The organism is Candidatus Polarisedimenticolia bacterium (assembly GCA_035764505.1).
Lineage (GTDB): Bacteria > Acidobacteriota > Polarisedimenticolia > Gp22-AA2 > AA152 > AA152.
Map to the genome: position 1 here is coordinate 1 of DASTZC010000182.1, position 40528 is coordinate 40528.

The window sequence follows — 40528 nt, forward strand, 5'->3', positions numbered from 1 at the left end:
GATCCCGGGAAGCAGGAGAAGCAGGGTCGCGGCGAGGAGACCGAACCTTCTCATCGGCGACGTCCTTTCAGGGGGGCGACTGGATTATAGATCGATTCCCAAGCGCTCTGGCCTAGCCATTAGTCGATACGGGTTTGGAAAAGGTTCGATCGATGGAATGGTCTGGGGGCGGGCGGTGACTCCGCGTCCAGGGGTCGACAGGTGGCGCGGCTTTGTCGCGGGCTGGCGGCTTGCCGAGTAAGAGGCCGGGGAGCGGGTCGATGCCGTGCCCCACCTGCAAGGCAGCGCAGCACTTACATGAGATCGGGATCCTTTGGGACGGCTGGAGCCGGTTACTTCTTCACGGCATGCACAGTCAGGGCGGTGACGCCATCGCGCTCGGCCGGCGCGCCGGTCATCTCCACCTGATCTCCCGCCAGCTGCTTCGCCTTGCGGAAGGCGGTCGGGTCCTGGTGATCCGCGGTCAGGAGGTAGAGCTTCCCGTCGGTGGTGAGAAGGCCGAGCGGCTGGCCCATCTGCGCGCACTTCAGGGCGCATTGCTGATGCTCCGATCCCTTGGCGCCATGACCGATGTAGCAGGCCAGATCCAGAATCTCCCCTTTCACCGTGATGTCGGGCGCCTCCGCGTGCGCGTGCGCATCGTGTGCCGAGAGACTGGTCGGGATTGAAAGCGTCAGAGCTACGAGTGTCGCCATGCATGACCATTTGGACATCTGATTTTTCTCCATCGAAACCCTCATTTCTGAGAAGTAAGACTTCCACAAACCGTCCACCCTTGGTGCCCGGCTGGCCATGGGACTCCAGCCCGGAGTACCGATTGAAGCCTGGCCGGGACGGCACCGCGTCAGGGATGTTCCGCGGAGGGCGCCGCCTTGGCGCCGGCCGGCTGCTTGCCGGCGGACGAGGGAGTGACGGCCGATCCTGAACCCTGCAGGTAGCCGAGCGAGCGCAACACCTCCTTGAGTCGGGGATCCGCGGGGACGGGACCGGGGTCGGCGGGCAGGCGCTTATCGTTGGTGCGCTCCTTCCAAAGGGCGAGGACCTCCCGCTCGTGGGCCATGACGCGCGGCATGCCGCCCGCCACGTTCTTGCGATCCCAGTCCTGCGGACCTTCCTTCCTGCGGTACAGCTCGACCGCGGAACGGTCGAGGCCTGCGGGGGCTTGGCTGTTCTCAATGAACTTGACCCCCTCCTCCGCAACCATGACCATCGTTCCGGTGTCGAGCTCGCCGGCAGGACGCGCTTCCGCGAAGGCGGGCCGCTGCAGGGGCATGACCTTGTCGGGGGCGGGGGAAAGATTGCGCACGATCCCCTGCACGCCTTCGGGGACCGGCAGACCGAGGAGCGACAGCAGGGTCGGCATCAGGTCGACGTTGTCGGCCATGTCGCGCACCTGATTCACCCGCGCGAAGAGCTCGGGGCAGGTCAGGACCAGGGGGACCTTGATCCCGACGTCGTACAGCGAGCTGCCGTGGCCGAAAGCGCCGTGCTCCAGCAGCTCCTGGCCGTGGGTTGCGGTCGCCACGAAGAGGCTGCTTCCGAGCCAGCCGCGCTGCTGGAGATCGTCGCGCAGGGCGCGCATCTGGGCATCGTTGTGGAAGATGGCGGCGTCGTAGACCTTCCGCGCCGCCGCCGCGAAGCGGGATGGGTCGGCCTTCAGGTACTTGAGGTCATCCAGGGTGGCCAGCGACAACGGCCCGGGGCGGCGCTCCAGCAGCCGCTTGCGGATTCCGCGATACCATTCGAGCTCCTTCGCATCGATGAATCTCCCGCCGGCCGGATCCGGCACCCCGAAGGGTTGCAGCGGATCGGCGGAAATGACGGTCACGAAGACCGGCGCCGATCCTCCCGAGGCGTCGAGCCATTGCTTGACGCGCGCGTTGAGGACCGAGGAGCTTTCGGCAGGACCCCGTGACGCCTTCGGATAGAACGGCCCGGGGACCTCTTCCACCCAATCGAAGCCCTGCTGCAACCCGCTCAGCGGCCCCACCAGCGGGTGCGCCGAGAAGAGCGCCGTCTTGTAGCCGTTTTCCTTGAGGACCTCGGCGAAGGTACGCGCGGCCGCGGGAAGCCGCTCCCCCGCGCGATTCACGCCATGCGCCGAGGGAAAGAGCGCGGTGAACAGCGAAGCCACGGCGGGAGCGGTCCAGGGAGACACCGAGTAGTGGTTCGTGTAGGTAATCCCCTCCTCCATCATGCTCACGAGGTTGGGCGTGGTCATGATCGGATAGCCGTAGGCGGTCACTTCGGTCGCTCCGAGGCCGTCGATTACGTAGAGAAAGACGTTGCGCCGCACCGTTTTTTCCGCATCGTCAGGCGGCTTCGCAGGCGGCTGTTTTTCAGTGGTGGCGGGCGGAGGCTCCTGGGGAGGATTCTGCCCCTCCGCCTGGAAGGAGGACCCCAGGAGCAGAAGTGAGGCGGCCACGCCAGGAAGTGCTCGCTTGAGACGCTCGATCAAGGCCGCCATAACCTCGTGCTGAAGTAGCGTTCCCCGAGATCCGAGAAGATGGTCACGATGCGGGCGCCCGGCTCGCGGCGCGCCACTTGACGCGCCGCGTGAAAGTAGGCTCCCGAAGATTGTCCCACGAACAGCCCGGCCCGGGCCAGATCCAGGCAGGCGGATGCTGCCTCATCGGTCGAGACCCGAATCCTCTCGTCGATCAGGCTCGCGTCCAGGATCTCCGGCACGATATCCTGCGGGCTTTCCAGCGGCTTGAGGCCTTCGATGCCGGGAAAGGCCTCCGGGACGACGCAGACGACCCGGAGGCGCGCATCGTGCTCCTTCAGTCGCCGCCCCACACCCGTGAGCGTCCCCCCCGTGCCGATTCCGGCGACGAGATGAGTCAGCCGTCCCGCGGTCTGCTCGAGGATCTCCGACGCCGTGCCGTCGTAATGGGCCATCCAGTTGTGTCGGTTGGCATATTGATCGGGCATGAAGTAAAGCGCCGGATCGCTCGTGGCCAGGCGATGCGCTTCGCGCAAGGCGGCGTCGTACCCTTCCAGCGGATCGGTCTGCCGCAGCTGTGCCCCGTGCGCCAGGATGCGCTCCTTGCGCTCGGCCGAGGCGTTTCCGGGGACCACCAGCGTCACCGGCACGCCCATCATCGCGCCGATCATGGCGTAGGCGATGCCGGCGTTGCCGCTGGATGAATCGAGAATCCGCCGGCCCGGCGTCAGCTCCCCCGCGATCGACGCCTCGAGCAGCATCTGCGCCACCGGGCGATCCTTCACCGATCCGCCGGGATTCGACCATTCCGCCTTGGCCAGGATCTGCGCGCCGCCGTCCGTCGTTCCGGGGATGGGAAACAGCCGGGTGCCGCCGATCAGGCGCAGGACGGGAAAGCGCTCGAGGAAGGGGCGGTAGCGAGGCGAGCTTTCCAGCCAGGACATCAGGCCTGGCGGGCTGCGTCGGCGCAGAACTGCTCGTAATCGACGAAGCCGGGGAAGACGGCGCCGTCGCCGCAGTAGCGGCAGGCCGGATCGCGGCGCAGCTTCAGCATGCGGAACTCCGCCTTGAGCGCGTCGTAATGCAGCAGGCGACCCACCAGCGTGTCGCCGGCTCCCAGGATCAGCTTCACGGTCTCCACCGCCTCCAGCAGCCCGACGACTCCGGGCAGCACTCCGAGCACGCCGGCATCGGCGCACGACGGGGCCAGCTCGGCCGGCGGCGGCTCCGGATAGAGGCAGCGGTAGCAGGGCCCGCGCGGCGGATCGAACACCGTGACCTGGCCTTCGAAGCGATAGACGCTGCCGTGCACGTTAGGCTTCTTCATCAGGACGCAGGCGTCGTTGACCAGATAGCGGGTCGGAAAATTGTCACTGCCGTCCACAATGATGTCGTAGTCCTTGAAGATCGACTCGACGTTGGCGCTGCTCAGCCGCGCCTCCATCGGGACGACTTTGATGGCTGGATTCAAGCCCGACAAGGTGCGGCGGGCCGATTCGGTCTTGGGCATGCCGACCCGATCCGCCGCGTGCAGAATCTGCCGCTGCAGGTTGCTCTCGTCGACGACGTCGAAATCGACGATCCCGAGCGTCCCGACGCCGGCGGCGGCGAGATAGTAGCCGGCCGGGCTGCCGAGCCCGCCGGCCCCCACAAGGAGAACCCGGGACTGCAGCAGCTTGATCTGCCCCGCTTCCCCAACCTCCGGGATCATCAGATGGCGGCTGTAGCGGCGCCGGTCCGCCTCCGAGAGGACGCGCGGCACCTCGACCGGATTCCCCTCGTTGCGCCACCGAGTGAAGCCGCCCGCCATCGAGACGACGTTGTCGTATCCCAGCCGCTGTAACCCTTCCGCCGCCAGGAGCGAGCGATTCCCCGCCGCGCAGTAGGCGACCACCGGAGTGCTGCGGTCCGGCTGGAGCCCCTCGATGCGCAGCTCCAGGAAGCCGCGCGGCAGGTGCACTGCCCCGGGCAGGTGCCCCTGATCCACTTCGTCTTTTTCCCGCACGTCCAGCAGGAAAGGTGGATTAGGCCCCGCCAGCCGCTCCTTCACCTGGGAAGGCGTCTCTTCCTTGATGCGGGCGCGCAGATCGCGCAGCAGGTCCTTGGCCGTGGTCGGCAACGCGGCATCCGCCGAAGGCCCCTGCTTGCCCGCGCCGCCGGCGACGGCCGGGACGATCGACAGCACGTCCCCTTCCTTCACCTTCGTCTCGAGGCCTTCGAGATGTCGCAGATCGTCCTCGTTCAGATAGAGGTTCACGAACCGGCGCAAGTCTCCCTTCTCGTCGCGCAGGCGCGCGCCGATGCCGGCGCACTGCGCCTCCAGATCTTCCAGGACTTCGCGGGCGGTGCTCCCCGCCGACGGCACCTGGTCCCTGCCTCCCGACAGGGAGCGCAGCGGCGCGGGAATCCTGACGATTACGACAGGCATGTCTGGCGCTCCGCGCTCGAAGTCTCGACGCGTATCTCCTCTTCCTGAAACACCCTCCCCCGCAGCACCCAGGATCGGCGCGAGGCCACCACGCCGGCGGCCACCTCGAGGATCAGGTAGGACCAGCTCTCCGCTTCCTGCCAGATCTCCTCGGCCCGCTGGCGATCGGTCTCCGAGGGACGCGAAGGGTGATCGGGATGCGAGTGGTACACCCCCAGCACCTCGAGCCGTCGCGCGCGGGCCTCGTTCTCGATGCGCAGATAATCGGCAGGATCGAGATCGTAGCGGTCCGCCGCCCGCTCGCGGTTCAGGTTGGCCGCCTGCTTCGCTTCCATGACCCGGCGCGCGCCGGGCGCCTCGATGCGCCCCACCAGAAGGCCGCAGACTTCGTGCGGATAGCCCGATCGGGCGTGGGCCTCGAGGGCCCGCTCGGTCGCCGCATCCAGGATCAACACGTCGCCCGCGAGCCTCCGCTGCAATCGATCATGAGTGGGATTGGGACCAAAAAAAGTATAGCACACGGGATCGGGCCTTCCGCCCGCGCCCTCAGTGCGCCTAAAACAAAGGGCAGGCCGAAATCGGCCTGCCCTTCCTGACGATTCCTGGTGAGCCGTGGAGGACTCGAACCTCCGACCCGCTGATTAAGAGTCAGCTGCTCTACCAACTGAGCTAACGGCCCAGGGTGAAGTCGCGATCACGACGCCGATCGCTTCTCCTCTGCATGGAAAGGCGCGCATTCTATACGTGGGCGCGTGAGGCGTCAAGATTTCCGGGGGTCGGGAAAAGGTTGGGGTGAGTGGAGGGTTTCGAACCCTCAACCCCCTGATCCACAGTCAGGTGCTCTGCCATTGAGCTACACCCACCACACTCGGTGCCCGACGGAGTAACGTGGTGCGCCTGGAGGGATTCGAACCCCCGGCCTACGGCTTAGAAGGCCGCCGCTCTATCCAACTGAGCTACAGGCGCGTGAGGCGTATTGTAATCCGTTCCGGCGCGCTGAAAGAAGCCGAACTGTAGCAGACCCCGCTCCCGGCCCGCAACGACGGGCCCGGGCTCCTCAGGCGCGACCCGACTCTTCGCGCTGCAGATCGGAAGTCGCCTCTTCCCATTCATCGTAGAGATGCGCCAGCTCGATCTCGAGGCTCTTCTTCTCCTCGCCCAGGCTGCGCGCCAGCCCCGGCTCCCGGTAGGTTTCTCCCGAGGCGAGCGCCTCTCCGATCTCCTTGAGGCGGGTCTCGTGGGGCATGATCTTGGCCTCGAGGGAGCGGATGCGCTCCTGCGCCCGGCGCAGCTCGCGGCCCCGGCGGTTGCGGGCCTCCGCCTGGGCGCGCCGGTCTTCACGGCTCGGGCGAACGCGACTTTCGCTCGGGCTCCCGCGGTCCGCGCGCGCCTCTGGAACCGTCGGAGCGGCGCCGGTCCCTCCCGCACCGGGTGATACGGAGGATACCGTCGCGCTTCCCGCGAGGGCACGCGCGTTCTTCCCGGCATTCGACGCGCTGCCGCTTCCGGGAGCGGCCGTGGCTCCCGTCTTCAACGCGCCAAGGTAGTCGTCGTATCCGCCCCGGAAGGAGAGAAGCTTTCCCTGGTCGAAGGCCACGACCTTCGTCGCCACCTTGTTGATGAAGTAGCGGTCGTGGGAGACGAACAGGAGCGTGCCGGTAAATCCCGCCAGCGCGTCCTCCAGGGCTTCGCGCGTCGGCAGGTCGAGGTGGTTGGTCGGCTCGTCGAGAAGCAGGAAATTGCCGGGATCGAGCGTCAGGCGCGCCAGGGCCAGCCGGTTCTTCTCGCCCCCGCTCAGGACCTCGACGCGCTTGAACACGTCCTCCCCCGAGAACTGGAAGATGCCGAGCAGCGAGCGCAGCCTCTGCGCCCCCATGCCGGGCGCCCAGGCCTGCATCTCCTCCAGCACGGTCCTGCCCGCTGTGAGCGTCTCCAGAACATGCTGCGCGAAGTAGTGCAGGACCACCTTCTCCCCCAGCTCGACCTGGCCCGCCTCGGGCGTTACGCGCCCCGCCAGGATCTGAAGCAGGGTGCTCTTGCCACAGCCGTTGGGACCCACCAGCGCGACGCGATCTCCCCGGAAGATCTCCAGGCTCGCGCCGGCGAGCACGCGCCGGCTCCCGTAGGACTTGTCGATATCGCGCAGCAGCGCCACGCGCTGCGCGGAGCGCGCCACGGCGGGAAAGCTGAAATTCCAGGAGAGCTCCTCCGCCATCAGCTCGGTGTGCTCCATCTTCTCCAGCATCTTGATGCGGCTTTGCACCTGCCGGGCCTTGGTGGCCTTGTAGCGGAAGCGCTCCACGAAGCGCTCGATCTCCTCCACCCGGTGCGCCTCCTGGGCCGCCTTCTTGCGCGCGATGTCGCGCGCCTCGTCCTTAGCCTTGCGGAAGCGGTCGTAGTTTCCGGCCCACACCCTCACCTTGCCGTTCTCCACCTCGGCGATCGACGTCGCCAGACGGTTGAGGAAGGTGCGATCGTGCGACACGATCACCAGCGCCGACGGGGCGTCGGCCAGAAAGGCTTCGAGCCAGGCGACCGCTTCGAGATCGAGGTGGTTGGTCGGCTCGTCCAGCAGCAGACAGTCGGGACGGCGCAGCAGCAGGGCGCCCAGCGCGGCGCGCATGCGGTAGCCTCCGGAGAACTCCTTCAGAGGCCGGGCATGGTCCTGCGGCGCGAAGCCCAATCCTCCCAGGATGATCTTGGCCCGGATCTCCAGGTCGAAGCCGCCGGCCGCCTCGAAGCGGTGCTGCACCTCACCCGACTGGCGCGTCAGCGAATCGAGGCGCTCCCCCGTCGCGGTGGACATCTCAAGGTGCAGTCGTTCGAGCTCGCGCTCCAGGTCGTAGACCTCGCGGAACGGCTCGAGCATGGCCTCCAGCAGAGTCCCTTCCGGGAGGCGCGCTCCTTCCTGGGGAAGGTAGCCGAGGCTGGTGCCGCGGACGATGTCGACACTGCCGGCGTCGGGCTCCTCGAAGCCGGCGATGAGGCGCAGCAGCGTCGTCTTGCCGGCGCCGTTGGGACCCACCAGCCCGACGCGGCCATCCGGCGGGATCAGCCATTCCACTTGGCGCAGCACTTCGTGGACGCCGTAGTTTCGAGAGACGCGCGACAGGCGAATCATCGGCTCGTTTCAGCGGATGGGAAATCCGGGAAGGAGGAAAAATGGCGCGCCCGAGAGGATTCGAACCTCCGACCCCCAGCTCCGGAGGCTGGTGCTCTATCCAGCTGAGCTACAGGCGCGCTTGAATCCCGGCGAGGCCGGGAGGACGGAAAGCTTGGTCGGGGCGAGAGGATTCGAACCTCCGACCCCCTGCTCCCAAAGCAGGTGCGCTACCAGGCTGCGCCACACCCCGCGAATCCACTTCCGGAAGCATCGGATTATTGCGCAGCAGGAAACCCGGCGTCAATGCGCCCGGTCCGCCTTGCGTCAGTTGACCTGCCCCTGGCCGGATGGGGAAACCCAGGCGCCGAGGTCCGACGGGTTCAATCCGACGCCGCGCACCGCCGACTCCCAGGCTTCCTGGGGCGAGCTGCTGAAGAGGACGGCCTTGTTCAGAGGAGCGATGAGCCAGTCGTTGCGCAGGATCTCGTCGACCAGCTGACCGGCGCTCCAACCGGCATAGCCCAGCAGCAGGCGGAAGGACGCCGGGGGCCCCTTGGCGATCTCGGAAAGGCTCGTGACATCGCGGCTGAGGCGGACGCCCTGAAAGGCGGGCGGCGGCTGCGATTCCCCTTCCGCCAGCGGCAGCGCGGCCTCCTGCGAGTCGAAGATGACGGTCCCCAGGTGCGGCTGGACCGGACCGCCGAAGAAGACGCGATCCTCCCCGCCCCCTGCCCAGGTGATCCCCATGGTCCGCAGCACCTCGGCCACCCGGCTCTCGGTCACGCGGTTCACGATGAACCCGGCGCTGCCGCTGTCTTCGTGGCTCACCAGGAGAATGACGCTCTTGTGGAAAAAGGGATCGACCACTTGTGGCGTGGCCAGGAGAAAAACCGGGGGCTCCAATCGGGCATGCTCGTCGGGCATGTCCGCAATCCTAACGCATCGGAGCCCAAAGTCCATATCGACGGCGCAAGCGCCATTGACAGGTAGGATCCCGCCCCCTAGAATGCCTTTTCCACCCGCGGCTTCCCCGCTACAGCATCGGAGGAATCGTGAAGATCGGCCTCCTGGGCTTCCCCAAGGTCGGGAAGACCACCCTGTTCAACATCCTCACCGGCTCCGAGCTGGCGGTGGAGAAGTTCTCCACAGGGAAAGCGGAGCCGCATCTGGGCGTGGCCAAGGTGCCCGATGCGCGGCTGGATCGGCTGGCGGCCCTCTTCAAGCCCCGCAAGCTGACGCCGGCGCAGGTCGATTACCTGGACATCCAGGGGCTGGCGAAAGGAGAGGCGAAAGACGCGCTGTTCCTGAAGGAAATGCGCAACGTGGACGCGATCGCGCATGTCGTGCGGGCCTTCACGGATGATGAGATTCCGCATCCGGAGGGCAGCCTGGATCCCAGGCGGGATCTGGAAACCATGGAAACGGAGTTCCTGCTCTCCGACCTGGAGGTCGCCTCCCGGCGCGTGGAGAAGCTTCGGCTGGGGTTGAAGAAGCTGAAGAACGCGGAGGACGAGAAGGAGCTGGCCGTGCTGTCGCGCTGCCTCGAGGCGCTGGAGCGCGAGACGCCGATTCGCAGCCTGGAAATCTCTCCCGAGGATGAGAAGCGGCTGCGCGGCTTCGCCTTCCTGACGGCCAAGCCGCTGCTGGGCATCGTCAACATGGGGGAGGAAGACGCGGGGCGCATCGGCTCGTTCCGCCCCCACTTCGAGCTGGAGGAATTCGGGGCCAGGCCAAAAGTGGCGCTGTGCGCCGTCTCGGCGCGCATCGAGATGGAGATTGCCCGCCTCTCCTCCGACGATGCGCTGGCCTTCATGAAAGACCTGGGCCTGGAGGAGCCCTGCCTGGATCGAATTCTGAGGGCCTCGCACGAACTTCTGGGGCTGTCGGTTTTCTTCACCACGGGCGAGGACGAGGTGAAGGCCTGGTCGATTCCGCGGTCCTGCCCCGCCCAGCGTGCCGCGGGGACAATCCACTCCGACATCGAGCGCGGCTTCATCCGCGCCGAGGTGATTGCCTACGATCGCCTGATGGAGGCGGGAACGCTGGCCGCGGCGCGCGACAAGGGCTGGCTGCGCCAGGAAGGGAAAGAGTACAAGGTCGCGGACGGCGACATCATCAATTTCAAGTTCAACGTCTAATCTTTGCTCGCGAGTGCCGCCACGGCGCGCACCAGGGCATCTTCCTGCTGCGGGAACACGGTGCGCAGATCCAGCACCAGGGCGCCGTCCTGGATGCGGCCCACCACCGCGGGAGTGCCGGCGCGCAGCAAGCGCTCCAGCTCGGCGGCCGATCGTCCCGCACAGGAGACGGCCAGCAGCCAGGTGGGCAGCTCTTCCAAGGGCGCCGCTCCTCCCCCCACCACCGAAGATCCCGGCAGCAGCCGTGCCGTGACCGCCCCCCCGCTCGCCGTGGCGATCGCATCCGCCAGCGCCCCGCATCGCTCCTGCAGGCGCCCGGCGCTCTCGGCAATCATCCGCAGGACCGGGACCTCGCTCCAGGCGCGACCGGTGACGTAGGCCTGCAGCGTCGCCTCGAGGGCCGCGTAGGTCAACTTGTCGGCGCGCAGCGCCCGGCTCAGCGGGTTGTCGCGCAGGCGGCGCACCATCACCTCGCTGCCGATCAGGATTCCGGCCTGCGGCCCTCCCAGGAGCTTGTCGGCGCTGAAGCTGACCAGATCGGCTCCTTCTGAAAGGATCTGCGACACCGCTTCCTCTCCCTTGATGCCCACCGCGGCGACATCCAGCAGGTTGCCGCCGCCCTGGTCCACCATGACGGGGATGTCCCGCTTTTTCCCGAGCGCCACCAGCTCCTGCAGCGAGGCCTGATGCGTGAAGCCGACGATGCGGTAATTGCTCGTGTGGACTTTGAGGAGGAGCCCGGTGCGCGGCCCGATCGCCTTTTCATAGTCGGCGATGCGTGTCCGGTTCGTCGTCCCGACCTCGCGCAGGATCGCCTGGCCCTTGCGCATGACGTCGGGGATGCGGAAGCTTCCCCCAATCTCCACCAGCTCGCCGCGCGACACGATGACCTCCTTGTCCTCGGCGAAGGTGTTCAACGCCAGCAGCACCGCCGCGGCGTTGTTGTTGACGACGTGGGCCCGATAGCCGGGAAAGAGGACGGACAAGAGCCTTTGGGCATGCACCGATCGGGACCCGCGGGCCCCTTTCTCGAGGTCATATTCCAGCGTCGTGTACTCCCTCCCCACGGCGGCGACCCGGGAAAGGGCGGCCTCGGAGAGAGGCGAGCGCCCCAGGTTGGTATGCACGATCACCCCGGTCGCGTTGATCACGCCGCGCAGGGAGGATTCGAGATCGGAGTCGAGCCTGTCGAGGAGTCGGCGAGGGAGCCGCTGCAGCCACTCTGCCCGCTCCGCCCCCCTGGCCGCGCCCCTGGAGAGCGCCTGGCGCAGCTCGTCGACCAGGCCGCGCAGCGCCGCCGCGACCCGCTCCCGCCCGTGGCGGACGCTGGCTTCCTCAACTTCCGGGAGCCGGAGCAGCACGTCCACTTTAGGGACCTCTTTGAGGCGCTCCTGGAGCGATCGATCGCTCAATTCCCGCCTCCTCGGTAGAGGTTCCCGAAACCCAACTCCATGGGTTGCAGCGCCTTAGCGGGATGCGATCCGGGGGGCACCAAGGCTTTTCTCCTGGTGTTGAAGGGAGGAACGGGGGGACCTATATTCTGCGTGGTGATCCGGGCATCCTCTTTCACCGCAAGAGCATAGCACATGGAGCCGGGCCGTCATGACACTCGAAGAGGAAATCGCAAGGCTGGAAAAGCGGGTCATCCAGCTCAGGATTCAGTTCGATCTTTTTTTCGCGGGGGGACTTCCCAAGCCGCCCCTCGATCCGCGCGATGATCTCGACCGCGACATCAAGCGGATGGGAAGCACGCGCGACATGAAGCTGTCGCAGCGCTTCATGTACAACACCCTGCTGAACCGATGGAACATCTTCACCGAGCTCTGGAACAAGAGGATACAGGCGCGCGAAGAAGGGACCCGCATCCCTGCCGTCGCCCGGCGGCGGCAGGGCTCCTCCCCTGCACCCCAGCCTCCCACCGCACCGGCACCCGGCCGGCGGGACCCCGCGGAGCGCCGGCTGGTGGCCCGCGCCGCAATCTCCAGCGCCCGGGACGCCGAAGGAGAGCTGAAGACCTTCTACCGCTCCTTTCTGGAAGCCCGGCAAGGCGAAGGCAAGGCCCCGAGCTTCGAAAAGTTCCGCACCGAGATCGAGAAACATATCGAGATCATCCGCAGGAAGTCGTCTTGTGAGCGCGTGGACTTTCGCCTATACTTGGAAAACAATAAGGTTGCGCTGAAGGCGAAACCCCACAAAGAGGAGGACGAAGTCTCTTGAGCCGCAAGCTTTGCCATGTCATCGCCCTGGCGGCGGCCTTGGCGGTTTGTCCGATCGGCCCTCCGGCGCGCGCGGCGCAGCAAGAGCCGCACGCCACCGCCCCAGGCTCCCTGGATGACACTTCGATCGTGACCGTCCCCAAAGAGCGCCTCTCCGATGTCGACTACTGGCAGGGAGCGGTCGCTGCGGCCCCCGAGGATGTCACCCTTCATCTGGCCCTGGGCAATGCCTACGCCATGAATCGGCGCCTGCGCGAGGCGGCCGAGCAGTACAAGGAAGTCCTGCGCATCTATCCCGAATCGAAATCGGCCCTGAACAACCTCGGCTCGGTCTACCGCGCCATGGGCAAGCCCAACGAGGCGCTGGAGGCCTACCGGAAAGCGTTGAAGGTCGACCCTCACTATGGGCTGGCCTATTACAACATCGGGACGATCTACCACCGGCAGGGATATTTCGAGGAGGCGGTGGACAGCTACGGAAAGGCGTTCAAGTACGACCCGGGGCTGACCGACAGCAAGCGTAACCCTCAGGTGGTCGCGAACAAGCTTCTTTTCGTCGTGCTGTTGCACAATTACGTGGAATCGGCGGGCAGCCTGGCGCTTCCTCTCGAACCGGCTTACCCGGACAATCCGGCGAAGTAAACCGGCCTTACGGCCGCCGTCGGCTCCCGAACTTCTTTCCCCCATTCTCCAGGAACCGCGATGCGTCTCGGCAGGGTGGCAGGTTTCGTGCTCCTCGCCGGAGCGCTGGCGCCTCCCGCCGGCGCCTGGACGGGACCGACCCGCCAGCACATGGTGGACGATGCAATTAGAATGTGTCCTCCCTCGCTGGCCACCTTGCTGCAAAGGTACCGGTCCGATCTCATCCACGGGATGATGGACCCGTTGGCCGGGGAGTCGGGAGAGGAGCACCGGCAGCACCTGCCGGGAACCTACGGCGGCGCCGCCTCCAGCATCGCCCGGCACGCCGATCAGGCGGTGACGATCATCGGTCAGCCGGGACGCTTGAGGCTGGCCATTTACGCCCTGGGCACGGCGGCCCACTTCACGGCGGACGTAAATTTCCCCTTGAATTGCGCCGCCGGGGGCGTGGGGGATCCGTTGTTCTACAACGACTACGCCGTCTACGCCGAGTCGAAAATGGCGCGCTTCCCGGTGGTGCTGGACGAAAAGCCCAGAGAATCTCTTGCCAAGGATCGCCTGGAGGAGTTCGGCCTGGATGCGGCGCGGCGATCCTCCTCTCTGGTGACACATGTCCGCTCGGCCTATACGCCGGGCGGCAAGCGCATCTCCGCAGCGGCCTTCGACGAAAAATCGCTGCCGTTCGGCGTGGCCTCGTTGAGTTACTCCCAGGCGGTGAACGATATCGCCCGGTTGTGGACCCACCTGTGGCTGCGGGCGGGGGGCGATGTCAGCGGACAGCCCTTTCCCTTCGAAAGCGGCTCCACCAACGGAAAGACCAGGAAAAAGAGCTCGAAGGGAGCCAAAGATGCCGCCGCCCGCTGAGCGCAGGCTCGCCCTGCTGAGCGTTCACGACAAGACGGGACTGATCGACCTGGCGCACGGCCTGAGGGAGCATGGTTTCACGCTGCTGTCCACCGGAGGGACGGCCGCCGCGCTGCGCGAGGCGGGCCTGCCCGTAGTGGAAGTCTCGCAGCACACCGGCTTCCCGGAAATCCTGGATGGCAGGGTCAAGACGCTGCATCCAAAGATCCATGCCGGTCTGCTGGCGCGCCGCGATCTCCCCGCCCACCTCGGGGCGCTCGAGGAGCTGCACATCGAGCCGATCCAGCTCCTGGCGGTGAACCTCTATCCTTTCGAGGCCACCGCCGCGAAGCCGGGGGCATCGCGCGAGGAGATCCTCGAGATGATCGACATTGGCGGCCCTTCGATGATCCGATCCGCCGCCAAGAACCACCGCGATGTCGCGGTGGTGGTCGATCCGGCGGACTATCCCCGCATCCTCGCCGAGCTGCGCGAAGGCGGCGTCTCGCAGGAGACGCGGACCGCGCTGGCCGCGAAAGCCTTCGCGCGCACCGCCGAGTACGATCGGGCCATCGGAACCTACCTGGCCGCAGGCGGAGATCCCGGCCCTTTCCCGGCGACGCTGCAGCTCTCCTTCCACAAGGTCTCGGGGCTGCGCTATGGCGAGAACCCGCACCAGGAAGCGGCCTTCTACCGGGAAGGCGACGCCCCCGCCGGATCGATTGCGCGGGCCGAGCCTATTCAGGGGAAGGAGCTCTCCTTCAACAACCTGCTGGATCTCGACTCCGCCTGGCGGCTGGTCAGCGAGTTCGACCCGCCGGCCGCGGCGATCATCAAGCACAATAATCCGTGCGGCGCCGCCGTGGCCGGCTCCGCCGCCGAGGCCTTCGCCCGGGCCCGCGACGCCGACCCACAGTCGGCTTTCGGCGGCGTGGTGGCGCTCAACCGCCCGCTCGATGTCGAAACCGTCCTGGAGATTGGCGCCTTGTTTCTGGAGGCAATCGTCGCCCCGTCGGTCCCGGAGGAGGCGCGCGCTCTTCTCAAGAAGAAGGCGCAGCTGCGAGTGCTCGCCGCTTCGGCTTCGCGCCTGGAGCTGGGAGGCCTTGACCTCCGGCGGGTCAGCGGCGGGTTGCTGACCCAGACGTGGGATCGGGAGACGGCCAGCGTGGCGCAAGGAAGGGTGGTGACCCGCCGGGTTCCCACTGCCGCGGAGCTGGAGGACCTGGAGTTCGCCTGGAAGATTGCGAAGCACGTCAAGTCCAACGCCATCGTTTACGCGGCCGGCGGCCGCACACTGGGCATCGGCGCGGGACAGATGAGCCGGGTCGACGCGGCCAGGCTGGGGGTGCAGAAATCGCTGACCCCGCTCTCCGGCTGCGTCCTGGCGTCCGATGCCTTCTTCCCCTTCCGCGACGGCATCGACGCGGCCGCACAGGCGGGCGTGGCGGCGGTGGTGCAGCCGGGAGGCTCGCTGCGCGATCCGGAGGTGATCGCGGCCGCGGACGAGCACGGCCTGGCGATGATCTTCACGGGCGAGCGGCATTTCCGACACTGACAACGGGAAAGGACCATGACCAAGGAAGTGAAGCGGAACGGAGAAGACCTCAACCTCTGGAACATCGTCTGCCGCGAGTTCGACAAGGCCGCGGCGAACCTGGGCGTCCCCGAGGGGCTGCTGGCGCAGATCAAGGCCTGCAACGCCGTCTACTACGTCCAGTTCCCGGTGCGCATCGGCGACCGTTACGAGATCTTCCAGGGTTGGCGCGCCGAGCACTCGCAGCACCGCAAGCCGACGAAGGGAGGCATCCGCTACAGCGAGCACGTGACCCAGGACGAGGTCATGGCGCTGGCCGCCCTGATGACCTACAAGTGCGCCATCGTGGACGTGCCCTTCGGCGGATCGAAAGGCGGCATCTCCTTCAACCCGAAGAAGTACACCAAAGAGCAGCTGGAGCGCATCACGCGCCGCTACACGGTGGAGCTGGTGCGCAAGAACTTCATCGGTCCGGGCGTCAACGTCCCCGCTCCCGATCTGGGGACCGGGGAGCAGGAGATGGCCTGGATCGCCGACACCTACGACGCGCTGACCCCCGGCCAGATCGACTCGCTCGCCTGCGTCACCGGCAAGCCGGTCACCCAGGGCGGCATCCGCGGGCGGCGCGAGGCCACCGGACGCGGCGTCCAGTACGGCATCCGCGAAGCCTTCAAGCATCCCGAGGATTTGAAGAAGCACGGCCTGTCCGGCTCGCTGGAAGGCAAGCGGGTCGCGGTGCAGGGGTTCGGCAACGTGGGCTATCACGTCGCGAAATTCCTCTCCGAAGAAGACGGCTGCAAGATCGTGGGCGTGGGCGAGGTTGACGGTGGCGTCTATCACCCCGAAGGGCTGGACGTCGGGCAGCTGGTGACGCACCGAGCGGCGACCGGGTCGATGAAAGGGTTCCCGGGGGCGAAGGACCTGCAAAGCCCCGCCGAAGTCCTGGAGGTCGACTGCGACATCCTGGTCCCGGCGGCGCTCGAGAACCAGATCACGCTGAACAATGTCGAGCGGATCAAGGCGCGCATGGTGGCCGAAGCCGCCAATGGTCCGACCACCCCCTCGGCCAGCGAGAAGCTGAACCACAAGGGAGTGCTCCTGATCCCGGACATCTATCTCAACGCGGGCGGCGTGACCGTCTCGTACTTCGAATGGACCAAGAACCTGTCGCACATCCGCTACGGCCGCATGGAGAAGCGTCTGGACGAGATCTATCGGGAGAAGATGGTCAGCGTCCTGGAGCAAGCCACGCACCTGCCGCTGCAGGAGGCACGCCGGCGCGATCTGATCCAGGGGGCCGACGAGGTCGACCTGGTGAACTCGGGCCTGGAAGGAACGATGCAGAACGCCTACCGGGAGATCCGCGAGCAGCTGCTGGCGGATCCTGCGCTGGGGGACCTCCGCACCGCCGCCTATGCGGTGGCGATCCGCAAGGTGGCGAGGAGCTACATGGAGCTGGGGGTGTTCCCGTGAAGGCGGGCTACTTCTGGTTCAGCGTCCGGTAGGTCAGCCGGTCGGCGTAGGCGTAAAAGACCTTGTCCTTGGGCCGGTCGCGGTAGTGATCGGCGACTTCACGCAGCTTGGAAGCCTCCTCGTCGTGGGCGTCTGAGTTCAGCGCCTCGTCGAGGCGCTGCAGCGCCTCGGGGCAATTTCCCCCCTTCATCGACATCACCGCCCAGTTGTACCAGGCATTGCGGATGAACAGGTCGATCTCGCCGAGGTGCTGGTCCTTGGGAAGGCGATAGAACTTGCGCAAGGCGCTCTCGTAGTCCTTCTCCAGGAAATACTCCTTGGCGGTCTGCAGATCCTCCTGCAGCCGCTTCTGGTCCTGCACCCGACTCGCCGCCTGATCGAAATTCGACTTGGCGTCGATGTTGGCCGGGTCGAGCTCCAGCACCTTCGAGAAGGACGCCGCCGCTTCGGTGTATTCGCCCCGCTCCATGTGAGACCTGCCTGTGTCGAACAGGCGAGCGATCTCCTTCTGGGTTTGCTCGGCAGTCAGCGCGGGTGCCGGGACTTCGGCGCCCGACGGCTGGCCCGCCGCGGCGGCGCCGTTGCCCACCCGGCTGCTGTTGCCGCTGAGCCCGACGTTGGCCGGCTCGGTCGTCGGTTGGGAAGGGGCCTTCTGGGGCCTGATGGGCGCGCGGCGGATCGGAGGAGCACCCGCGCCGCTCCCCTGCCCCGATTCCGAGGCGGAGCGAGCTCCCAGGTACCACCAACCTGCTCCCGCCACGATCCCCGCGACGATCATTCCGAAGAAGATCTTGCCGAGCGGCAAAGACGCCCGCTCTCGGCGCGGCAAGGGAACGGGACGGGCCGGCCTCGCCTTTTCTCTCGGTGCCTGACGTTGCATGGGAGTCTCGACCGCTTCTCCCGCGACAACCGGCGAGGCGGGCATGCTCCCGAGATCGCCCGAAAGATCGGGATGCTCCGGGCTTTCGGGGGCATCGTCTTTCTGGTGCTTCGCGGCGGTCGTTTTGGAAGCAAACGATGTCGAAGGGTCCTCGGAGAGATCCATCAGCGGAATCGGCTCGGCTTCCCGCTCGCCGGGATCCGCCGGTTTCTCGGAGGAGGGACCCAGGTTGAGCTGGGCCAGCTCGGCTTCCCAATCCTCGTTGAGGATATCCTCCAACCCCGCGGCACGCGTTGGCGCCGGTTCCGGGGTAGGCTCCTCGAGCACCGGCGCCTCTTCGATCTTCTCCGTCGTGCCCATGCGCATCGTCTGGGATGGATCGAAGCTCTCGGACCCGGGCTGCGGCTCAAAACCCTCGGGCGGCGCCTCGGCGGTCGATGAACCCGGGGCGAGCTTCTGCTGCAGCGCCTGGATCTTGGCGTTCAGCTTGTGCGCCTCGGCGTGGCGTGAATTCAGGAAGAATATCTTCTGCAGCTCGGCCGAGGCCTCGTCGAGGCGCTCTTGGACGAACAGCTGACGCGCAATCTCCAGGTGCTCGTCGATGAAGGGCTGGGCCTCGTACGCCTCGCGCGCTTCTTCCAGCACCTCGCGCACCGCCTCCGAGCGGGGCGCCAGCTGCAGCAGCGACTGGCAAATCTCCATCGCGTCGAGGTACCGGCCGGCGGAGAGGAATTCCCGCACCCTCTGGATGCCGTCGCGTACCTTGGCGATGGTCTCCGGGGATTCGGGCGATTCCGACGGACCTTCGGCAGGAGCCGCCTCAAGCGAGGAGGAGGCCTCATCCAGCAGGAGCGAGGCCATCCGGATTCCTTCCTTGGCGCGCTGATTCTCGGGATCGGCCTGCAGCGCCTCCTGCCAGATTTGAATCGCCTGGCGGTAATCGCCGGAATGGTAGAGAGCCGTGGCCTTGAGGTTGAGCTGATTTGCCAGCGCGGTTCCCGACATCGGCGCCAATGCCCCCCGGCCGAGATTCGGCCTATGTGCCTGAATTTATGCTTTTTGTGGCCGGAGTCAATGCATGGGGCTGAGGTGGCTGGCATGGACTAAGTAGCTGAAACTGAATGGCTTCAGGACCGGGGTGGGTCAACGACGAGGGGAGAGCCTCACCGGGTTGGGAGGCTTGCGACCGTCGAGCATGTCCACCAGGTTGACGGCGGCCATCATCGCCATGGCCTGCCGGGTTTCCACCGTCGCGCTGCCGATGTGCGGCAGCAGCACGACGTTGGGCATGGCCAGCAAGGGACGTGGAACCCTGGGCTCGTGCGGGTAGACGTCGAGCCCCGCCCCGAAAAGCTTCCCGGACCTCAGTGCAGCGACCAGCGCCGACTCGACGACGATCTCGCCGCGCGCCGTGTTGATGAGCACCGCGCCGGGCTTGAGGAGGGCGAGCTCGCGCGCTCCCAGGAGCCCGCGCGTGGAGGGGCCGCCCGGAAGATGGATGGTGAGGACATCGGAGGCGGCGAGAAGCCGCCGCAGCGGACGATAGCGCGGGCCGCTCGCGCCGACGCGGCCCGGCAGGCGCGTCCGCGACCAGTAGATCGTCTGCATCGAAAAGGCGGTGGCGCGGCGCGCTACCTCCCGCCCGATGCGTCCCATTCCGAGGATCCCAAGGGTCTTCCCCTGCAGCGAGTGGCCCAGATGGAACGTGGGACTCCATCCGGGAAAGCCTCCGGCGCGAATCAGACGATCCCCTTCGACGACGCGGCGCAGGACCGCGAGGATGAGCGCCCAGGTGAGATCGGCGGTGGCGGCGGAGAGGACTCCGGGAGTGTTCGAAACGGGGAGGCCCAGTCGCCGCGCTTCCTCGAGGTCGAGGTTGTCGACTCCCACGGCGCAGTTCGCGATGCCGCGCAGCCTGGGAGCCGCGCGCAGGATCCAGCGGTCGATCCGATCCACCGGGGTGCAGAGAAGCCCGTCCACGTCGCGGATCTGACTCCGGAGCTCGGCGCGCGTCATGGGGCGGTCCGGTGCGTGCAGCCGCACCCGGCAGCGGCGGGCCAGGTAGGCCAGCGCCGGCTCGGGAATCCTCCGGGTCACCAGGACGAGCGGTTTCGCCATCGAGGATCACTCGGGTCACAGGCGAGGATCGAGGATCACCTTGAGGGATTCGCCGGCCCCCGCCACCAGATCGAAGGCTTCCTGGGCGCGTGCCAACGGCAGCCGGTGGGTCACCATGGAGGCGACGTCGACCCGCCGGTGGGTGATGAGCTCGAGCGCGGTGAGCATGTCGGCGGGCGGGCCGGCATAGGAATGGACGATACGGATCCCGTCGCTCCAGAGATCGTGCAGCGGCACCGGCAGGTCGGCGCCGGGAGGGACCGGGGCGAAGAAGAGAATGGCACCACCCCGATCGACGCTGGCGAATGCCTGCCGGACGGCCTGCGGCGCCGCGGTGCAGACCAGGACCTGCTCCGCCCCGCGCCCGCCGTTGGCGCGGCGGATGCGCGCCGGGACGTCCTCGGTCGCGGGAATCACCTCGTCGGCGCCGAAGCGGCGCGCCTGCTCGAGACGATAAGGGACCGGATCGGTCGCGAAGATCCGCCCGGCGCCGAGAGCCCGGGCCAGCTGGATGTGCAGGATGCCGGAGATGCCGCTGCCGAGCACCGCCACGCTGTCCCCGGGGGCGAGCCCGGAAATCCTCTGGGCCCGCACGGCGCATGCGAGCGGCTCGACGAAGCTTCCTTCGTCGCTGGACACGCTCTCGGGGAGGCGGAGGGTCCCGCGCGCCACGTTGGCGGGCGGCAGTCGGATGAGCTCGGCGAAGCCCCCGGGATCGAAGTGCGTCGTGCGCAGCGTGTCGCACACGCTGTGCCGGCCGGTGAGGCAGTAGCGGCACACATCGCAGGGAACATGGTGCGTGGCGACGACCCGGTCTCCGGTCCGAAAGGACGCAACACCCGCCCCGACCTCCGCGACGGTTCCCGCGACTTCGTGGCCCAGCACCAGCGGCGCCTTCGGCAGGCGGTACCACTCCATCACGTCGGAGCCGCAGACCCCGCTGGCTTCCACTTTCAAGAGCAGCTCGCCATCTCCGGGGCGCGGGGCAGGGCGCTCTTCGAGGCGCAGGTCGCGGTTGGAATAGTAGACGGCCGCCTTCATCCGCGCCGGCTTCCGCGCGATTTCTCGTAGAGCGCGTAGGCCTGCTCCACCGAGGCGTTCTCCTGTACCACGGCGCGCACGGCGCGAATCATCCCGACGGGGGAATCGGACTGGAAGATGTTGCGCCCCATGTCCACCCCGCGCGCCCCGGCCCGCACGGCATTGAAGGCCAGATGGAGGGCGTCTTGCTCGGGCACCTTCTTGCCGCCGGCGATCACCACGGGCACCGGGGTGCCGCGGACCACCTCCTCGAATCCCTCGCAGTAGTAAGTCTTCACGAAATGGGCCCCGATCTCGGCGGCGATACGGCAGGCCAGGCCGAGGTAGCGCGCGTCACGCGTCATCTCCTTGCCCACCGCCGTCACGGCGAGGACCGGGATGCCGTAGCGCTCTCCCTGATCCACCAGGCGGGCCAGGTTCAGCAGGGTGCGCCGCTCCCCTTCCGCCCCGACGAAGATCGACAGCGTCACGGCGCTGGCGTTGAGCCGCAAGGCATCTTCCATCGCCACCGTCAGCCCCTCGGCGGAGAGCTCTGTCAGGACGCTGGTCCCCCCGGAGACCCGCAGGACGATCGGCACCGCCGTCTCCGCCGGAACGCAGCGGCGCAGCACGCCGCGGGTCAGCATGAGGGAGTCGGCATGCGGCAGCAGCGGCTCCAGGGTCTTGCGAGGCTCTTCCAGCCCCGAGGTGGGGCCGAGGAAGTAGCCATGATCCACGGCGAGCATCACGGTGCGTCCCGAATCCGGCTTCAGGATTCGGCCGAGTCGATTCTGGATTCCCCAGTCCATGCGAGGCGCTCCTTAGCGGCTTGAGAAGCCTGTCGTGTGAGCCGTCATTCTAGCCGATCTGCCGCGGGCCCCGGAGGGAGCGACAGAACGGCGGCCCCCTGGATCGCGCCGCGGCGAAAATCGTCCAGCGCCCGGGCGGCGGCCGACAGCGGATAGAGGGTCACCGTCGTCTCGAGATCGCAATCGGCGGCGATCTCCAGGAAAGCCTCGCCGTCGGCGCGCGTCAGGTTGGCCACCGATCGGAGCACCCGTTCTTTCCACAGCAGCTCGTAGGGGAACGAGGGGACGTCGCTCATATGGATTCCGGCGCAGACCACGGTGCCCGCGGGGCGCACCGCTTTCAGGGCCACCGGGACCAGCTCTCCCGCGGGGGCGAAGAGGATGGCGGCGTCCAGCGGCTCGGGGGGAGCCTGATCCGAGCCTCCGGCCCATTCGGCTCCCAGCGACCGGGCGAAGCGCTGGCGCTGCACGTCGCCCGGGCGGGTGAAAGCGAAGACGCGGCGGCCCTGATGGCGCGCAACCTGAGCCAGCAGATGCGCCGAGGCGCCGAAGCCGTACAGCCCGATGCGCCCGGAATCGCCGCACAGGCGCAGGGCGCGGTAGCCGATCAGCCCCGCGCACAGCAGCGGCGCGGCATGAGCATCGGAGTAGCGCTCGGGAAGGCGAAAGCAGTAGCGCTCATCGGCGAGGACGCGCTCGGCATAGCCGCCGGGCAGGTGATAGCCGGTGAAGCGGGCACTCTCGCACAGGTTCTCGTTTCCGGATCGGCAATAGAAACAGACGCCGCAGGTCCACCCCAGCCAGCCGACGCCGACCCGCTCGCCGAGGGAAAAGCGGGCGGCCCCCTCCCCCGCCGCCGCGACGCGCCCGACAATCTCGTGCCCGGGGACGATCGGCAGCACCGGATCGGGAAGCTCGGCATCGATGAGGTGCAAGTCGGTGCGGCAGACGGCGCAGGCGGCTACTTCCAGGACGACCTGACCGGGGCCGGGGTGCGGCTCGGGACGATCCTCCAGCCGCGGCGGATGGCCGGGTTGCGAGAGGATCCAGGCTTGCATCGGGGCGCGTCAGTCCTTTCCGGTGAGGGCGACGCCGGCACCCGCCACGACCAGGCAAGCCCCGGCCAGACGGCGGGTCAGCAATGCGTAGCGCGGCTGGCGCGCCAACCCGGCGGCCTTCCCGGCGAAAATCCCGTAGCCCGCCAGGACGAGAAACTCCACCACCACCGAGCTGACTCCGAGGATGAGGACCTGCCAGCCAATCGAGCCTTTCGGATCGAGGAATTGCGGCAGCAGCGCCGTGAAGAAGATGAGCGATTTCGGGTTCGCCGCCTGCAGGACGACGCCGCGCGCCAGCAGCTTCGTGCCCACAACGCCCCCGCGCGCCGCCTCGGGAGCCGCCAGCGGATCCTCCCGGCCCAAAAAAGTCTTCAGTCCAAGGAAGACGAGATAGAGGGCCCCGCCCCACTTGATGATCAGGAAAACTTTCTGCGAAGCGAGCAGGACCGCTCCCAGGCCCAGCGCCGAGAGGAAAAAGTAGAGCGCATTGGCCGTCAGGATTCCCAGGTTCGCCCACAGTGAGCGCGCCGCGCCGTAAGCGAGCGCCTGCGACACCACGAACAGCACCGCGGGACCCGGCGTGAGACACAGCGCCGTCTCGGTCACCATGAACAGGCCCCACGTCTGCCAGTTCAAATCGCCCTCCAATCTCTCGGGACTTCGCCCATCAGCGCCGGCGGGTTTCCAGGTCACATTCCTTAGCGCCGTGAAGCCCTCAAGGCTTGCCGCCGGCCTTGACCTTGTCGAGCGCCTCCAGCATCTGCGGCAAGCCTTCGAAAGATGGGTTGAGCTCCTTCACCTTCGCGAAGGCCTCTTCGGCCGTTTTCACGTCCTGCTTGTCGAACAGTGAGACGATCCCGAGGTTGAGCCAGGACTGCCAGTGCTGCGGGCTGACGGCGAGAGAGCTCCGGAACTGGCGGATCGCCTCGTCGGGCTGGCCCAGGCGCTGGAAGCAGATCCCGAGATCGGTGCTGATGTTCGGATTGGAGGGGTCGACCTCGAGGGAACGGCTGTAGTACTCCTTCGCCTTGTCGAACATGCCGGCATCGTAATAGATATCCCCGAGCCGGCCCAAGGAGCGCGCATCTTTCGGATTGTCCTGCACCGCCTGGCGCAGCGCCGCCAGCTCCTGCTGCACCTTCTGCATCGTCTCCATGCTCGGCGCCCCGCCCGCCGCCGCTGGCGGCTCCTGCGGCTGGGGCGGCGTCGCTCCCCGTCCCATCGGATCGGAGGGATTGACAGGAGCCTGCATCGGGGCGGCGGTGCGCTCTGCAGACGGCTGCTGATAGACGAAATGGGCGATGCTGAACCCGACCAGAAAACCGAAGAAAATCCCACCAAGCAGAAAGCTGGCGTTCTCTCGATTCATCCTTTCTCCGCGCGCAATGGAAGGGGGAAACCGTCGCGAAAGTAGCATGTGCTCATCGCGCAAGTCAAACCACGCACAAGTGTTTGCGAGGCGCGATCGCGTGTGGTATATGGGCGCCGATGATGCCACCCACCCGCTCGGGACGAATCGGCCTGGTCATCGTCGTCACCTTCGCCCTGCTCGCCCTGCTCGCTCCGAATCTGAGCCGCCTTCTCGGCCAGGATCCCTATCGTCCCGTGGTGCCGCAAGGCAGGATTCCGCCCACCTCCCCCGATGCCGAGCATCCGCTCGGCACCGACTCTCTGGGACGCGATCTTCTCTCCCGCATCCTCTACGGCGCGCGCGTCTCGCTGGGAGTGGGGGTGCTGGCCGAAAGCGTGGCGCTGCTGCTGGGCACGCTGATCGGCGGGCTCGCCGGGTTCTACGGCGGGAAGATCGATGAAGCGCTCATGCGCCTCGCGGACGTCTTCTTCTCGCTGCCGGCGCCGCTGCTGGCGCTGGCGGTCATCGCCGCCCTGCCGGATCCCTCGGCCCTTCCCTTGCTCGGGATGCTGCCCGAGCCGAGCGTGGTGCTGGTCTTCCTGGTTCTCGGACTGGTCGGATGGGCCGGCATCGCCCGATTGGTGCGCGCGCAGATTCTGGTCCTGCGCGAGACGCAGTTCAGCGCCGCCGCGCGCGCGTCCGGCGTCGGCGACGGCCGGCTGCTTTTCGTCCACCTGCTTCCCAACGCCCTTTCGCCGCTGATCGCCACGGCGACGCTCGGGGTGGCGGGGAACATCCTGGCGGAGGCCTGGCTCTCGTTCCTGGGGGTCGGGGCCCACCCGCCCCTTCCCTCCTGGGGCGTCATGATCACGGAGGGACAGAACTACCTGACGACGCACCCCTGGGTCTGTGTCTATCCCGGATTGGCCTTGCTTCTGGTCGTCCTGGGCCTCAACTTGCTCGGCGACGCCCTCCGGGAGCAGATCGATCCCCGTCTGCGATCCGGAAGGGCCTGAAAGAGATCGACCCTTTTCCCGGAGGAGGACTCGAGCATGCTCCTGCGCCGCGCGTTGGTCCTGGTGGCCCTGGTCGTTCTGCCCGGATGGCTGTGCCGCTGCCAGGCTCCGCAAGCCGACAAGCTGCGAGTGGAGCAGGTGCTGCGGATGCGCATGCGCGAGAATCCGCCCGACATCGACCCGGCATCGTCGGCCGATTCGCTTTCCGATCGGATCAACCTGGCCGTCCATGACGGCCTGGTCGATTTCGATCCGGCCAGCCTCGAGGTCGTCCCCGCCGTGGCGCAGAGCTGGGACTATTCGTCCGACGGGCAGGAGATCACCTTTCATCTGCGTCCCGGCGTGCGCTTCCACAATGGCCGCGTGCTCACTTCCGCCGACGTCGTCTACTCCTTCACCCGCCTGCTCGATCCCAAAGTCGGCGCCAAGCGCAAGGAGATCCTCGAAGCGATCCGCGGCGCCGAGGCCTTCGGGACCGGAAAAGCGGCTTCGGTGGAGGGAATCCAGGCAGCGGACGCGCAGACGGTGCGCATCGCGCTGGCGCGACCCCTACCCCACTTCCTGCAGCTGCTCGCGACCCCGGCCGCGTCGATCGTGCCGAAGGAGATCTACGACGATCCCGCCAAGGGCTACCTGGCGCAGCCCGTGGGCTGCGGTCCGTTCCGGGTGAGCCGCTGGGAGCGCTCGAGCGGGATGGAGCTCGCCGCCTTCGCCGACTACTACGGCGGGCGCCCGAAGCTGGATCGAATCCAGGTGCGCTTCATCGAGAACCCTGCCGGAGCGATGGAGGAGTACCGGCGCGGCGGGCTCGACTACATGGATGAGATGGTGGGAAGCGAGAGCGCCATCGCCAAAGAGCTGCCGCAGGACTACCGCAAGGGGCCGATGCTGGGATCGTTTTATTTCGGATTCAACCTGGCGCGGCCGCCCTTCAAGGGGAACGTGAGCCTGCGCAAGGCGCTGAATTACGCGGTCGACCGAAAATCCCTGTGTGAGCAGACCTTCGAAGGAACGCTGACGCCCGCCCACGGCATCCTCGTCCCGGGAACCCCCGGCTACAACCCCGACCTCAAGGGGTACGAATACGATCCGGCCCGCGCCCGCGAGCTGCTGGCGCAGGCGGGCTATCCGGGCGGGAAGGGCTTCAAACCGATCGATCTCTGGGTGAACAACAACCAGAAGCTGCTCGAGGCCGCCCAGAAAGTCCAGGCCGACCTCCAGGCGGTGGGGATTCCGGTGCGCGTCAAGGCGGTCGATTTCGCCACCTTTCTGCAGGCGCTGCAGGGAACGCCGGAAACTCCCGGAGAAGCCCTGTTCTACCGTTACGGCTGGAACGCCGATTATCCCGATCCAGATGCTTTCCTCTACTGGCTGCTGCACTCGCGCAACATCGGCCCCGCGGGAAACATCGGCCGCTACTCGAACCCGAAGGTGGACCAGCTGCTGGATCAAGCCCGCGGCCTGGTCCGCATGGAGGAGCGCATTCCTCTGTACCGCGAGGCGGAGCGTATCGCCGTGGAGGATGACGCCGCCTGGCTCTTCCTGGCCGATTACACTCAGAGGGTCCTGATCAAGCCCTACGTGAAGGGCGTGGTCCTCTGCCCGCTCGGCTCGATGCGCATCCCGCTCGACCGCCTCTGGATCGAGGGCGGTCGCCCAACGGCGAAGCCTTGAGCGGATTCCTCCTGAGGCGGATCCTCGGGGTCGTTCCGGTCCTCTGGGCGGTGGTCACGGTAATCTGGATGATTCTCTTCATCCTTCCGGGCGACCCCGCCGCCATCCTGGCAGGGGGGTTTCGCGCCGACCCGCAGGTGCTGGCGCGAATCCGAGCCGAGTGGGGACTCGACGATCCGGCGCCGCGCCAATACCTGCACTACATCGGCCGGCTGGCGCACGGCGACCTCGGGTCTTCCTACCTCCAGGGAAGGCCGGTATCCCGCATCGTGGCCGAAGCGCTTCCCGCCACCGTCATCCTGGCGTTCAGCGCGCTGCTGATTGCCGCGGCCGCCGGCGTCGGCATGGGCCTGGTGTCGGCGGCCAAGGCGAAGCGCTGGCCCGACGACCTGCTTTCCTTCTTTTCACTGGTGCTCATTTCGCTGCCGGTCTTCTGGATCGGCATGATGCTGATGCTCACCTTCGCCTCCCGCCTGGGGTGGCTGCCGGCGCTCGGATACGGACTGGACGGATGGATCATTCCGGGCACGCAGATCCGGCTGCCCGAGGCGCGACACCTGGTCCTCCCCGCCCTCACTCTGGCCCTGTTCTCCCTCGGAAACGTGCAGCGCGTGACGCGCGCCAGCCTGCTCGACGTCCTGCAGCAGCCCTACATCCTCAGCTCCTTCGCCCGCGGCGCTGGGCCGCTGCGGGTCCACCTGCGCTCGGCGCTGCGCAACGCGCTGGTCCCCATCGTCACGGTCCTGGGGATCGACCTGGCGGCGCTCCTGGGAGGGGCGGTCGCCACCGAATTCGTCTTCGCCTGGCCCGGGCTGGGGAAGACGATCGTCCGCGGCATCGCCGATCGCGACCTGCCGGTGGTGGAAGGTGGGGTCCTCTGCCTGTGCGCCGCCTTCATTCTCGTGAACCTCCTCGTCGACCTCTGCTACGCCTGGCTGGATCCACGCATTCGGCTACAATAGCCGTTCGATGGAAAACCTCTACGGCAAGGACCGGCACGCGCTGGAAGGCGTGGTGGCGCCGCTGTGCGGCAAGCCCTTCCATGCCCGGCAGCTGTTCGAGTGGCTCTACTCCCGAGGCGAGCGCGATTTCGCCCGCATGTCGGATCTGCCGCGGTCGCTGCGCGACAGCCTCCGGCGGAGCTTCCGCGCCGCCCTGCCGGCGGTGGAGCTGGCGCAGACCTCCAGCGACGGCACGATCAAGTACCTGCTGCGGCTGGACGACGGGAAGGCGGTGGAGTCGGTCTACATCCCGGAGAAGCGCCGCATCACCTTCTGCGTCTCTTCCCAGATCGGCTGTCCGCTGGGATGCGCCTTCTGCCTCACCGCCCGCATGGGGCTGGTGCGCAACCTGACGCCGGGGGAGATCGCGGGACAGGCGGCGCTGCTGGCGCAGTCCCACCGCCTGCCGCCGAACGGCTACAACCTCGTCTTCATGGGGATGGGCGAGCCGCTGAACAACTACGACAACGTCATGGGCGCCTTCCGGCTCCTCACCGATCCCCGCGGCATGGGCATCGCCCCGCGCCACATCACCCTGTCGACGGCGGGGGTGGTCCCGGGAATCCTGAGGCTCGCGAAGGAGCCTTCCCGGCCGCGCCTGGCGGTGTCGCTGTCCGCCACCACCGACGCGCGGCGCGATGCGCTGATGCCGATCAATCGCGCCTATCCGCTGCAGGAGCTGTTCTCCGCGCTGCGCGCCGTTCCCCTGGCGCCGCGCGAGCGGATCACGTTCGAGTACGTGCTGCTGCGAGGCATCAACGACACGCGGGAAGACGCGGCCCGGCTCGCGCGGCTGGCGGCGGGATTGCCGGTCAAGATAAACCTGATTCCCTACAACGACGCCGCGGTGGCCGGCTACGATGCTCCCCGCGTCCCGGCGGCGCGCGCCTTCCGCGATCTCCTGCTCGAGAGGCGCATTCCGGCGTCGCTGCGCCGGCGCCGCGGGGCGGACATCTCCGCTGCCTGCGGCCAGCTGGCGATCCTGGACACGGCCACACTCGAGCATCCCCCCGCCGGAGGCGACACATGATCGATCTGAAGGGACAGGTGGCTCTGGTGACCGGAGGCTCGCGGGGGATCGGACGTGCCGCCTGCCTGTTGCTGGCGCGGCATGGCGCCGACGTGGCGCTCGGATACCGGCTGGACCGTGAGGCGGCGGAAAGCGTGCGGGAGGAGATCGAGCGCGCGGGGAAGCGCGGCCTGGCGGTGCCCGGCGACCTGTCGCGCCGGCGGGATGCCGAGACACTGGTGCGCAGCACGGTGGAGACCTTCGGGCGCCTCGACATCCTGGTGAACAATCACGGCATCTGGAAGGACGGCCCGATCGAATCGATGACCGAGGAGGACTGGGACGAAACCCTGGATGTCAACCTCAAGGGGGTCTTCCTGTGCACCCGGGCGGCCGTCCCCGTGATGCGGCGCCAGGGGCGGGGGCGCATCGTGAACATCGCCTCCACCGCGGGGCAGCGCGGCGAGGCGCAGCATTCCCACTATGCCGCGTCGAAGGGAGGCATCATCTCGTTCACCAAGAGTCTGGGGCCGGAGCTCTGCCGGGACGGGATCCTGGTGAACTGCGTGGCGCCGGGATGGGTCGACACCGACATGAGCGCCGAGGCGCTGGCGGGAGCCGAGCGCTCGCGCATCCTCTCGACCATCCCGATGGGGCGTCCCGGAACTCCGGAGGAGATTGCCGGGGCGATCCTCTTTTTCGCCTCCGATCTCTCCGGCTACTGCTGCGGGGAGGTCTTGAACGTCAATGGAGGGTCGGTCCTGTGCGGTTGACAGGAAACCCACTTTTCGGGCATAAATCTAGCCCGGATTAGCAACCAGAGCGGGATTCCCGCCGATCCCTTTCCGCGATTGAGGAGAAGATCTCAATGGCCTACGTGATTACTGAAAAGTGCCTGGGAGAGCGGTACGCGACGTGCGTTGCCGTCTGCCCCGTGGACTGCATCTATCCCGGGGACTACCAGGGTCAGGAATTCATGGTCATCGACCCGGTAGTCTGCATCGACTGCGGCGCCTGCCTTCCCGAGTGCCCGATCGAGGCCATCGTCGAAACGCCGGACGAGGATCCCGACTACGCGAAGATCAACGCCGATCTCACTCCCTCGTTCAAGGGCAATCCGGCGGTCACGCCGCGGCCGAGCAACGATCCGCCCCGCAAGCCGGGCAACAAGCTGGCCTGATTCGAGCCTTCGACCCGCCCCGCCGCCCCACGCGGCGGGGCTTTTTTTTCGTCCCAGGCTCAATCACCGACGCGCACCCTTTGCACCAGCTCCTTCACCGACCGCGCGCGCACGAAGGCCGAGATCATGGCGACTCCGGTCAGGGGCAATCCCCGCAGCGGCTGGAGCCGCTCGGGCGTGATGCCGCCGATCGCGTAGACGGGAATCCGGATGCGGCGCAGGATCGACTCGAGACGGGGAATGCCGAGCGGCTCTCCGAACGCGGCCTTGGAAGGCGTTGGAAATATCGGCCCGACGAACAGATAATCGGCGCCGCGCTCCTGCGCGTCGATCGCTTCTTCCAGCGAGTGGGTGGAAGCGCCGATCACGAAATCCTCGCCCGACATCCTGCGCGCCGTCTCGACCGGCAGCCCGGCGCGCCCCAGGTGCGCTCCCTGCGCCGCCGCCGCGAGCGCGACGTCGACCCGATCGTTCACGAACACGGTGGTGCGGCTCCCCTCCGCCTCCGCCAGGACGCTGCGGACCAGCGCCAGCAGGGGTCTGCCGGGCAGGTCCTTCTCGCGCACCTGCACCCGCTCGGCACCCGCGGCGATCGCCTCGCGCACCAGGCGGAGGAGGAACTCCTCGGAGGCGAGCTTGCGATCGGTGACCAGGTAGGCTTCCAGAAAGCCCTCTCTAGCGCCGCTCCATCCGGATGAAGGCGAGCGAGTCGATGGCCCCCACCAGCAGGTGGAGCGCCCCCATTCCGGAGACGGCGCCGCGCGCGAAGGGGCTCATGACCAGCCCCTGCAGCACCGGCAGCTGGGCCACGAAATAGTTGCTGTCCCAGAAAGGCGACCAGGGGACGAGCAGGAGGAAAATGCCGACTTCGAAGAGATAGAAGAGGTAGACGAGGGCCCGCAGCCGCTGTTTCATGAGTTCCGCGCCGGCCCTCGGGACGTTTCCCCGCCGCTGGCGTTTCTCCTTCGTCGACAGGACGGACTCGTCATCATAGTGGCGCGCAGCCCGCCCTGTCCAGGGACGGAACCCTCTTTCGCGGCGGATTGGCGCGCTCCCCGGCGGCGATTGACAGGCGGGATCCACCTGCTAGAATCACCTCTCCTTTCGACGTGAGAGCCCCCATGTCGCTGCCGCGCATCGCCGTCGTCGATTACCTGAATGCCCGCCCGCTGGTGCGCGGCTTCAACCGTCCGCCCCTGGCGGAGGCGGTGCGCCTGCTGGCCGGCTCGCCGGCCCGCTGCGCCGACTGGCTGCGCGACGGCGCGGTGGATGCCGCCCTGATTCCCAGCATCGAGTACCTGCGCATCCCGGGGCTGCGGGTCGTCCCCGGCATGGCGATCTCGGCGCGGCGCGAGGCCCGCTCGGTCCTGCTCTTCTCCCGCGCCCGCCTCTCCGAGATCCGGACCGTGGCGCTGGACCGATCGTCGCGCACCTCGGCGGCATTGGTGCGCATCCTGCTGCGCGCGCGCTCCCGCCATCGGGTCGATTATCGCCCCGCCGAGCCCGATCTCTCCCGCATGCTGTCGGACTGCGACGCCGCGCTGCTGATCGGGGACGCGGCGCTGCGGGCCGCGCCGCGCGACGTCAAGGCCTACGATCTCGCCTCGGAATGGCACACACTGACCGGGCTGCCTTTCGTCTTCGCCTTCTGGGCGGTTGCTCCCAAAGCAGCGCATCCTCTGCCCGTGGAAGCTTTCCTCGAGTCGAAGCGCATCGGGCTGGCGGAGCGCGATCGGATCGCCGCCGAGGCGTCGGCGGACCTGGGGCTGCCGGCGCGATCGCTGGAGAGCTATCTCACCGAGAACATCCACTACGATCTCGGCGAGGAGGAGATGAAGGCTCTCTGGCTGTTCTACCGTCTCGCCCGGGAGTCGTCGATTGTCGAGCGCGCCTCGGATCTCGCCTTTTTCGGCAGGGAGCCCGTCGCCTCGCGGCCGCTCGCCACGGAGGGTCTGCCGTGAGCCGGACGACCCCCGAAGCCGCGAGAATCCTGGAGAAGTCGGTTTGCGGGGAGCGCCTGGAGGCGGCCGAAGCCCGGCGCCTGTTCGACGAGGCGGAGCTCATCGACCTGGCGCTCGCCGCTGACGCGGTCCGCGACCGGCTCCATCCCGAGCGCGCCGTGACCTACATCGTCGATCGCAACATCAATTACACCAACTACTGTGTCACCAAGTGCGCATTCTGCGCCTTCTACCGCGCTCCCGGCGACGAGGTGGAAGGATACGTGCATCCCAAGTCGGTGCTGTTCGAGAAGATCGACGAGACGCTGGCGCTGGGAGGGACGGGAATTCTGTTGCAAGGCGGCCACCACCCGACGCTGCCGCTCGAGTGGTACGAGGACCTGCTCGCCTCGTTCCGCGAGCGCTATCCGGTGCTGCACCTGCACGCCTTCTCCCCGCCGGAGATCCAGCACCTGGTGCACGTCAGCAAGCGGCCTCTCGAGGAGGTGCTCGTGCGCCTGAAGAAGGCGGGGCTCGACTCGATCCCGGGAGGCGGCGCCGAGATCCTGGTCGACTCGGTGCGCGACCGCATGGCGCCCCTGAAGGTCGGGGCGGACGCCTGGCTGCGGGTGATGGATTGCGCGCACCGCCTCGGCATCCCCTCCACCGTCACCATGATGTTCGGACACGTCGAATCGCTGGACGATCGGGTGGAGCACCTGGTGCGGGTGCGCGACCAGCAGGATGCCACCGGCGGGTTCACGGCGTTCATCGCCTGGACCTACAAGCCGGGCAACACCGAGATGGGCGGCCGCGAGACCACCTCCGCCGATTACCTGCGCACCCAGGCGATTGCCCGGCTGTTCGTGGACAACATCCCCAACCTTCAGTCCTCCTGGGTCACGCAGGGGACCCAGATCGGCCAGATCGCGCTCAAGTATGGCGCCAACGACATGGGCTCGGTGATGATCGAGGAGAACGTCGTGCGCTCCGCCGGCAACACCTTCTGCACCACGCGCGACGAGCTGGAGCGGCTGATCGAAGAGGCCGGCTACCATCCGCGCCAGCGCGACACCCTCTACCGCCTCGTGGACCCGCGCCCCATCCCGCCGCAGGGCGCGCAGCCTGCCGCCAATCTGCGCCGGCCCGAGACCCGCATCCCGCGGGTCGCCCGGGCTTCGGCCTGATTCCCTCGTGGCCGTCCCGCTGCTCGATCTGAAGGCCCAGTACCGGACTCTCGAGCCCGAGATGGGCACGGCCCTCCGGCGCGTCTTCGAGTCGCAGCAGTTCGTCCTGGGAGAGGAGGTGGCCGCCTTCGAACGGGAGATTTCCGCCCGCCTCGGCGGCGTCCATGCGGTGGGGGTCGCCTCGGGCACCGACGCGCTGCTGCTGGCGCTGATGGCGCTGGACATCGGCGAGAAGAAGGATGAGGTGCTCACCTCTCCCTTCTCGTTTTTCGCCACGGCCGGGGCAATCCATCGGGCGGGGGCGAAGCCGGTCTTCGTCGATATTGATCCCGGGACCTTCCTGCTGCGTCCCGAGCTCGTCGAGAAGGCGATCACGCCGCGCTCGCGCGCCGTCATGCCGGTGCACCTCTTCGGCCAGATGGCCGACATGGAAGCGCTGCATTCCCTGGCGAGCCGTCACCGCCTCGCGGTGATCGAGGATGCGGCCCAGGCGCTGGGGGCCAGCTCCGGCGACGAGGGCCAGGCAGCTCAGGCGGGCGTCTCGGGAACCTTCGGCTGCTTTTCTTTCTTCCCCTCGAAGAATCTGGGGGGGGCGGGAGACGGCGGATTGGTGACGACGCGTGACGCGGCGCTGGCGGAGCGCGTGCGCAGCCTGCGCCAGCACGGCGAAGAGGCACAGTACATCCATCGCAGCGTGGGCCTCAACAGCCGCCTGGACGCGGTGCAGGCCGCGGTGCTGCGCGTCAAGCTCGCCCACCTGGAGGACTGGAACGCGGGGCGCGCGGCGAACGCGCGGCGCTACGAGGCGCTGTTCCGCGAGGCGGGCCTGGCGGGCGAGGGTGGACCCGTCACGCTGCCGCGCACGCGTCCCGGCGCCCGCCACATCTTTCACCAGTACGTGATTCGGGCGCGGCGCCGCGACGATCTCAAGACAGCGCTCAAAAAGGCCGGTATCGGCTGTGCCGTCTACTATCCTTTGCCGCTCCACCTGCAGGAATGCTTCGCCTATCTGGGGTATCACAAGGGGGATTTCCCCGCCGCGGAAGCGGCGGCGCATGAGGTTCTCGCCCTCCCGATCTATCCCGAGCTGAGCGCCGCCATGCAGCGCGAAGTGGTCGCCGCAGTGGCTGATTTCTACGCATCTCCCGCCTGAAATGGCACGGCGCAGAAATTGACTCTCCTCGGGAATCATTGTATAAACTCACGCGTTCCGGACGTTTAGGCGTCTGCTCCACTTGAAGGGACGCGTCGCGAGGCCTCTTGGGGCCTTCGTCGGGGCGGGTTTCCCCGTTTCCCAGTTTGCGAGGCCACGAGGTCCCATGCAGGAGCCGTTCCCTCCCCCGGAAGGGGTGCTCTCTTCGCAGGAAGTCTTTGAATCCTCCGAGGCGACCGAGCGCCTCACCAAGACCGTCATCTTCCTCGCCTTCAGCCTCATCGTCTTGTCCGCTTTCCTCAGCGGCTCCTTCGAGCGGGCCCAGTACTGGTACAACCTGAACTTTGTCTCCCGCTATCTGTCGCTCCCGCTCGTCGTCTACAGCGTCCTCATGATGCTGCATCTCCCCTACCGGGCAATCCTTTGCTTCCTCTACAAGCCTTTTCCTCTCAGCGATGAGCTGCCGACCGTGAGCGTCGTGATCCCGGCGTTCAACGAGGGGGCAATGGTCTACAAGGCCATCGAGTCGAGCATCCTGTCCGATTACCCGGCGGACAAGCTGGAGATCCTCTGCATCGACGACGGCTCCACCGACGACACCTGGGAGTACATTCGCCGCGCGGCCGAGCGGCATCCCGGCAAGATCCGGATGTTCCGCCATGCGCGCAACCGCGGCAAGCGGCAGGCGCTGGCCACCGGATTCGGAAATTCCCAGGGGGAAATCCTGGTGACCATGGACTCGGACAGCGTAATCGCCCCGGACGGGCTGCGCCACCTGGTCGCCCCGTTCGCCGACGATAAGGTCGGCGCGGCGACCGCCAAGGTGAGGGTGTTCAACAAGCACCAGAACTTCCTGACCCGCATGCTGGCGGTGCGCTACATCATGGCCTTCGAGTTCTTCCGCGCCTCGACGTCGGTCTTCCGGACGGTCATGTGCTGCTCCGGGGTGCTTTCCGCCTACCGGCGTCGCGTCGTCGAGCGTTTCCTGGACCGCTGGCTGTCGCAGGAGTTCATGGGGCAGATCTGCACCTACGGCGACGACAGGGCCCTCACCAATTTCGTACTGAGGGAAGGCTTCGACACGGTCTACCAGAGGACGGCGGAGGTCCAGACGCTCGCCCCCGCGACGCTGGGGAAGCTGGCCCGCATGCTCACCCGCTGGCACAAGAGCTTCTTCCGGGAGAGCATGATCTTCTCGACCTTCATGTTCACGCGCTACCGGGACCGGCACCGGGCCCCCGCCGTGTTCGACTTCCTTCTGACCGCGATCCTGATCCCCTTCCAGTTCTACATCACCCTCTATTCGCTGTATCACATCTTCGTCGACCCGATCCTCATCCTGCGCTTTCTGGCCCTCATCGTGATCATGGGGGCGACCTACATGCTCTTCTACATCCGCTTCGAGCGGAACAGCGATTTCCTGTACGGGGTGCTTTATTCCTTCCTGCACGTCTTTTTCCTGATGTGGACCATTCCCTACGCCGTCCTCACCTTTCGCAACAACTCCTGGCTGACTCGCTGAGGCAGGGGATTCCGGCCTCCCCCGCGGCGGATGCCGTCACGCCCGCCGGCCTTGTCGATTCCGAGACGGCTGTGTAAGATTCTCCGCGAATCCGTTTCGGACTTTCCCGCATCCCAACGAGGCAGCGCATGCCGGTCACCGACCTGGACGCCACCCTGGTGGAGCAAGCCCGTGGCGGGGACCCTGCCGCGTTCGAAGAGCTCATGCTCCGCTATGAGGACAAGGTCTATCGCCTGGCCATGGGGATGATGAAGAACCGCGAGGATGCCCTCGACGCCGTCCAGGACGCCTTTCTCAGCGTCTTCCGGAAGCTCGACACTTTCAAGGGCGAGTCGGCCTTTTCCACGTGGCTCTACCGGATTGCCATGAACTCGGTCTACATGCGGCTGCGCTCGCGCTCGCGGCACGATCGGACCCAGCCTCTGGAGGATCTCGAGCAGTTACTTGACCCCGCCCGGATCCGCGAGCTCGTGCCCCATTCCGGCTGGAGCGCGCGCGCCGACGACGAGCTGCTGCGCAAGGAGCTGGGCCGCGAGCTGCGCGAGGCGGTCGCCTCCCTGCCCGAGGAATATCGGGCCATCTTCACCCTGCGCGAGGTCGAGGATCTCTCCAATCAGGAGGTGGCCGACATCCTGGGTTTGAGCCTCGCGGCCACCAAGACCCGGCTGCACCGGGCCCGGCTGTTCCTCAGGCACCGTCTCGCCAAATACCTACAGGGGAACGCCGCATGAGCCATTCCCACCTCCCGGGTGATCCGACCTGCCGGCGCGTCTTCGAGCTGCTCAGCGAATACGTGGACGGCGAGCTTTCCCAGGAGGAAAAGGAATCTCTCGCAGCCCACCTGGAGGCCTGCCCGCCATGCGAGGAGTTCCTCCGGACCTTCCAGGCGGCCCGCGAGCTCTGCCGCCAGAGCCTCATGGAAAAGATGCCGGAGGAGATGAAGAATCGCCTGCGCGCCTTCGTGCGCGACCGCCTTCGCCAGGGCTAGCGGACCCCCGGGCCCGTGAAAGCCCCGGGAGCCTTGTGCTTCGGGGCGGGGCTGGGCTAGAATGAAGCCGTTCCTCTTGGCTCCCCGAAGTTGGTCCGGTCCTCGGAGTGCGGCATGGATCCCCTCAACAAGAAGGAGATCGGCAAGCGCATCAAACGCCTCAGGAAGGAGAAGGGCCTGAAGCAGTGGCAGATGGCCGACATCCTCGGGGCGACGCAGCCGGCCGTTCACAAGTACGAGAACGGCATCCTTCCCGAAGTGAAGCGCCTGCTGGAGCTGGCCCGCGTCGGCAACACCACGGTCGAATGGATCCTGACCGGACGCCACTGGGAGTTCGGGGCCGAGGAGCGGGAGCGGATTCCCCCCGAGATTTTCCGGCTGGCCGAGCGCTTCAACCGGTTCACCCGCGAGCAGCGGCAGACGATCCTGTCGGCCCTCGAGCTGCTGGAGCGTGCCAGCTCCCGGGTCCAGGAGACCTCCGGGCGCCGGGCTTCCGATCTCGATGTCCAGGACCTCGCCCGTTCCCTGCGGGACTTCGACACGCTGACCCGCCAGGCGCTCTCCGCCGCGCTGGGAATGCACGACTCGATCGTCGAATCGCTCGCCGAATCCAAGATCCGCGAGTTCCATGAGCTCTCCAGCTCCGGCATCTCCGGCGACTCGACCGCCGAGGAGACCCAATCCGAGAGCCAGCCTCCCGTGAAGCTGCACGAAGAGATCTCCTAGCCCCCGTCCCGCGACGAAAGCTGCCTCAGCGATGGACCTGTTCTCCCAGCCCCGCCTTCCCGGCTCCGACCCCGCGCCGCCGCTCGCCGACCGGATGCGCCCGGCGCGACTCGAGGATCTCCTGGGACAAGAGGAGCTGTTGGGACCCGGCACTCCCCTGCGCGCCGCCCTTTCCTCCGGTGAGCTGCATTCACTGATCCTCTGGGGCCCGCCCGGCTCGGGAAAGACGACTCTCGCGCGGCTGATGGCGGGAGTCACCGGCGGGCCCTTCGTCCCCTTCTCCGCGGTTCTTTCCGGCATCAAGGAAGTGAAGGAAGTCATGGCCACCGCCCGGATGCAGTTCACCCGTACCGGCCGGAAGACCGTGGTGTTCGTCGACGAGTTCCACCGCTTCAACCGGGCACAGCAGGACGCCTTCCTCCCTTACGTCGAATCGGGGGAGATCATCCTGGTGGGCGCAACCACCGAGAACCCGTCCTTCGCAGTCAACGCGGCGCTGCTCTCCCGCATGAAGGTCCATGTGCTCGCCCCACTGGATCGCGACGTCCTCCGCGTGCTCCTGCGCCGCGCCGCCGCCGATCCGCGCGGCCTGGCAGGGCGTCTGGAGCTGAACGACGAAACCGCCGACCTCATCGCCTCGCTCTCCTCGGGCGACGCGCGCCGCGCCCTCAACGTCCTGGAGCTGGTCGATCGGATGCTGCCCGAGAACGGGCCCGTCCCGGCCCGCCCCGATCGCGACCTGGTGCTGCGGGCCTCCGGCCGTGAAGCCCTCGTCTACGACAAGTCGGGCGAGGCGCACTACAACCTGATTTCCGCCCTGCACAAGAGCCTGAGGAGCTCGGATCCCGATGCCGCCGTCTACTGGCTGGCCCGCATTCTGGAGGCGGGCGAGGACCCCCTCTATCCGGCGCGCCGCATGGTGCGCTTCGCGAGCGAGGACGTGGGCAACGCCGACCCCGGCGCCCTCGCGGTCGCAGTCGGAGCGGAGCAGGCGGTGCGCTTCCTGGGGATGCCGGAGGGTGCGCTGGCTCTGGCGCAGGCCGCCGTCTACCTGGCGACCGCCCCCAAGAGCGACGCCGTCTACGCCGCCTACGAATCGGCGGTCGAGCGGATCCGCGAGGGGCACACCTCTCCCGTGCCGCTGCACCTGCGCAATCCCGAGACGAAGCTGATGAAGGAAATTGGCTACGGCCACGGCTATCGCCACGCCCACGACTACGAGGGTGGGGTCACCGACATGGAATGCCTGCCGGAGGATCTGCGCGGCGAGGTGTTCTACCGGCCGGGATCGGAAGGCTTCGAAAAGGAGATTGCCCGGCGGCTGGAGGCGTGGAGGGCCCGGCGGAAAACGCCGGTCAAGAAGCCTTCTTGACGTGCCAGGTGGTGTCCGGATCCTTGCAGGTGGCGCACATCGGCAGGATCATTCCCGTCTGGACCGTGATCTCGGTGACGGTGCCGGCGTACTTGCAGATCAGGCACTCGTAGACTCCCGATTGCTCCGCGGTCTCGCCGATCTTGCAGGTCTTCGAGCTGTTGGTCATCGCGCCGCCGATCCTCCCGCAATCCCCACCCGGGGCGGCAGAGGGTACCACGCGCCCCGCCGGCGCGCCAGCGCCTCGCGCCCGAAAAAAAAGAGGGGTGATTGCTCACCCCTTCTAGTGAAACGAAGTACCGCGGTATCTTATCTCTTTTTCTTCGTGGCCTTCTTCTTCGCAGTCTTCTTGGCCTTCTTCTTGGCGGCTATGGTGCTCACCTCCTTTCCCGGATGATGGTGTGCATCTTTCAGCGTCAGGAATTCATGCTCTCATCAAGGGTGGAATGGCGACGCTCCGGCGCGGAGATTATCGAATCCGCCGACCCGGACCTGAAGGAAGGAATGATCCTGCGATGAAAAGTATGAAGAGCGGAAGAGGAGGAATGGAGTCCGGGATTTTCGAAATGGCTGCAAGAGGTCTCTAGCATCCGTGATCGTTTCTCTTCTTCGTTGTGCCGGGGTGCTTCGACTTTTTCTCTCGAGGTCTCTGTTACGCCCGGCCCGATCGAATTTCTTGATCACGTTCCGTGCGTTTATATACCACGCGTGAGATCACGTGTCAACGATTTTTCTTTCTCCAAACATCTTTTTTCCGATCACTCGTTGTACATCGACGCGATCAGATCGGCGTACTTCGCTTCGATGATGCGGCGCTTCGGCTTCATCGTCGGCGTGAGCTCGCCCTCGTCCGCGGTGAGCTCGCGTGGCAGCAGCCGGAACTTCTTCACCGTCTCGTAGGCGGGCAGACCCGCCATCTTCGTCTCGACCAGCCGCCGGAAATGGTCCACCACCCGCGGCTCCTTCACCAGATCGGAAGGCTGCGTGAAGGAGATTCGCTCGCGGCGGGCATATGACGACAGCCAAGCGAAGTCGGGAACAATCAGGGCGGCGATGAACTTTCTGCCGTCTCCCACGAGCACCACCTGGGAGACGGACGGATCGCCGCTCAGCAGGTGCTCGATCGGCTGCGGCGGGACCATCTTGCCTCCCGAGGTCTTGAAGATCTCCTTCTTCCGGTCGGTGATCGACAGGAAGCCGTCCTGCAGGACCCCGACGTCCCCCGTGTGCAGCCACCCGTCCCGGACCGCCTCCGCGGTCGCCTTCTCGTCTTTCAGGTAGCCTTTCATCACGTTGGCGCCCCGCACCAGCACCTCGCCGTCCGGCGCGATGCGCACCTCGACTCCGGGCAGCGGCAGCCCGACGGTTCCGAGACGCAGGTGCTGCGGAGTGTTGACCGAGACGACCGGGGACGCCTCGGTGAGGCCGTACCCTTCGAGGAGCATCACACCCGCCGCCTGGAGGAACTCGGCGATCTCGCGGCGCAGCGGCGCTGCTCCCGAGATGACCAGCCGGATCCGCCGGCCGAAGAGCCGGGCCCTCAGCGGGGCGTGGACCAGTCGCTCCGCCTCCCCCGAGAGGAGCGCGCTCCACACCGGCGGACGCCGCCCTGCCTCGCGGGCCCGCACCTTGGACAGCCCCGCCGCCATCCCGACGCGGAAGATCAGGCGGCGCACCGGGGACGCCGCGCGCAGCGCGTCG

At 67.1% G+C, this 40528-nt stretch carries 40 protein-coding genes and 5 tRNA genes; 21 read left to right on the top strand and 24 right to left on the bottom strand.

The genetic code is table 11. From position 1 onward, the window contains the following. Positions 1 to 332: 332 nt before the first annotated feature. The 12 genes from VFW45_12075 to VFW45_12130 all read right to left on the bottom strand — a co-directional run bounded on the left by VFW45_12075 (position 333) and on the right by VFW45_12130 (position 8901). Positions 333 to 713, bottom strand: coding sequence for a hypothetical protein (locus tag VFW45_12075; GenBank protein HEU5181522.1), 381 nt, complete (start codon positions 711 to 713; stop codon positions 333 to 335). Between the two features lie 131 nt (positions 714 to 844). Further along, positions 845 to 2467, bottom strand: coding sequence for a sulfatase (locus VFW45_12080; protein HEU5181523.1), 1623 nt, complete (start codon positions 2465 to 2467; stop codon positions 845 to 847). After that, positions 2455 to 3390, bottom strand: a complete 936-nt coding sequence (locus tag VFW45_12085) for a cysteine synthase family protein (GenBank protein ID HEU5181524.1) — start codon at positions 3388 to 3390, stop codon at positions 2455 to 2457. The genes VFW45_12080 and VFW45_12085 overlap by 13 nt, the downstream gene beginning before the upstream one ends. After that, positions 3390 to 4874 (bottom strand): molybdopterin-synthase adenylyltransferase MoeB, encoded by a 1485-nt coding sequence (gene moeB, locus VFW45_12090; GenBank protein HEU5181525.1) that lies wholly within the window; start codon positions 4872 to 4874, stop codon positions 3390 to 3392. The genes VFW45_12085 and moeB overlap by 1 nt, the downstream gene beginning before the upstream one ends. After that, positions 4862 to 5329, bottom strand: coding sequence for a M67 family metallopeptidase (locus VFW45_12095; GenBank protein ID HEU5181526.1), 468 nt, complete (start codon positions 5327 to 5329; stop codon positions 4862 to 4864). The genes moeB and VFW45_12095 overlap by 13 nt, the downstream gene beginning before the upstream one ends. A 148-nt stretch (positions 5330 to 5477) precedes the next feature. Then, positions 5478 to 5553, bottom strand: a tRNA-Lys gene (locus VFW45_12100). A 109-nt stretch (positions 5554 to 5662) separates the two neighbouring features. After that, positions 5663 to 5737 (bottom strand) — tRNA-His (locus VFW45_12105). Positions 5738 to 5763: 26 nt separating this feature from the next. Next, positions 5764 to 5840: transfer RNA gene (locus VFW45_12110), tRNA-Arg, on the bottom strand. 91 nt (positions 5841 to 5931) lie between these two features. Continuing rightward, entirely contained in the window at positions 5932 to 7995 is a 2064-nt protein-coding gene (locus VFW45_12115) for an ABC-F family ATP-binding cassette domain-containing protein (GenBank protein ID HEU5181527.1), read from the bottom strand. 42 nt (positions 7996 to 8037) lie between these two features. After that, a tRNA-Arg gene (locus tag VFW45_12120) sits at positions 8038 to 8114 on the bottom strand. A 36-nt stretch (positions 8115 to 8150) separates the two neighbouring features. Next, positions 8151 to 8227, bottom strand: a tRNA-Pro gene (locus VFW45_12125). A 74-nt stretch (positions 8228 to 8301) separates the two neighbouring features. After that, the gene (locus tag VFW45_12130) at positions 8302 to 8901 is read right to left on the bottom strand and encodes a YqgE/AlgH family protein (protein HEU5181528.1); all 600 of its coding nucleotides are present in this window, start codon (positions 8899 to 8901) and stop codon (positions 8302 to 8304) included. A gap of 128 nt (positions 8902 to 9029) precedes the next feature. Here VFW45_12130 and ychF point away from each other — a divergent pair, with 128 nt between their 5' ends. Continuing rightward, positions 9030 to 10115 carry a redox-regulated ATPase YchF gene (gene ychF / locus VFW45_12135; GenBank protein HEU5181529.1) on the top strand — a complete coding sequence of 362 codons (1086 nt, stop codon included), beginning with the start codon at positions 9030 to 9032 and terminating at the stop codon, positions 10113 to 10115. On the opposite strand, the gene selA is transcribed toward ychF, so the two are convergent. After that, a complete protein-coding gene (gene selA / locus VFW45_12140; protein HEU5181530.1) occupies positions 10112 to 11527 on the bottom strand; it encodes an L-seryl-tRNA(Sec) selenium transferase in 1416 nt (471 codons plus the stop codon). The genes ychF and selA overlap by 4 nt on opposite strands. 190 nt (positions 11528 to 11717) lie before the next feature. On the opposite strand from selA, the gene VFW45_12145 reads away from it, so the two are divergent. From VFW45_12145 to VFW45_12165, 5 genes are read left to right on the top strand one after another with little or no spacing between them, the layout of a single operon-like run. Continuing rightward, positions 11718 to 12332, top strand: a complete 615-nt coding sequence (locus VFW45_12145; GenBank protein ID HEU5181531.1) for an MXAN_5187 C-terminal domain-containing protein — start codon at positions 11718 to 11720, stop codon at positions 12330 to 12332. Further along, positions 12329 to 12973 carry a tetratricopeptide repeat protein gene (locus VFW45_12150; GenBank protein ID HEU5181532.1) on the top strand — a complete coding sequence of 215 codons (645 nt, stop codon included), beginning with the start codon at positions 12329 to 12331 and terminating at the stop codon, positions 12971 to 12973. Before VFW45_12145 ends, VFW45_12150 begins: the two co-directional genes overlap by 4 nt. 60 nt (positions 12974 to 13033) lie before the next feature. Beyond that, positions 13034 to 13837, top strand: coding sequence for a hypothetical protein (locus VFW45_12155; GenBank protein HEU5181533.1), 804 nt, complete (start codon positions 13034 to 13036; stop codon positions 13835 to 13837). After that, positions 13821 to 15371, top strand: coding sequence for a bifunctional phosphoribosylaminoimidazolecarboxamide formyltransferase/IMP cyclohydrolase (purH, locus tag VFW45_12160; GenBank protein ID HEU5181534.1), 1551 nt, complete (start codon positions 13821 to 13823; stop codon positions 15369 to 15371). Before VFW45_12155 ends, purH begins: the two co-directional genes overlap by 17 nt. Before the next feature lie 15 nt (positions 15372 to 15386). Further along, positions 15387 to 16823, top strand: coding sequence for a Glu/Leu/Phe/Val dehydrogenase (locus tag VFW45_12165; protein ID HEU5181535.1), 1437 nt, complete (start codon positions 15387 to 15389; stop codon positions 16821 to 16823). 7 nt (positions 16824 to 16830) lie between these two features. On the opposite strand, the gene VFW45_12170 is transcribed toward VFW45_12165, so the two are convergent. The 7 genes from VFW45_12170 to VFW45_12200 all read right to left on the bottom strand — a co-directional run bounded on the left by VFW45_12170 (position 16831) and on the right by VFW45_12200 (position 24077). Beyond that, positions 16831 to 18708, bottom strand: a complete 1878-nt coding sequence (locus VFW45_12170; GenBank protein ID HEU5181536.1) for a hypothetical protein — start codon at positions 18706 to 18708, stop codon at positions 16831 to 16833. Positions 18709 to 18846: 138 nt separating this feature from the next. After that, on the bottom strand, positions 18847 to 19821 hold the full coding sequence (locus VFW45_12175) for a D-glycerate dehydrogenase (GenBank protein HEU5181537.1): 975 nt from the start codon (positions 19819 to 19821) through the stop codon (positions 18847 to 18849). A gap of 15 nt (positions 19822 to 19836) precedes the next feature. Then, positions 19837 to 20862: a zinc-dependent dehydrogenase gene (locus VFW45_12180; GenBank protein HEU5181538.1), complete on the bottom strand. Its 1026-nt coding sequence runs from the start codon at positions 20860 to 20862 to the stop codon at positions 19837 to 19839. Then, complete coding sequence (gene lsrF, locus VFW45_12185; GenBank protein HEU5181539.1) at positions 20859 to 21650, bottom strand: 3-hydroxy-5-phosphonooxypentane-2,4-dione thiolase; 792 nt, start codon at positions 21648 to 21650, stop codon at positions 20859 to 20861. The genes VFW45_12180 and lsrF overlap by 4 nt, the downstream gene beginning before the upstream one ends. 44 nt (positions 21651 to 21694) lie before the next feature. Further along, positions 21695 to 22708, bottom strand: coding sequence for a zinc-dependent alcohol dehydrogenase family protein (locus VFW45_12190; GenBank protein HEU5181540.1), 1014 nt, complete (start codon positions 22706 to 22708; stop codon positions 21695 to 21697). 9 nt (positions 22709 to 22717) lie between these two features. Beyond that, positions 22718 to 23344: a LysE family translocator gene (locus VFW45_12195; GenBank protein ID HEU5181541.1), complete on the bottom strand. Its 627-nt coding sequence runs from the start codon at positions 23342 to 23344 to the stop codon at positions 22718 to 22720. Positions 23345 to 23423: 79 nt separating this feature from the next. After that, a complete protein-coding gene (locus VFW45_12200; GenBank protein ID HEU5181542.1) occupies positions 23424 to 24077 on the bottom strand; it encodes a tetratricopeptide repeat protein in 654 nt (217 codons plus the stop codon). A 122-nt stretch (positions 24078 to 24199) separates the two neighbouring features. Between VFW45_12200 and VFW45_12205 the strand changes: the two genes are divergently transcribed. The 6 genes from VFW45_12205 (at position 24200) to VFW45_12230 (ending at position 29939) form a co-directional block, all read left to right on the top strand. Beyond that, complete coding sequence (locus VFW45_12205; GenBank protein ID HEU5181543.1) at positions 24200 to 25075, top strand: ABC transporter permease; 876 nt, start codon at positions 24200 to 24202, stop codon at positions 25073 to 25075. A gap of 36 nt (positions 25076 to 25111) precedes the next feature. Next, positions 25112 to 26749: an ABC transporter substrate-binding protein gene (locus VFW45_12210; GenBank protein HEU5181544.1), complete on the top strand. Its 1638-nt coding sequence runs from the start codon at positions 25112 to 25114 to the stop codon at positions 26747 to 26749. After that, positions 26746 to 27711, top strand: coding sequence for an ABC transporter permease (locus tag VFW45_12215; GenBank protein HEU5181545.1), 966 nt, complete (start codon positions 26746 to 26748; stop codon positions 27709 to 27711). Before VFW45_12210 ends, VFW45_12215 begins: the two co-directional genes overlap by 4 nt. Before the next feature lie 7 nt (positions 27712 to 27718). Further along, positions 27719 to 28780 carry a 23S rRNA (adenine(2503)-C(2))-methyltransferase RlmN gene (rlmN, locus tag VFW45_12220; GenBank protein HEU5181546.1) on the top strand — a complete coding sequence of 354 codons (1062 nt, stop codon included), beginning with the start codon at positions 27719 to 27721 and terminating at the stop codon, positions 28778 to 28780. After that, positions 28777 to 29532 carry a 3-oxoacyl-ACP reductase family protein gene (locus VFW45_12225; protein HEU5181547.1) on the top strand — a complete coding sequence of 252 codons (756 nt, stop codon included), beginning with the start codon at positions 28777 to 28779 and terminating at the stop codon, positions 29530 to 29532. Before rlmN ends, VFW45_12225 begins: the two co-directional genes overlap by 4 nt. A 95-nt stretch (positions 29533 to 29627) precedes the next feature. Continuing rightward, positions 29628 to 29939 (top strand): ferredoxin family protein, encoded by a 312-nt coding sequence (locus VFW45_12230; GenBank protein HEU5181548.1) that lies wholly within the window; start codon positions 29628 to 29630, stop codon positions 29937 to 29939. Between the two features lie 59 nt (positions 29940 to 29998). On the opposite strand, the gene thiE is transcribed toward VFW45_12230, so the two are convergent. Continuing rightward, on the bottom strand, positions 29999 to 30604 hold the full coding sequence (gene thiE, locus VFW45_12235; protein ID HEU5181549.1) for a thiamine phosphate synthase: 606 nt from the start codon (positions 30602 to 30604) through the stop codon (positions 29999 to 30001). Between the two features lie 10 nt (positions 30605 to 30614). Beyond that, complete coding sequence (locus VFW45_12240) at positions 30615 to 30854, bottom strand: hypothetical protein (GenBank protein ID HEU5181550.1); 240 nt, start codon at positions 30852 to 30854, stop codon at positions 30615 to 30617. Positions 30855 to 31060: 206 nt separating this feature from the next. Between VFW45_12240 and VFW45_12245 the strand changes: the two genes are divergently transcribed. From VFW45_12245 to VFW45_12280, 8 genes are all read left to right on the top strand, one after another. Continuing rightward, positions 31061 to 31900 (top strand): menaquinone biosynthesis protein, encoded by an 840-nt coding sequence (locus VFW45_12245; GenBank protein HEU5181551.1) that lies wholly within the window; start codon positions 31061 to 31063, stop codon positions 31898 to 31900. After that, positions 31897 to 33066, top strand: coding sequence for a cyclic dehypoxanthinyl futalosine synthase (gene mqnC, locus VFW45_12250; GenBank protein ID HEU5181552.1), 1170 nt, complete (start codon positions 31897 to 31899; stop codon positions 33064 to 33066). The genes VFW45_12245 and mqnC overlap by 4 nt, the downstream gene beginning before the upstream one ends. A gap of 7 nt (positions 33067 to 33073) precedes the next feature. After that, positions 33074 to 34219, top strand: a complete 1146-nt coding sequence (locus VFW45_12255; GenBank protein ID HEU5181553.1) for a DegT/DnrJ/EryC1/StrS family aminotransferase — start codon at positions 33074 to 33076, stop codon at positions 34217 to 34219. Between the two features lie 166 nt (positions 34220 to 34385). Next, entirely contained in the window at positions 34386 to 35741 is a 1356-nt protein-coding gene (locus VFW45_12260) for a glycosyltransferase (protein HEU5181554.1), read from the top strand. 128 nt (positions 35742 to 35869) lie between these two features. Beyond that, positions 35870 to 36472 carry a sigma-70 family RNA polymerase sigma factor gene (locus VFW45_12265; protein ID HEU5181555.1) on the top strand — a complete coding sequence of 201 codons (603 nt, stop codon included), beginning with the start codon at positions 35870 to 35872 and terminating at the stop codon, positions 36470 to 36472. Then, positions 36469 to 36729, top strand: coding sequence for a zf-HC2 domain-containing protein (locus VFW45_12270; GenBank protein HEU5181556.1), 261 nt, complete (start codon positions 36469 to 36471; stop codon positions 36727 to 36729). Before VFW45_12265 ends, VFW45_12270 begins: the two co-directional genes overlap by 4 nt. Before the next feature lie 114 nt (positions 36730 to 36843). Beyond that, positions 36844 to 37455: a helix-turn-helix transcriptional regulator gene (locus VFW45_12275; GenBank protein ID HEU5181557.1), complete on the top strand. Its 612-nt coding sequence runs from the start codon at positions 36844 to 36846 to the stop codon at positions 37453 to 37455. Positions 37456 to 37486: 31 nt separating this feature from the next. After that, the gene (locus VFW45_12280) at positions 37487 to 38827 is read left to right on the top strand and encodes a replication-associated recombination protein A (GenBank protein ID HEU5181558.1); all 1341 of its coding nucleotides are present in this window, start codon (positions 37487 to 37489) and stop codon (positions 38825 to 38827) included. Here VFW45_12280 and VFW45_12285 read toward each other — a convergent pair. Continuing rightward, positions 38811 to 38996, bottom strand: coding sequence for a hypothetical protein (locus VFW45_12285; GenBank protein HEU5181559.1), 186 nt, complete (start codon positions 38994 to 38996; stop codon positions 38811 to 38813). The two genes, VFW45_12280 and VFW45_12285, sit on opposite strands and share 17 nt — an antisense overlap. A gap of 101 nt (positions 38997 to 39097) precedes the next feature. On the opposite strand from VFW45_12285, the gene VFW45_12290 reads away from it, so the two are divergent. Next, positions 39098 to 39346 carry a hypothetical protein gene (locus tag VFW45_12290; GenBank protein ID HEU5181560.1) on the top strand — a complete coding sequence of 83 codons (249 nt, stop codon included), beginning with the start codon at positions 39098 to 39100 and terminating at the stop codon, positions 39344 to 39346. Positions 39347 to 39585: 239 nt separating this feature from the next. On the opposite strand, the gene VFW45_12295 is transcribed toward VFW45_12290, so the two are convergent. Further along, a partial coding sequence (locus VFW45_12295) for an AMP-binding protein (GenBank protein HEU5181561.1) occupies positions 39586 to 40528 on the bottom strand: 943 nt, incomplete at its 5' end.

Excerpts from the sequence above, each read along its gene's own strand:
- VFW45_12260 (HEU5181554.1), top strand. The coding sequence starts at position 34,386 with ATGCAGGAGCCGTTCCCTCCCCCGGAAGGGGTGCTCTCTTCGCAGGAA.
- VFW45_12245 (HEU5181551.1), top strand. The coding sequence starts at position 31,061 with ATGTCGCTGCCGCGCATCGCCGTCGTCGATTACCTGAATGCCCGCCCG.
- lsrF (HEU5181539.1), bottom strand. The coding sequence starts at position 21,650 with ATGGACTGGGGAATCCAGAATCGACTCGGCCGAATCCTGAAGCCGGAT.
- VFW45_12115 (HEU5181527.1), bottom strand. The coding sequence starts at position 7,995 with ATGATTCGCCTGTCGCGCGTCTCTCGAAACTACGGCGTCCACGAAGTG.
- VFW45_12190 (HEU5181540.1), bottom strand. The coding sequence starts at position 22,708 with ATGCAAGCCTGGATCCTCTCGCAACCCGGCCATCCGCCGCGGCTGGAG.
- VFW45_12240 (HEU5181550.1), bottom strand. The coding sequence starts at position 30,854 with ATGAAACAGCGGCTGCGGGCCCTCGTCTACCTCTTCTATCTCTTCGAA.
- VFW45_12270 (HEU5181556.1), top strand. The coding sequence starts at position 36,469 with ATGAGCCATTCCCACCTCCCGGGTGATCCGACCTGCCGGCGCGTCTTC.
- VFW45_12230 (HEU5181548.1), top strand. The coding sequence starts at position 29,628 with ATGGCCTACGTGATTACTGAAAAGTGCCTGGGAGAGCGGTACGCGACG.
- VFW45_12165 (HEU5181535.1), top strand. The coding sequence starts at position 15,387 with ATGACCAAGGAAGTGAAGCGGAACGGAGAAGACCTCAACCTCTGGAAC.
- VFW45_12180 (HEU5181538.1), bottom strand. The coding sequence starts at position 20,862 with ATGAAGGCGGCCGTCTACTATTCCAACCGCGACCTGCGCCTCGAAGAG.
- VFW45_12210 (HEU5181544.1), top strand. The coding sequence starts at position 25,112 with ATGCTCCTGCGCCGCGCGTTGGTCCTGGTGGCCCTGGTCGTTCTGCCC.
- VFW45_12075 (HEU5181522.1), bottom strand. The coding sequence starts at position 713 with ATGTCCAAATGGTCATGCATGGCGACACTCGTAGCTCTGACGCTTTCA.
- VFW45_12085 (HEU5181524.1), bottom strand. The coding sequence starts at position 3,390 with ATGTCCTGGCTGGAAAGCTCGCCTCGCTACCGCCCCTTCCTCGAGCGC.
- VFW45_12170 (HEU5181536.1), bottom strand. The coding sequence starts at position 18,708 with ATGTCGGGAACCGCGCTGGCAAATCAGCTCAACCTCAAGGCCACGGCT.
- VFW45_12130 (HEU5181528.1), bottom strand. The coding sequence starts at position 8,901 with ATGCCCGACGAGCATGCCCGATTGGAGCCCCCGGTTTTTCTCCTGGCC.
- VFW45_12080 (HEU5181523.1), bottom strand. The coding sequence starts at position 2,467 with ATGGCGGCCTTGATCGAGCGTCTCAAGCGAGCACTTCCTGGCGTGGCC.
- VFW45_12175 (HEU5181537.1), bottom strand. The coding sequence starts at position 19,821 with ATGGCGAAACCGCTCGTCCTGGTGACCCGGAGGATTCCCGAGCCGGCG.
- moeB (HEU5181525.1), bottom strand. The coding sequence starts at position 4,874 with ATGCCTGTCGTAATCGTCAGGATTCCCGCGCCGCTGCGCTCCCTGTCG.
- rlmN (HEU5181546.1), top strand. The coding sequence starts at position 27,719 with ATGGAAAACCTCTACGGCAAGGACCGGCACGCGCTGGAAGGCGTGGTG.
- VFW45_12145 (HEU5181531.1), top strand. The coding sequence starts at position 11,718 with ATGACACTCGAAGAGGAAATCGCAAGGCTGGAAAAGCGGGTCATCCAG.
- VFW45_12275 (HEU5181557.1), top strand. The coding sequence starts at position 36,844 with ATGGATCCCCTCAACAAGAAGGAGATCGGCAAGCGCATCAAACGCCTC.
- VFW45_12265 (HEU5181555.1), top strand. The coding sequence starts at position 35,870 with ATGCCGGTCACCGACCTGGACGCCACCCTGGTGGAGCAAGCCCGTGGC.
- VFW45_12285 (HEU5181559.1), bottom strand. The coding sequence starts at position 38,996 with ATGACCAACAGCTCGAAGACCTGCAAGATCGGCGAGACCGCGGAGCAA.
- VFW45_12155 (HEU5181533.1), top strand. The coding sequence starts at position 13,034 with ATGCGTCTCGGCAGGGTGGCAGGTTTCGTGCTCCTCGCCGGAGCGCTG.
- VFW45_12205 (HEU5181543.1), top strand. The coding sequence starts at position 24,200 with ATGCCACCCACCCGCTCGGGACGAATCGGCCTGGTCATCGTCGTCACC.
- VFW45_12280 (HEU5181558.1), top strand. The coding sequence starts at position 37,487 with ATGGACCTGTTCTCCCAGCCCCGCCTTCCCGGCTCCGACCCCGCGCCG.
- purH (HEU5181534.1), top strand. The coding sequence starts at position 13,821 with ATGCCGCCGCCCGCTGAGCGCAGGCTCGCCCTGCTGAGCGTTCACGAC.
- VFW45_12225 (HEU5181547.1), top strand. The coding sequence starts at position 28,777 with ATGATCGATCTGAAGGGACAGGTGGCTCTGGTGACCGGAGGCTCGCGG.
- VFW45_12200 (HEU5181542.1), bottom strand. The coding sequence starts at position 24,077 with ATGAATCGAGAGAACGCCAGCTTTCTGCTTGGTGGGATTTTCTTCGGT.